Annotated in this window: 52 protein-coding genes, 1 tRNA gene and 4 pseudogenes (1 of these 57 running past the window's edge); 25 read left to right on the forward strand and 32 right to left on the reverse strand. The window is 71.8% G+C overall.

The window, feature by feature from the left end; all coding sequences use genetic code 11:
- Positions 1-125 precede the first annotated feature (125 nt).
- The 4 genes from mshC to ACZ562_RS11920 form a co-directional block, all read right to left on the reverse strand.
- The gene (gene mshC / locus ACZ562_RS11905; protein ID WP_471176696.1) at positions 126-1355 is read right to left on the reverse strand and encodes a cysteine--1-D-myo-inosityl 2-amino-2-deoxy-alpha-D-glucopyranoside ligase; all 1230 of its coding nucleotides are present in this window, start codon (positions 1353-1355) and stop codon (positions 126-128) included.
- 54 nt (positions 1356-1409) lie between these two features.
- A complete protein-coding gene (locus ACZ562_RS11910; RefSeq protein WP_471176699.1) occupies positions 1410-2243 on the reverse strand; it encodes an SCO1664 family protein in 834 nt (277 codons plus the stop codon).
- On the reverse strand, positions 2207-2797 hold the full coding sequence (locus ACZ562_RS11915; protein ID WP_471176702.1) for a DUF3090 domain-containing protein: 591 nt from the start codon (positions 2795-2797) through the stop codon (positions 2207-2209). The genes ACZ562_RS11910 and ACZ562_RS11915 overlap by 37 nt, the downstream gene beginning before the upstream one ends.
- A gap of 114 nt (positions 2798-2911) precedes the next feature.
- Positions 2912-3598 carry a histidine phosphatase family protein gene (locus ACZ562_RS11920; RefSeq protein WP_471176705.1) on the reverse strand — a complete coding sequence of 229 codons (687 nt, stop codon included), beginning with the start codon at positions 3596-3598 and terminating at the stop codon, positions 2912-2914.
- Between the two features lie 62 nt (positions 3599-3660).
- Here ACZ562_RS11920 and corA point away from each other — a divergent pair, with 62 nt between their 5' ends.
- Positions 3661-4659 (forward strand): magnesium/cobalt transporter CorA, encoded by a 999-nt coding sequence (gene corA, locus ACZ562_RS11925; protein ID WP_471176708.1) that lies wholly within the window; start codon positions 3661-3663, stop codon positions 4657-4659.
- A gap of 9 nt (positions 4660-4668) precedes the next feature.
- Here corA and ACZ562_RS11930 read toward each other — a convergent pair whose 3' ends face one another.
- Together ACZ562_RS11930 and ACZ562_RS11935 are read right to left on the reverse strand one after the other, a co-directional pair.
- A complete protein-coding gene (locus tag ACZ562_RS11930) occupies positions 4669-5457 on the reverse strand; it encodes a ferritin-like domain-containing protein (RefSeq protein ID WP_471176711.1) in 789 nt (262 codons plus the stop codon).
- Between the two features lie 215 nt (positions 5458-5672).
- On the reverse strand, positions 5673-6728 hold the full coding sequence (locus ACZ562_RS11935) for an LLM class F420-dependent oxidoreductase (protein WP_471176714.1): 1056 nt from the start codon (positions 6726-6728) through the stop codon (positions 5673-5675).
- A 198-nt stretch (positions 6729-6926) separates the two neighbouring features.
- On the opposite strand from ACZ562_RS11935, the gene ACZ562_RS11940 reads away from it, so the two are divergent.
- Together ACZ562_RS11940 and ACZ562_RS11945 are read left to right on the forward strand one after the other, a co-directional pair.
- A complete protein-coding gene (locus ACZ562_RS11940; RefSeq protein ID WP_471176717.1) occupies positions 6927-7910 on the forward strand; it encodes an aldo/keto reductase in 984 nt (327 codons plus the stop codon).
- Positions 7907-10168 (forward strand): helix-hairpin-helix domain-containing protein, encoded by a 2262-nt coding sequence (locus tag ACZ562_RS11945; RefSeq protein WP_471176720.1) that lies wholly within the window; start codon positions 7907-7909, stop codon positions 10166-10168. The genes ACZ562_RS11940 and ACZ562_RS11945 overlap by 4 nt, the downstream gene beginning before the upstream one ends.
- Positions 10169-10249: 81 nt before the next feature.
- Here the strand turns inward: ACZ562_RS11945 and ACZ562_RS11950 are convergent, their stop codons facing one another.
- On the reverse strand, positions 10250-10996 hold the full coding sequence (locus tag ACZ562_RS11950) for a hypothetical protein (RefSeq protein ID WP_471176723.1): 747 nt from the start codon (positions 10994-10996) through the stop codon (positions 10250-10252).
- Positions 10997-11043: 47 nt separating this feature from the next.
- Here ACZ562_RS11950 and ACZ562_RS11955 point away from each other — a divergent pair, with 47 nt between their 5' ends.
- Positions 11044-11232, forward strand: a complete 189-nt coding sequence (locus tag ACZ562_RS11955) for a DUF5703 family protein (protein ID WP_005485166.1) — start codon at positions 11044-11046, stop codon at positions 11230-11232.
- A gap of 102 nt (positions 11233-11334) precedes the next feature.
- Here ACZ562_RS11955 and ACZ562_RS11960 read toward each other — a convergent pair whose 3' ends face one another.
- The 3 genes from ACZ562_RS11960 to ACZ562_RS11970 all read right to left on the reverse strand — a co-directional run bounded on the left by ACZ562_RS11960 (position 11335) and on the right by ACZ562_RS11970 (position 14114).
- Entirely contained in the window at positions 11335-12171 is an 837-nt protein-coding gene (locus ACZ562_RS11960) for a chaplin (RefSeq protein WP_471176726.1), read from the reverse strand.
- Between the two features lie 245 nt (positions 12172-12416).
- The gene (gene chpH / locus ACZ562_RS11965; protein ID WP_471176729.1) at positions 12417-12650 is read right to left on the reverse strand and encodes a chaplin ChpH; all 234 of its coding nucleotides are present in this window, start codon (positions 12648-12650) and stop codon (positions 12417-12419) included.
- 138 nt (positions 12651-12788) lie between these two features.
- Complete coding sequence (locus tag ACZ562_RS11970) at positions 12789-14114, reverse strand: M20/M25/M40 family metallo-hydrolase (protein WP_471176732.1); 1326 nt, start codon at positions 14112-14114, stop codon at positions 12789-12791.
- Between the two features lie 209 nt (positions 14115-14323).
- On the opposite strand from ACZ562_RS11970, the gene ACZ562_RS11975 reads away from it, so the two are divergent.
- The 3 genes from ACZ562_RS11975 to ACZ562_RS11985 all read left to right on the forward strand — a co-directional run bounded on the left by ACZ562_RS11975 (position 14324) and on the right by ACZ562_RS11985 (position 19984).
- Positions 14324-14408: transfer RNA gene (locus ACZ562_RS11975), tRNA-Leu, on the forward strand.
- A 273-nt stretch (positions 14409-14681) separates the two neighbouring features.
- Entirely contained in the window at positions 14682-18554 is a 3873-nt protein-coding gene (locus ACZ562_RS11980) for a Pls/PosA family non-ribosomal peptide synthetase (RefSeq protein ID WP_471176735.1), read from the forward strand.
- An 86-nt stretch (positions 18555-18640) separates the two neighbouring features.
- The gene (locus ACZ562_RS11985; RefSeq protein WP_471176739.1) at positions 18641-19984 is read left to right on the forward strand and encodes a M1 family metallopeptidase; all 1344 of its coding nucleotides are present in this window, start codon (positions 18641-18643) and stop codon (positions 19982-19984) included.
- A 37-nt stretch (positions 19985-20021) separates the two neighbouring features.
- Here the strand turns inward: ACZ562_RS11985 and ACZ562_RS11990 are convergent.
- Positions 20022-20200 (reverse strand): annotated as a pseudogene (locus ACZ562_RS11990) (peptidoglycan-binding protein); the annotation flags it as partial.
- Positions 20201-20261: 61 nt separating this feature from the next.
- On the opposite strand from ACZ562_RS11990, the gene ACZ562_RS11995 reads away from it, so the two are divergent.
- Positions 20262-20687: a YchJ family protein gene (locus ACZ562_RS11995; RefSeq protein ID WP_471176742.1), complete on the forward strand. Its 426-nt coding sequence runs from the start codon at positions 20262-20264 to the stop codon at positions 20685-20687.
- A gap of 3 nt (positions 20688-20690) precedes the next feature.
- On the opposite strand, the gene ACZ562_RS12000 is transcribed toward ACZ562_RS11995, so the two are convergent.
- Complete coding sequence (locus ACZ562_RS12000; RefSeq protein WP_471176744.1) at positions 20691-21392, reverse strand: FadR/GntR family transcriptional regulator; 702 nt, start codon at positions 21390-21392, stop codon at positions 20691-20693.
- Between the two features lie 141 nt (positions 21393-21533).
- Here ACZ562_RS12000 and ACZ562_RS12005 point away from each other — a divergent pair, with 141 nt between their 5' ends.
- A complete protein-coding gene (locus ACZ562_RS12005) occupies positions 21534-22052 on the forward strand; it encodes a gluconokinase (protein ID WP_471176746.1) in 519 nt (172 codons plus the stop codon).
- A gap of 88 nt (positions 22053-22140) precedes the next feature.
- Here ACZ562_RS12005 and ACZ562_RS12010 read toward each other — a convergent pair whose 3' ends face one another.
- The 4 genes and pseudogenes from ACZ562_RS12010 to ACZ562_RS12025 form a co-directional block, all read right to left on the reverse strand.
- Positions 22141-22767, reverse strand: coding sequence for a cytochrome b/b6 domain-containing protein (locus tag ACZ562_RS12010; protein ID WP_471176749.1), 627 nt, complete (start codon positions 22765-22767; stop codon positions 22141-22143).
- Entirely contained in the window at positions 22751-23503 is a 753-nt protein-coding gene (locus ACZ562_RS12015) for a molybdopterin-dependent oxidoreductase (protein WP_471176751.1), read from the reverse strand. The genes ACZ562_RS12010 and ACZ562_RS12015 overlap by 17 nt, the downstream gene beginning before the upstream one ends.
- Positions 23504-23577: 74 nt before the next feature.
- Positions 23578-24096, reverse strand: a pseudogene (locus ACZ562_RS12020) (amino acid permease); the annotation flags it as partial.
- A gap of 29 nt (positions 24097-24125) precedes the next feature.
- Positions 24126-25076, reverse strand: coding sequence for a tetratricopeptide repeat protein (locus tag ACZ562_RS12025; protein ID WP_471176754.1), 951 nt, complete (start codon positions 25074-25076; stop codon positions 24126-24128).
- A gap of 371 nt (positions 25077-25447) precedes the next feature.
- Between ACZ562_RS12025 and ACZ562_RS12030 the strand changes: the two genes are divergently transcribed.
- The 4 genes from ACZ562_RS12030 (at position 25448) to ACZ562_RS12045 (ending at position 27721) form a co-directional block, all read left to right on the forward strand.
- Positions 25448-26359, forward strand: coding sequence for a DMT family transporter (locus ACZ562_RS12030; RefSeq protein WP_471176757.1), 912 nt, complete (start codon positions 25448-25450; stop codon positions 26357-26359).
- A gap of 63 nt (positions 26360-26422) precedes the next feature.
- A complete protein-coding gene (locus ACZ562_RS12035; RefSeq protein ID WP_471176759.1) occupies positions 26423-26956 on the forward strand; it encodes an NUDIX domain-containing protein in 534 nt (177 codons plus the stop codon).
- Between the two features lie 46 nt (positions 26957-27002).
- The gene (locus tag ACZ562_RS12040) at positions 27003-27395 is read left to right on the forward strand and encodes a YidH family protein (RefSeq protein ID WP_471176762.1); all 393 of its coding nucleotides are present in this window, start codon (positions 27003-27005) and stop codon (positions 27393-27395) included.
- A complete protein-coding gene (locus ACZ562_RS12045) occupies positions 27392-27721 on the forward strand; it encodes a DUF202 domain-containing protein (protein WP_471176765.1) in 330 nt (109 codons plus the stop codon). Before ACZ562_RS12040 ends, ACZ562_RS12045 begins: the two co-directional genes overlap by 4 nt.
- A 189-nt stretch (positions 27722-27910) precedes the next feature.
- Here ACZ562_RS12045 and ACZ562_RS12050 read toward each other — a convergent pair whose 3' ends face one another.
- The gene (locus tag ACZ562_RS12050) at positions 27911-28879 is read right to left on the reverse strand and encodes an NADP-dependent oxidoreductase (protein ID WP_471176767.1); all 969 of its coding nucleotides are present in this window, start codon (positions 28877-28879) and stop codon (positions 27911-27913) included.
- Positions 28880-28991: 112 nt separating this feature from the next.
- Here ACZ562_RS12050 and ACZ562_RS12055 point away from each other — a divergent pair, with 112 nt between their 5' ends.
- The 3 genes from ACZ562_RS12055 (at position 28992) to ACZ562_RS12065 (ending at position 31769) form a co-directional block, all read left to right on the forward strand.
- Positions 28992-29288: a hypothetical protein gene (locus ACZ562_RS12055; RefSeq protein WP_471176770.1), complete on the forward strand. Its 297-nt coding sequence runs from the start codon at positions 28992-28994 to the stop codon at positions 29286-29288.
- Positions 29289-29489: 201 nt separating this feature from the next.
- Positions 29490-30539, forward strand: a complete 1050-nt coding sequence (locus ACZ562_RS12060) for a phosphotransferase family protein (RefSeq protein WP_471176772.1) — start codon at positions 29490-29492, stop codon at positions 30537-30539.
- Positions 30540-30545: 6 nt separating this feature from the next.
- On the forward strand, positions 30546-31769 hold the full coding sequence (locus ACZ562_RS12065) for an acyl-CoA dehydrogenase family protein (RefSeq protein WP_471176774.1): 1224 nt from the start codon (positions 30546-30548) through the stop codon (positions 31767-31769).
- Between the two features lie 57 nt (positions 31770-31826).
- On the opposite strand, the gene ACZ562_RS12070 is transcribed toward ACZ562_RS12065, so the two are convergent.
- Genes ACZ562_RS12070 through ACZ562_RS12080 form a run of 3 tightly spaced genes read right to left on the reverse strand, consistent with a single transcriptional unit; the run spans position 31827 to position 34917 of the window.
- Complete coding sequence (locus ACZ562_RS12070; protein WP_471176776.1) at positions 31827-32420, reverse strand: TetR/AcrR family transcriptional regulator; 594 nt, start codon at positions 32418-32420, stop codon at positions 31827-31829.
- 59 nt (positions 32421-32479) lie between these two features.
- A complete protein-coding gene (locus ACZ562_RS12075) occupies positions 32480-34147 on the reverse strand; it encodes a class I adenylate-forming enzyme family protein (RefSeq protein WP_471176779.1) in 1668 nt (555 codons plus the stop codon).
- Entirely contained in the window at positions 34144-34917 is a 774-nt protein-coding gene (locus ACZ562_RS12080) for an SDR family oxidoreductase (RefSeq protein ID WP_471176782.1), read from the reverse strand. The genes ACZ562_RS12075 and ACZ562_RS12080 overlap by 4 nt, the downstream gene beginning before the upstream one ends.
- 173 nt (positions 34918-35090) lie before the next feature.
- Between ACZ562_RS12080 and ACZ562_RS12085 the strand changes: the two genes are divergently transcribed.
- A complete protein-coding gene (locus tag ACZ562_RS12085) occupies positions 35091-36326 on the forward strand; it encodes an exo-beta-N-acetylmuramidase NamZ family protein (RefSeq protein ID WP_471176785.1) in 1236 nt (411 codons plus the stop codon).
- Between the two features lie 95 nt (positions 36327-36421).
- A complete protein-coding gene (locus ACZ562_RS12090; RefSeq protein WP_471176788.1) occupies positions 36422-37738 on the forward strand; it encodes a serine-threonine protein kinase in 1317 nt (438 codons plus the stop codon).
- A gap of 105 nt (positions 37739-37843) precedes the next feature.
- Here ACZ562_RS12090 and ACZ562_RS12095 read toward each other — a convergent pair.
- Positions 37844-38177 (reverse strand): annotated as a pseudogene (locus ACZ562_RS12095) (hypothetical protein); the annotation flags it as partial.
- A 222-nt stretch (positions 38178-38399) separates the two neighbouring features.
- On the opposite strand from ACZ562_RS12095, the gene ACZ562_RS12100 reads away from it, so the two are divergent.
- The 3 genes from ACZ562_RS12100 to ACZ562_RS12110 all read left to right on the forward strand — a co-directional run bounded on the left by ACZ562_RS12100 (position 38400) and on the right by ACZ562_RS12110 (position 40524).
- Positions 38400-39002: a hypothetical protein gene (locus tag ACZ562_RS12100; protein WP_471176791.1), complete on the forward strand. Its 603-nt coding sequence runs from the start codon at positions 38400-38402 to the stop codon at positions 39000-39002.
- Positions 39003-39081: 79 nt separating this feature from the next.
- Positions 39082-39381, forward strand: a complete 300-nt coding sequence (locus ACZ562_RS12105; protein ID WP_471176793.1) for a 3-keto-5-aminohexanoate cleavage protein — start codon at positions 39082-39084, stop codon at positions 39379-39381.
- Between the two features lie 75 nt (positions 39382-39456).
- Positions 39457-40524 (forward strand): RNA ligase (ATP), encoded by a 1068-nt coding sequence (locus ACZ562_RS12110; protein WP_471176796.1) that lies wholly within the window; start codon positions 39457-39459, stop codon positions 40522-40524.
- A 99-nt stretch (positions 40525-40623) separates the two neighbouring features.
- Here the strand turns inward: ACZ562_RS12110 and soxR are convergent, their stop codons facing one another.
- Entirely contained in the window at positions 40624-41088 is a 465-nt protein-coding gene (gene soxR / locus ACZ562_RS12115; protein WP_471176798.1) for a redox-sensitive transcriptional activator SoxR, read from the reverse strand.
- Positions 41089-41214: 126 nt separating this feature from the next.
- Between soxR and ACZ562_RS12120 the strand changes: the two genes are divergently transcribed.
- The gene (locus tag ACZ562_RS12120; protein ID WP_471176801.1) at positions 41215-41676 is read left to right on the forward strand and encodes a MaoC family dehydratase; all 462 of its coding nucleotides are present in this window, start codon (positions 41215-41217) and stop codon (positions 41674-41676) included.
- Positions 41677-41698: 22 nt separating this feature from the next.
- Here the strand turns inward: ACZ562_RS12120 and ACZ562_RS12125 are convergent, their stop codons facing one another.
- From ACZ562_RS12125 to ACZ562_RS12135, 3 genes are all read right to left on the reverse strand, one after another.
- Complete coding sequence (locus ACZ562_RS12125) at positions 41699-42322, reverse strand: TetR/AcrR family transcriptional regulator (protein ID WP_471176804.1); 624 nt, start codon at positions 42320-42322, stop codon at positions 41699-41701.
- A gap of 73 nt (positions 42323-42395) precedes the next feature.
- Positions 42396-42683, reverse strand: coding sequence for a YiaA/YiaB family inner membrane protein (locus ACZ562_RS12130; protein WP_471176807.1), 288 nt, complete (start codon positions 42681-42683; stop codon positions 42396-42398).
- A 60-nt stretch (positions 42684-42743) separates the two neighbouring features.
- Positions 42744-43895: an acyl-CoA dehydrogenase family protein gene (locus ACZ562_RS12135; protein WP_471176810.1), complete on the reverse strand. Its 1152-nt coding sequence runs from the start codon at positions 43893-43895 to the stop codon at positions 42744-42746.
- Between the two features lie 89 nt (positions 43896-43984).
- On the opposite strand from ACZ562_RS12135, the gene ACZ562_RS12140 reads away from it, so the two are divergent.
- From ACZ562_RS12140 to ACZ562_RS12150, 3 genes are all read left to right on the forward strand, one after another.
- Complete coding sequence (locus ACZ562_RS12140; RefSeq protein WP_471176812.1) at positions 43985-44626, forward strand: TetR/AcrR family transcriptional regulator; 642 nt, start codon at positions 43985-43987, stop codon at positions 44624-44626.
- A 47-nt stretch (positions 44627-44673) separates the two neighbouring features.
- Positions 44674-45384: an ArsR/SmtB family transcription factor gene (locus ACZ562_RS12145; RefSeq protein WP_471176815.1), complete on the forward strand. Its 711-nt coding sequence runs from the start codon at positions 44674-44676 to the stop codon at positions 45382-45384.
- A gap of 108 nt (positions 45385-45492) precedes the next feature.
- Complete coding sequence (locus tag ACZ562_RS12150) at positions 45493-46446, forward strand: DMT family transporter (protein WP_471176818.1); 954 nt, start codon at positions 45493-45495, stop codon at positions 46444-46446.
- Here ACZ562_RS12150 and ACZ562_RS12155 read toward each other — a convergent pair.
- The 7 genes and pseudogenes from ACZ562_RS12155 to ACZ562_RS12185 all read right to left on the reverse strand — a co-directional run.
- On the reverse strand, positions 46438-47760 hold the full coding sequence (locus ACZ562_RS12155) for an MFS transporter (RefSeq protein ID WP_471176821.1): 1323 nt from the start codon (positions 47758-47760) through the stop codon (positions 46438-46440). The genes ACZ562_RS12150 and ACZ562_RS12155 overlap by 9 nt on opposite strands.
- A gap of 313 nt (positions 47761-48073) precedes the next feature.
- Positions 48074-49210, reverse strand: a complete 1137-nt coding sequence (locus ACZ562_RS12160) for a Zn-dependent alcohol dehydrogenase (RefSeq protein WP_471176824.1) — start codon at positions 49208-49210, stop codon at positions 48074-48076.
- Complete coding sequence (locus ACZ562_RS12165; protein WP_471176826.1) at positions 49167-50555, reverse strand: aldehyde dehydrogenase family protein; 1389 nt, start codon at positions 50553-50555, stop codon at positions 49167-49169. The genes ACZ562_RS12160 and ACZ562_RS12165 overlap by 44 nt, the downstream gene beginning before the upstream one ends.
- A 233-nt stretch (positions 50556-50788) precedes the next feature.
- Positions 50789-51316, reverse strand: a pseudogene (locus ACZ562_RS12170) (MFS transporter); the annotation flags it as partial.
- A 45-nt stretch (positions 51317-51361) separates the two neighbouring features.
- Entirely contained in the window at positions 51362-52780 is a 1419-nt protein-coding gene (locus ACZ562_RS12175; protein ID WP_471176829.1) for a CitMHS family transporter, read from the reverse strand.
- Between the two features lie 166 nt (positions 52781-52946).
- On the reverse strand, positions 52947-55187 hold the full coding sequence (locus ACZ562_RS12180) for a molybdopterin oxidoreductase family protein (RefSeq protein WP_471176832.1): 2241 nt from the start codon (positions 55185-55187) through the stop codon (positions 52947-52949).
- 136 nt (positions 55188-55323) lie between these two features.
- Positions 55324-55351 carry the 3' portion of a TetR/AcrR family transcriptional regulator gene (locus tag ACZ562_RS12185; RefSeq protein ID WP_471176835.1) on the reverse strand. The gene runs 590 nt beyond the window's last position, so only the last 28 of its 618 coding nucleotides appear in the window; the start codon falls outside the window, past its right edge; its stop codon occupies positions 55324-55326.

Here is a 55351-nt window from a genome sequence, read left to right on the forward strand (position 1 = left end):
GAAGGGGAGGGGAGAGGACTGGCACCCCTCCCCCTCCCCCCCCCCTCCTCCCTCCCCCCCCCCCCCCCCCCCCCCCCCCACCCCCCCCCCCCCTCTCGGCGTCCCTCTCGTGCCCGAGGTGATGACTACAGGGCCACGCCCAGCAGCGCGTCAACCGCCCGGGACACCACGCCGGGGGCGCCTTCGTCCGTACCGCCCCGCTCGTCCTGGAGCGCCGCCCAGCGGTCCACGGCGGCCAGCGCGGCCGGCGCGTCCAGGTCGGCGGCGAGGGCCTCGCGGATCTCATCGACGAGAGCCTCGGCAGGCGGGCCGTCGGGCCGGGACACGGCGGCGCGCCAGCGTCCGAGGCGGGCGACGGCGTCCTGAAGGACCTGGTCGGTCCACTCCCAGTCGGCCCGGTAGTGGTGGGAGAGCAGCGCGAGCCGGATGGCGGCGGGGTCGACGCCGTCCCGGCGCAGCTTCGACACGAAGACGAGATTGCCCTTGGACTTGGACATCTTCTCGCCGTGGAGGGCCACCATGCCGGCGTGCACGTACGCCTTGGCCATGGGGAACTCGCCGGTGAGCACCTGGGCGTGGGAGGCGCCCATCTCGTGGTGCGGGAAGGCGAGGTCGGAGCCGCCGCCCTGGACGTCGAAGCCCATGCCGAAGTGGTCGAGGGCGATGGCGACGCACTCGATGTGCCAGCCGGGCCGGCCGGGTCCGAGCGATCCTCCGTCCCAGCTGGGCTCGCCCTCGCGGGCGGCCATCCACAGCATCGGGTCGAGCGGGTTCTTCTTGCCCGGGCGGTCCGGGTCGCCCCCGCGCTCGGCGGACAGCAGGCGCATCGCGGTGGCGTCCAGGTTGGACACCTTGCCGAAGTCCGGGTCGGACTCGACGGAGAAGTAGATGTCCCCTTCGAGCTCGTAGGCGGCGCCCGCCTCCCGCAGCCGCTCCACCAGTGGCACGATGCCGGGTATGGCCTCGACCGCACCGATGTAGTGCCGCGGGGGCAGCATCCGCAGGGCCGTCATGTCCTCGCGGAAGAGGGCGGTCTCCTTCTCGGCGAGCGCCACCCAGTCGACGCCGTCGCGCTCCGCCCGCTCGAGCAGCGGGTCGTCGACGTCGGTCACGTTCTGGACGTAGTGAACCTGCCGCTTGGTGTCGAGCCACACGCGCTGCACGAGGTCGAACGCGTTGTAGGTCGCCGCGTGACCCAGATGGGTCGCGTCGTACGGGGTGATGCCGCAGACGTAGATACGGGCGACGGGACCGGGGTCGAGGGTGACCAGACCACCGGTCGCGGTGTCGTGGATCCTCAGGTCGCGACCCTGACCAGGCAGGGCGGGGACCTCGGAAGCGGGCCAGGCATGCATGTCATGAGCCTAACCGGACGGATGTTCCGCATACGAACCGCACCTGGCGGGCGCCTACACCGGCGGCCAGGGAATCGCCGGCCACTCACCGCTGGGTTCCGGGTGTCTGCCGGAGGTGAGCAGGGCGTCCACACGCGCGCGTGTGGCGTCGAGTTCGGTTCCCGTGATCAGTCCGGCCAGCCGCCCGGCGAGGGCATCCGACGCACCGAGGGTCTCCTTGAGGCCTTTGAGCACCTCGACCGCCTCCCCCGTCAGGGGCTCCCCCGCCCAGCCCCACAGCAGAGTGCGGAGCTTGTTCTCGGCGTTGAAGGTGACCCCGTGGTCGATGCCGTACAAGCGGCCCCCGGCGGCGGGCAGCAGGTGGCCGCCCTTGCGGTCCGCGTTGTTGATCACGGCGTCGAGCACGGCGAGCCGGCGCAGCCGTTCGTCGTCGGCGTGCACCAGGAGCGCCGTCTCGCCGTCACCGACCTCGGCGAAGCCGACCGCCTTCCAGCCGGGTCCGGGCTCCTCCCGGTCCACCAGGGCGAGCAGGTCCGCCGCGGGCGTCACCTCGATCCACAGCTGGCACATACCCTCGCCGTACGGCCCCTCCCGCAGCACGGTGGGCGGGACGAGCCCCCAGCCGGTCGCCTCGGAGACCGCGTAGGCGGCGACCTCGCGCTGGGCGAGTGTCCCGTCGGGGAAGTCCCACAGGGGCCGCTCCCCGGCGACCGGCTTGTAGATGCAGGCCGCCTCCTGGCCGTCGCGGCTCACCGTGCAGTACAGCGCCGCGTTGGACGCCTCGCGGATACGGCCGCGCACGGTCAGCTCGCCCTCGGCGAGCAGTTCGGCGGGGGGCAGCGGACCGGACGTCACGCTCCGCGGCGGTATCCGTTCTGGCGCGGACATACGTGTCCTTCCGGATCGAGCGGGAGGCTGCACAGCGGGCACGGCGGCCGCCCGGCGTTGACGACGTCGAGGGCGCGTTTGGCGAAGGCCCTCGCCTGCGCGCCGGTGAGCCGGACCCGCAGCATCGGGGGGCCGTTCTCCTCGTCCTGGAGGAGCCGCTCCTCCGCCTCGGCCAGGTCCTCCTCGGAGTCAGCGTCGAGCTCCACGAGGGCCTGCGCCTCGACGATCATGCGCTGCTCCTCGCCGTCCCAGGCGAGGGCCATGGTGCCGACCCGGAACTCCTCCTCCACGGGGGTCTCCAGGGGAGCCGTGTCGGCGACCTCGGTGGGCGCCACGGCGGGGACGGCGGCGTTGCCGCCGCTGCGGCGTACGACCTCGTCGAGGAGTTCGTCCATGCGCTCGGCGAGGGCGGCGACCTGGGTCTTCTCCAGGGCCACGCTGGTCGACCGGGAGCCGGCGGTGGCCTGGAGGAAGAACGTACGGCGTCCGGGCAGTCCGACCGTACCGGCCACGAAACGGTCCGGGGGGTCGTAGAGGAACACCTGACGGGACACGTCCTGTCTCCATTGGAATCGTGGATCGGCATGGGACCGGCGGGCCGCACCCGCTGCGTCTGTGCAGGCAAGTACGGCGCTACTGCGACCGCTTCACCCTACTGCGCCCGACGATCACGGTGCGCCCGCACCGCCCCCCACCGGGGCGTCGTCGGCCGGAGGTTCCTCGCGCGGCGCGAGGGACGCGAAGTCCCCTGTGTCGCCGAGGCGGACGAGAAACGGCCTCAGGCGTGTGTAACGGATGGCGGTGATGGAACACGGTTCAACGGAAATCCGCTGGAAGAGGTCGAGATGAAGTCCGAGTGCCTCGGCGACGAGCGACTTGATGATGTCGCCGTGCGAACACATGAGGTAGACGGCGTCGGCTCCGTGCTCGCGCTCCACGCGCGCGTTCCAGTCGCGCACCGCTTCGGCCGCCCGCGTCTGCATCGCCCGCATCGACTCGCCGCCGGGGAACGCGGCCGCCGACGGGTGTGCCTGCACGACCTCCATCAGGGGCTCGTCCTTGAGCTCGGCGAGCTTGCGGCCGGACCAGTCGCCGTAGTGGCACTCCCCGATCCGCTCGTCGGTGTGCGCGCGCAGTCCGGGCCGGGCCTCCAGGAGCGGCCGGACGGTCTCCTGGCAGCGCTGCAGGGGGCTGGTGACGATCTCGGAGACCGGCAGCTCGGCGAGCCGCCCGGGCAGCGCTGCGGCCTGCGCGGCGCCGCGCTCGTCGAGGGCGACGCCGGGTGTCCACCCGGCGAGCAGTCCCTCGGTGTTGGCGGTGGATCGTCCGTGCCGGACGAGGATCAGCGTGGGCATGCGGCCCAGGGTAGGCCTCCACGGGGGTGCGTCCGCGGCTGGAGAGCGGGAGAATACGCTCCGTGATCGTCGACTGCGCCATCTACCGCGAGGGCCGCCGGGTGGAGGGGCCCGAGGACCTCTCCGACGCCCTGGCGATGTGCCGCCTCGAAGGTGACGCGTTCGTCTGGATCGGTCTGTACGAGCCCACGGAGAAGGAGTTCGACCGGGTCACGGAGGAGTTCGGGCTGCACCCGCTGGCCGTCGAGGACGCCCTCAACGCGCATCAGCGCCCGAAGCTCGAGGTGTACGACGACTCGCTGTTCATGGTCCTCAAGCCAGTGGCCTACGACCCCGAGAGCGACATCGTCTCCTCCGGCGAGGTCATGGTCTTCGTCGGCGACTCGTTCGTGGTGACCGTCCGGCACGGCGAGGAAGCGCCCCTCGGCGCCGTACGGCGCCGTCTGGAGCATGAGCCGGAGATACTCCGGCACGGTCCCACGGCGGTGCTGTACTCGATCGCCGACGCGGTGGTCGACCACTACCTGGACGTGGCCGGCGAGCTGGGAACCGACCTGGAGGAGCTGGAGGCGGAGGTGTTCTCGCCGACCGGCGGCGCCTCACGGCACATGGCGTCCCGCATCTACGCCTTCAAGCGGCAGCTCCTGGAGTTCCGCAGGGCCACGGGCCCGCTGACGCAGCCACTGTCCCGACTCGCGGGCACGGGCATGTTCGGCGCGGGCGTGCCCTTCGTCCACGACGAGGCGCAGCCCTTCTTCCGTGACGTGAACGACCACCTCACGCGCGTGAACGAGTCGGTGGAGGGCCTGGACCGGCTGGTCTCCGACATCCTCTCGGCGCACCTCGCGCAGATGAGCGTCCGGCAGAACGACGACATGCGGAAGATCTCCGCGTGGGCGGCCATGGCCGCGATCCCCACGATGCTGGCGGGGATCTACGGCATGAACTTCGACCACATGCCGGAGCTGCACTGGGTGTGGTCGTATCCGGCGCTCATCGCGCTGATGGCCGTCCTGGAGGTCGTGCTGTACCGGACGTTCAAGCGCAGGGGCTGGCTGTAGGCACGCCTCTCAGGCGAACTCGGGGGCCGTGGTGGCGGGTCCGCCGAGCGCGTCGCGGCGCTCCGGCATCTTCAGGGTCGCCATCCGGCGCCAGCCCGCGAACCGCTCGTAGGCGTACACGGCGTGGATGCCTGCCGCGAGCACCGCCGACTTCGCCCTCGGCCAGCCGAGGATGCGTCCCATGTGGGCCATGACGGCGAGGCTGACGTCGCGGTAGATGCGGATCTCCGCCAGCGCGCTCTCGCGCAGCGTGCGCTGGATGGCGCGGCCGTGACCGGCGTACGCGAAGCGCAGCAGCTCCTCGTGGCAGTAGGCGAGGTGGTTGTCCTCGTCGTTCGAGATCATCTTCACCGCGCGGCCGATGTCGGGGTGGTCGGCGAAGTGCTTGCGCAGCAACTCCATCTGCTCGGAGGCGCGCTGCTCGGTGACCCGGCTGTGGGCGAGGTAGGTGACGATGTCCTGCACGCTCAGCGGCTCGTCACGCTTGAGCTTCTCGTGGGCGAGGCCGATGCCGTGCCGCTCCAGGAGCATCGTGTAGTCGGTCTCCGGCGGGACGGGTACGGGTTCGAGGCCGCGCTTCCTCAGCAGGGCGTTGAAGATCCGCCCGTGTTTGTCCTCGTCGGCGCCGTGCCGGGTGATCTTGGAGGCGAGTGCGCGTTCGCTCTCCGGGACCAGCGCGGCGATCCGGGCGTTCTCCCAGCCTCCCTGCGACTCCCCGCTGGCGGCGATGGAGCAGAACAGCCGGAAGGACTCGTCTTCGCCGAGGATCTCCTGGAACAGACTCTTGGCCGAAAGCATCGTGGACACCTCTCCGCAGCATTCCGCGGGATTCCCGCAAAGAACGAGTCAAATGCGGCGCCAGGGGTGCTGCAACAGCTGTGTCGGACAACTCCGCCGAAAGGAGGACCGCTGGGGTCACGACGGGGGCGTAACCGAGCGGGCTCCGGCGCGTTGTTCTGCGTGACGGCCGTGGCGGGGAAGACCCCCGAGCCCCCACCACGGCCGCAGAAAACTCACGCCAGCCCGGCGCGCTCCATGGCTTCGGTGCCGGCCCGCAGAGAGGCGATCCGCTCGTCGAGCGTGAAGCCCGCGGGGGCGAGGGTCAGGGTGGTCACCCCGGCCTCTGCGTAGGCGTTCATCCGCTCCGCGATCCGGTCGACGGAACCGAGCAGCGCGGTCTTGTCGATCAGGTCGTGGGGTACGGCGGCCGCGGCGCCCTGCTTGTCACCGGCCAGGTACTTGTCCTGGATCTCGGCGGCCTCCTTCTCGTACCCCATGCGCTGGGCGAGCTGGTTGTAGAAGTTCTGCTTGCGGCTGCCCATCCCGCCGACGTACAGCGCGGTGTAGGGGCGGAAGGCGTCGGCGAGCGCGGCCACGTCCTTGTCGTCGCCGACGGCCAGGGGCAGCGTCGGGCACACGTCGAAGCCGTCGAGGGTCTTGCCCGCCTTTTCTCGTCCTGCGCGCAGGTACTTGATCGCGGTGTCCTCCAAGTGGCCGGCGGAGGGGAAGATGAGCAGGGCCCCGTCCGCGATCTCGCCGGTCTGCTCCAGGTTCTTCGGTCCGATGGCGGCGATGTACAGCGGGATGTGCTCGCGCTCCGGGTGCACGGTCAGCTTGATCGGCTTGCCCGGGCCGCCGGGCAGCGGCAGCGTCCAGTGCTCTCCGTCGTACGACAGCCGCTCCCGTGTCATGGCCTTGCGGACGATCTCGACGTACTCGCGGGTGCGGGCGAGCGGCTTGTCGAACTTGACGCCGTACCAGCCCTCGGAGACCTGCGGACCGGAGACTCCGAGGCCTAGCCGGAAGCGGCCGCCGGAGAGCGAGTCGAGGGTCGCGGCGGTCATCGCGGTCATCGCGGGCTGGCGGGCCGGGATCTGGAAGATGGCCGAGCCGACGTCGATGCGCTCGGTCTGGGCGGCGACCCAGGTGAGCACGGTGGCCGCGTCGGAGCCGTAGGCCTCGGCGGCCCAGCAGACGGCGTACCCGAGCCGGTCGGCCTCCTGCGCCACGGCGAGATTGTCCGCGTCCATTCCGGCACCCCAGTAGCCGAGGTTGATCCCGAGCTGCATGCCGACACCCCTTACCGATCAGTAACGTCGCTGTTCCGGAGACAGTAGCGCGACAGCCTTGGCCGTGGGCGGCCACGCCCCGCACAGTGGCGGACGGCACGGCGCGACCGAACCCGGCGTCAACACCGGTCACGGCCCGGAAAACTGGTTATCCACAGGCCCCCACACGGCAGGTTCTGGCCAGTAATCTCGGCGTTCATGGAGCAGAGGCATCTCGGCCGCACCGGCCTGCGCGTGTCCCGCATCGGACTCGGCACCCTCACCTGGGGCCGGGACACGGACGAGCACGACGCCGCGGACCTCTTGAAGACGTTCTGGGAGGCCGGCGGCTCCCTCGTCGACACCGCGGACGTGTACGGCGACGGGGAGGCCGAATACCTGCTCGGACGCCTCATAGAGGGCCTCGTACCCCGCCGGGACCTGGTCATCTCGACGAAGGCCGGCAGCGTGCCGGACCCGGACCGCCGCTTCGACGGCTCCCGCGGGCACCTGCTCTCCGCGCTGGACGCCTCGCTCACCCGCCTCGGCACGGACTACGTCGACGTCTGGCACGTCCACGCCTTCGACCCGCACACCCCTTTGGAGGAGACCCTCCAGGCGCTCGACCTCGCGGTCAGCAGCGGCCGCGCCCGATACGCCGGTGTCTCCAACTTCTGCGGCTGGCAGCTCGCCAAGGCGGCGACCTGGCAGCTCGCGGCCCCGGGCACGCGGACGCGCCTCGCGAGCACGCAGCTGGAGTACTCGCTGCTCCAGCGCGGCGTGGAGCGGGAGGTGCTGCCGGCCGCCCTGGACCTCGGGATCGGCCTGCTGCCCTCCTCGCCGCTCGGCCGCGGGGTCCTCACAGGCAAGTACCGCAACTCGACGCCGCCCGACTCGCGGGGCGGTTCGGAACACATGGCGCCCTTCGTCGAGCCGTACCTCGACGACACGGCGGACCGCATCGTGGGCGCCGTTACGACGGCGGCCGACGGGCTCGCGGTGACGCCCCTCCAGGTGGCCCTCGCCTGGGTCCGCGACCGGCCCGGCGTGGCCGCGCCGATCGTCGGCGCGCGCAACGCTCAGCAGCTCACGGCGGCATTGTCAGTGGAGGCCCTTAGTCTTCCTGACGAGATCTGCCGGGCGCTCGATGATGTGTCGGCGCCCCTGCACCGCTATCCCGATCACGACTGGAGCACGCTGTGAGCACCGAGCCGGAGCCCGCTGAGGGCGCCGAGGACGCCGAGCCGACGACGCCGGACGCCGCGGCGGAGGGCGGCGCGCCGGAGCCCACGGCCGCCGCCAGCCGGGCCGCGCGGGACGAGGTGGCGGCAGGGGACAAGGCGACGGGAGCCGCGGGGAGCGGGGAGGGCGACGCCGCGGCGCAGTTGTCCGAGGCCGAGGCCGAACTGGCCGCCCAGCGGGCGGAGCGGGAGCGGATCGAGCGGCGGAAGGCCGAGAAGCAGGGGCCCGTGGAGAGCGGGGGCAAGCTCAGCGGCAAGGCCGCCGACCTGCTCGCAGCCGTACGGGCCGTGGAGAGCGGCGCACAGCCCGTCGCCACCGCCTTCCGCGAGCCCGCACCGGCACCGCGTCGTCCCGGTCCCGAGCCGCGGCCGCAGCCCGTGTCGGCGGAGGCCGCCGCCGCACCCGCGGCCCCCGCGCCGGAGACAATGGGGGCCGTACGTCGCGTACTGGCCGACGGCGGCGCGCCGGACACGCTCGCGGCGCAGGTCGCCGCGGTTTTGGGAGAGGCAGCGGACGAGCGGCTGCGGGCGGACCCCTGGCAGTTGCTGCGGGTCACCGGCGTACGGCCGGAGCAGGCCGACGGCTTCGCGCGGGCCCTGCTCGGCACCGAGTGCGGCCCGGGCGACGAGCGGCGGGGCCGGGCGGTCACGCTCTGGCTCCTGGAGCAGGCGGCCCTGGCCGGGCACACCGCCCTGGAGCTGCCCGCGCTCATCGCCGCGCTGGGCCGGCAGACCGTACCGGACCCGGACGCGGCCCTGCAGGACACGATCGCGGAGGGCGAGGCCCTGGTCTTCCAGGACGCCCTGGACCAGCCCGGGGTTCCGGCCCGGCGGGACGACGAGGCGGACGGCGCCGATGGGGACGACGAGCGCCCGGTCCGCGTCCTCGTCGGCCTGGAGCGGTACGCCCTCGCGGAGGAGAGCCTCGCCGACGGCCTGGCCCGGCTGATCAACTCGGTGCCGAAGGAAGACGGTTCGGCCGCGGACTGGGAGGGCGCCGCGGCCTCCGCCAAGGGGTCTGCCGGTGAGCTGATCCGCGCGGTCGCGGGCCACGGCCTGGTCCTCCACACCGGTGGTGACGCCTCTCTGGCCGAACCGGCCGCGCTGCTGCGCGCGGCACACCGGCTCGGGCTGCGCGCCTGGGCGGCCGCCCACACCCCGCTCGGCCGCTCCCGCTTCGCGGCTCTCGCCACACGGACCGACGCGGAGAACGGCCCCCTGCCCGAGGGAGCCGGCACTCCGGAAGATCCCGCGTCGACCCTCCCCGGTGTCGCCACCGTTGCCGGGCTCCTGTCCGGCGTCGAAGGGCCGGGCCGGGACGCGGACGGTGCGCTGGACCTCGACCTCCTCGTCGTGCTCGACGCGCCCCAGCTGGACGTCGGGACGGCGGCGCTGGTCTCGGAGTCGCTGCCGGACGGCGCCCGGCTGGTGCTGAGCGGCGACCCGGCGGTGCTGTGGTCCGCGGGCCCGGGCCGGGTCTTCGCGGACCTGCTGGCCGCGCGGGTCTGCCCGCAGATCGCCTCGCGGCGGCCGGACCCCGGCCCGCTGGGCGAGCTGGTCTCCGGCATCGGCATCGGCGAGCTGAACCAGGTCGAGGCCCCGGGCAAGGAGGTCGTGATCGTGCCGGTGCGGGACGCGGGCGAGGCCGTGCACCGGACCGTGCAGCTGGTCGCCGACTCGGTGCCGCGCGCGATCGGCGTCCCGGCCGAGGAGACCCAGGTGATCACCCCGGGCCATGGCGGCGCGGCCGGCACCCGCGCGCTGAACGCGGCGCTCAAGGAGCGGCTCAACCCGGGCCCCGGCCGTTTCGGCGGCTTCGACCCCGGCGACCGCATCGCCTACTCGCCCGCACCGGGCCGTACGGTGCCGGGCCGCGTGGTGAAGGCCGACGCCGACGGGCTGCACCTGTCGTGCGCGGGCGAGAGCGTCGTCGTAGCGAAGGATCGGGTGGAGCAGTCCGTGCGGCACGGCTGGGCACTGACCGCGCACCAGGCGGTGGGGTGCCGGTGGCCCGCGGCAGTCGTGGTGCTGCCCGGCGACGCCGTGCCGTCCCTCAGCCGTCCATGGGTCTACACGGCGTTCGGGCGGGCGGACCGCCATCTGTCCGTGGTCCACGGCGTGGAGCAGGCTCTGCCACGGGCCGTGGCCGAGGTCCCGGCGAAGCCGCGCACGACCCGGCTGCCGGTCCTCCTCGGCACGCAGGTTCCTGCGGCGGGCTGAAGGCGGCGGGCCGAACCCGCGACGGCGGCGGCACGGGGTCGTCCCCCTCGCCGCCGCCGTCGTACCTGTCCGCGTGCCGGCTCAGCGATCCGCGTCCAGCCGTTCCAGGTCGTCCTCAAGGTCCTCGTCCGTGTCCTCGGCGTCCTCGGCGTCCTCCGTGTCCTCGGCATCCCCCGTGTCCTCGGCGTCCTCGGCGTCCTCGGCCACGAGATCCTCGTCGTCGAGCTCGTCGTCGAACACCGCGCTGACGTCGAAGCGGCAGACCACCCGCTGCGGGTCGATCTGCTCGAACGGCGCGTCCAGCCATTCGCCTGGTTCGGGCGGTTCGTCCGCGGCCGTCACCCAGAGCGTGGAGTCGCCCTCCTCCAGCCCGAACTCCTTGTGCCGGGAAGCGATCTCGTCCGGCTCGAACTCGCCGAAGAGGATGCCCAGCGCCCCGTGCACCGTGGCTGCGGACTGCGTGCCCGGGTCCTCGTCCTCCACCGCCTCGACCCGCTCGGCCTGCGCCATCAGCCGCTGCGGCTCCGCCACGGCGTAGTCGCGGCGAATCAGCACGCTCAGCGCGTTCGGTTCGTCGGGGCCCGAGTACGGCGGCAGCGATTCGTCCCCACCAGGGATCTCGAAGGGCGTGACCTCGTCGTAGCGGTCGTAGAGCAGCTCGTCGTAGGTCTCGGCGGCTGCGGCCAGCTCGTTGAACGCCTCGTAGACGGCCGTGTCGTCCTCCCCGGACCTGCGTTCGACCGCGGCCAGGTGGCGGTCGAGCGCGGTCTTGACCGCCTCGGCGGCGGCGCGTACCTCGGCAGCGGTGGGCTGCGCAGCATCAGACATAGTGCAGACGCTATCCGTACCGGGCCCCAGCCCGCACAATAGATGCGATGCCGGAATACGAATTTGTCGACGTGTACGTACCGCGCGGTGTCTCCCGCAAGGACGCCACACGTCTGCTGACGGACCATGCCGAGTACGGACACTGGGAGTTGGACCGCCTGAGCCTGCTGCGCGACGGCAGCCGCAGGGTGCGGTTGCGCCGGCGGATCATCCGCCAGGTGCGCGCCACGTGGTGAGCTGAGGCGACGGAAACGGAGCGGACCCCGCCGACGCGGGGCCCGCTCCGCTGCGCGCACCGCCGGGAAGGCGCGCGGTGGTGCGAGCCGGCACGTACGGCGCTACGCCGATGCGCGCGCCTTGCGGTACAGCACCGTGCCCGCCAGGAGCGCCCCGGCGCCGACCGGCAGGACGAGACCCATCGGCAGGTCGCTGCCGGTGTGCGCGAGCTGAGCGGCGGCGCCCCGGGGGCCCGGCTGGTTGACGTTCGCGGAGCCGCCCGGAGTCTGACCGCCTGCGGCGGGCGGCGTGCTCGGGGAGCCGGGCTGACCGGGCTGACCGGGCTGTTCCGGACTACCGGGATTTCCCGGATTGCCAGGGTTTCCGGGGTTACCGGGGTTACCGGGGTTACCGGGGTTACCGGGGTTACCGGGGTTACCGGGGTTACCGGGGTTACCGGGGTTACCGGGGTTACCGGGGTTGCCCGGCTGCCCGGGACTGCCTGGTTGTCCCGGCGGAGTGTTCCCGCCGCCGGAACCGCCCTCGTTCGTGCAGTGGTTGCCCGTGGTGGCGTTGCCGCCCCCGATGACGTCAACGCTGTTGCCGCAGACGTTCACCGGCGCGTGGACCGGCACCTGGACGTGATTGCCCGAGCCGACACCGGGCGACTGGGCGGTGCCCCCTCCCGCCTGCGCTCCGCCGTTTCCGCCGGAGTCGCCCTTGTTGGCGCACTTGTTGCCCACCGCCGGGTTCAGGAGCCCGACGACGTTCACCGTGTTGCCGCAGACGTTCACCGGCACGTGCACGGGCACCTGCACCGTGTTGCCGGACAGCACGCCGGGCGAGTTCGAACTGGAGCCGCTCGCAACCGAGTCGGCGTGGGCGGCACCGCCCGCCGCGGCGAGCACACCGGTCGCGGCCGCCACGGTCATCAGGCCCTTGCGGGTGACCTGTCGCATTGCTGAATCCCTGCCTTCGACTTGTCCCGAAATCGCGAAATCGCGAAATCCCGGAATCACAGAATCCCGGAATCACAGAATTCGGAAATCACGAAATCCCGGAATCGCGGAACCGAAATCCCAACGTCCCTGCGTCCCGATGCCTCGCGGCATCTCGACGTTCCCAAAAGGCCGGTCGGCCCCGGAGCGAATGGCGTGCGCTCCGGGGCCGACGGGCTCAGGCCCTCACGGGGCGGGGCACAACGTCACTGGTTGACGCAGGTGTTGCCGAAGGCGGGGTTGAGCAGCCCGATCACGGAGACCGTGTTGCCGCAGACGTTCACCGGGACGTGCACGGGCACCTGGACGACATTGCCGGACAGGACACCCGGGGAGTGCACGGCGGCACCCTGGGCACCCGAGTCGGCAACGGCCAGGCCCGCGCCCGCGAGAACCAGCCCACCAGTGGCAGCCGCAGCAGCGACGACCTTCTTGATCATTATTCCTCCTCGTTGGCAATGCGATCCCAAGTTCAGCGGATCACATCACCAGTAACGAGGATGGAGTATTGGAGCTACGAGCGTATGGTCGCATTCACTCTTCTCAGTCGACTCCGCACATGCGGCCGAATACGGGAATCAGGACGCGTCGATGAACCGGTCGAGCACGCGCACGCCGAACTGCAGCGCATCCACCGGCACCCGCTCGTCGACCCCGTGGAACATGCCCGCGAAGTCCAGCTCCGGCGGCAGCTTCAGCGGCGCGAAGCCGAAGCCCCTGATGCCCAGGTCGTCGAAGGACTTGGCGTCCGTGCCGCCGGAGAGCATGTACGGGATCGCCTTCGCGGCCGGGTCCTCGGCGAGCAGCGCGGACTGCATGGCCGCCACGAGCGTCCCGTCGAAGGTGGTCTCGACGGCCTTGTCGGCATGCACGTCCTCGCGCCGCACGTCCGGCCCGAGAATCCGGTCGAGGTCGGCGAGGAACTCCTCCTCGAACCCGGGCAGGAAACGCCCGTCGACGTGCGCGGTGGCCTCGCCCGGGATGACGTTCACCTTGTAACCGGCGTTCAGCTGCGTGGGGTTGGCGGTATTGCTCAGGGTCGCGCCGATGAGCTTGGCGATGCCGCCGAGCTTGGCGAGCGTCCCCTCCATGTTCTCCGGATCGAGCTCGGTGCCGAGCGCGTCGCCGAGTTCGTCGAGGAAGGCCCGGGTCGTCTTGGTGACCCGCACCGGGAACTTGTGCCGCCCCAGCCGCGCGACGGCCTCCGACAGCTCGGTGATCGCGTTGTCCCGGTGGATCATCGACCCGTGCCCGGCGGTGCCGGCCACGGTGAGCTTCATCCAGTGCATGCCCTTCTCGGCCGTCTGGATGAGATAGAGCCGCCGCTGCTCGTTCACGGTGAACGAGAACCCGCCGACCTCGCTGATCGCCTCGGTGACCCCGTCGAACAGCTCGCGGTGCTTGTCGACGAGGTGGCGTGCCCCGTACGTACCGCCGGCTTCCTCGTCCGCCAGGAAGGCGAGGACGATGTCGCGCGGCGGCCTGCGCCCGCTGCGCAGCCGGTCCCGGACGACCGCGAGGGTCATCGCGTCCATGTCCTTCATGTCGACGGCGCCACGCCCCCACACGCACCCGTCCGCGATCTCGCCGGAGAAGGGGTGGTGGGTCCAGTCGGCGGCGTTGGCCGGTACGACGTCGGTGTGGCCGTGGATGAGCAGCGCGGGCCGGGACGGGTCCTCGCCCTCGATGCGGGCCACGGTGGAGGCGCGACCCGGGTGCGACTCGAAGATCTGGGGGTCGAGGCCCACCTCGGCGAGCTTCTCGGCGACGTACTCGGCCGCCGCGCGCTCGCCCGGACCGGAGTGGTCACCGTAGTTGCTGGTGTCGATCCGGATCAGCTCGCGGCAGAGGTCGACGACCTCGTCCTGACCGGTGACGTCCTTGGCTGTGTCCGTCTCGCTCACGCTGCTTCCTCCCACTGTCACTGCTGGTGGTCCCCCTCATCCTCCCCCTCCCCCGTCCGCATCCCAAGCCCGGTCCCGGCCCGTCACAGGCCGTTCACGCGGGGGCGGGCAGGGGGTGCGGGGACGCGACGGGGGGTGATCGGCCACCCGGGAAAGCCTGGTAATGTTTCCCCTGTCGCCGCGGGGAGACCCCGCACGACAGACACCTTGTCCGGGTGGCGGAATGGCAGACGCGCTAGCTTGAGGTGCTAGTGCCCTTTATCGGGCGTGGGGGTTCAAGTCCCCCCTCGGACACACGAGATGAGCGAGGGTCGCGGCCACCGGGTCGCGGCCCTCGCTCGTTGTGTGGGGCATGTCTCGTCAGTGCGAAGATCACCAGGTCAGCGCCGATTCCACAGCACCCCGCGCTCTCCCGAACGGCCCCTCCGAGTGGCGAACCGACCGCCCCGAACCTAGCTTCGTACTAAAATTTCCGGCTTGTTACGGAGCTGGAGCCGGACAACCCCAGGCAGACCTGCGGGCCCGCCAGCGCCCCGGAGGCTTCCGGGATCGAGACGCGAGGACCCGATGGCAGCCATACAAGAGAGCAGTGCTCTCGGTCTGCTCGACGAAGAGATCCGCGAGCGGTTCGGCGACACGGCACGTTTCTCCGGGGGGCCGGCGGCCTCTCCGCGCACGCTCGTCGACGTCTTCGACGCGTCCGTACGGTCGTACCCGGACGAGCTCGCCTTGGACGACGGCACGGTGCGCCTCACCTACCGGGCGCTGGCCGTCGAGGTGGAGAAGCTGCGGCGCAGGCTCGGCGCCGCCGGGGTCGGGCTCGGCGACCGGGTGGGCGTGCGCGTCCCGTCCGGCACCAATGATCTGTACGTCGCCGTGCTCGCCGTACTCGCCGCCGGCGCCGCGTATGTCCCGGTGGACGCCGAGGACCCTGACGACCGGGCCGAGTTGGTGTTCGGGGAGGCCGGCGTACGGGCCGTGATCGGGGACGGGCACGAGATCGCCGTCCACGGCTGGTCCGACTCCACGGCCGCCCGTCCCGGTGTCGGGCACGACGCCTGGATCATCTTCACCTCCGGCTCCACCGGCAAGCCCAAGGGCGTCGCCGTCACCCACCGCAGCGCCGCCGCGTTCGTGGACGCCGAGGCCGCGCTGTTCCTCACCGACGAGCCGATCGGGCCCGGCGACCGGGTCATGGCGGGGCTCTCCGTCGCGTTCGACGCGTCCTGCGAGGAGATGTGGCTGGCGTGGCGGTACGGGGCCTGTCTGGTGCCCGTGCCGCGTGCGCGGGTCAGGAGCGGGGCCGATCTCGGGCCCTGGCTGGTCGAGCAGGAGATCACCGTCGTCTCGACGGTGCCGACGCTGGCCAGCCTGTGGGAGCCGGAGACCCTGAACGACGTACGTCTGCTGATCTTCGGCGGTGAGGCCTGTCCGCCCGAGCTGGTGCAGCGGCTGGTGACGGAGGGACGCGAGGTGTGGAACACCTACGGGCCCACCGAGGCCACCGTGGTCGCCTGCGCCTCGCTGATGTCCGGCGAGGAACCGGTCCGGATCGGGCTGCCGCTGGACGGCTGGGAGCTGGCCGTCGTCGACGAGGCCGGGCAGCCGGTGCCGATGGGCGGCAGCGGGCAGCTGGTGATCGGCGGGGTCGGGCTCGCCCGTTATCTGGACGCCGCGAAGGACGCGGAGAAGTACGCGCCGCTCGAGTCGCTCGGCTGGGATCGGGCGTACCGCAGCGGTGACCTCGTCAAGGCGGAGCCCCGGGGGCTGGTCTTCCTCGGGCGGGCCGACGAGCAGATCAAGCTCGGTGGGCGGCGGATCGAGCTCGGTGAGGTGGACGCCGCCCTGCAGGCGCTCCCCGGTGTCGCGGGCGCGGCCGCCGCCGTGCGAACCGCCCGCGGCGGCAACCAGCTCCTGGTCGGCTATCTCGTCACCCAGGACGGCTGGGACCACGCGGCCGCCGTCGAGAAACTGCGCGCCGGGCTGCCCGCGGCGCTCGTCCCGCTGCTCGCACCGGTCGACGACCTGCCGACCCGGACGAGCGGCAAGGTGGACCGGGGCGCGCTGCCCTGGCCGCTGAAGGATCTGGAGACCGGCGGTCCGGCCGAACGGCTCTACGGCACAGAGGCCTGGCTCGCCGAGCAGTGGACGGAAGTTCTCGGCATCCCCGTCACCGGCGCCCGCGACGACTTCTTCGCGATCGGCGGCAGCAGTCTGGCCGCCGCCCAGCTGACCACCCGGCTGCGCACCAGGTATCCGAGCGCCGCCGTCCTCGACATCTACCAGCGGCCCACGCTGCGCAGGCTGGCCCGCCACCTGGAGGAGTCCGCGCAGGACGACGGCGCGGCCCGGGTGATCCCCCCGGTGCCGGCGCGCGCCAAGGGGATCCAGCTCGTGCTGCTGGTCCCGCTGTTCACGCTGCTGGGGCTGCGCTGGACGGTGCCGCTGGCCGCGCTCGGCAATCTGCTGCCCGCCTACTCCTGGCTGCCGACCGCCCCTTGGTGGCTCGTCGTGGCCGGCGCCCTGCTGCTCTTCAGCCCGCCCGGGCGGCTCGCGATCGCCGCGGGCGGGGCTCGGCTGCTGCTGCGGGGCGTGCGGCCGGGGCGCTACGCGCGCGGCGGTGGCGTACACCTGCGGCTGTGGACCGCCGAGCGGCTGGCCGAGTTCAGCGGGGCGACCTCGCTGACCGGGTCGTGGCTGGAGCGGTACGCGCGGGCACTGGGCGGCAAGGTCGGGCCGGACGTGGATCTGCACTCGCTGCCGCCGGTCACCGGCATGTTCAAGCTGGGCAGGGGCGCTGCCGTCGAGTCCGAGGTGGACCTCTCCGGGTACTGGCTGGACGGCGACCGGCTGGAGATCGGCCCGGTCAAGGTGGGCGCGCACGCCGTGGTCGGCACGCGCAGCATGCTCTTCCCGGGCGCCCGGGTCGGCAAGCGGGCCGAGGTGGCGCCCGGTTCGGCGGTCACCGGGCAGATTCCCACCGGTCAGCGGTGGGCGGGCGCGCCCGCGGTCAAAGTCGGCAAGGCGAAGTGCAACTGGCCCAAGGAGCGGCCGGGCCGGGGCACGTACTGGGGCGCCATGTACGGCCTGACCGGTTTCGCGCTGACCGCGGTGCCGGTACTGGCCGGAGTGGCGGCGCTCGCCGTCGCTCGTGCGTTCGTCCCTGCGGGCGGCGGGCTCGGCGAGGCCGTCCAGGGTGCGGCCGTCGCCCTGGTGCCGGCGACGCTCGCGTTCGGGCTGGCGTACGCCGCGCTGCTCCTGATCGCCGTACGGCTGCTGAGCCGGGGCCTGCGCGAGGGCACGCATCCCACGCACAGTCGCGTCGGCTGGCAGGCCTGGACCGTCACTCAGCTGATGGACCGCTCGCGGGAGACCCTGTTCCCGCTGTACGCCGGGCTGGTCACGCCCGTGTGGCTGCGGCTGCTCGGGATGCGTGTCGGGCGGGGCGCCGAAGTGTCGACCGTGCTTGCGCTGCCCAGTCTGACGACGGTCGGCGAGGGCGCGTTCCTCGCCGACGACACGCTGACCGCGCCGTACGAGCTCGGTGGCGGCTGGGTGCGGATCGGGCGTGCGGAGATCGGGCGGCGGGCCTTCCTGGGCAACTCGGGAATGACCGCGCCGGGGCGGAGTGTGCCGGACGGCGGCCTGGTGGGGGTGCTGTCGGCGACACCGAAGAAGGCGAAGAAGGGCAGCTCGTATCTGGGGCTGCCGCCGGTCAGGCTGCCGCGCAACGCCTCCGACGGTGACCGGAGCCGGACGTACGAGCCGCCCGCGCGGCTGCTGTGGGCCCGCGGGCTGGTGGAGCTGTGCCGGATCGTGCCGGTGTTCTGCTCGGCGGCGCTGGCGGTGCTGACCGTGGCCGCGCTGTGCGCGCTGGGGGTGTGGGCGCCGCCGCTGTCCGGGCTGGTCCTGCTCGGGGCGGGTGCCGTGGCGTGCGTCGTCTCGGTCGTCGCGAAGTGGCTGCTCGTCGGGCGGCACCGCGGCGGCGAGCATCCGCTGTGGAGCGGGTTCGTGTGGCGCAACGAGCTGGCGGACACCTTCGTCGAGGTGGTGGCCGTTCCGTGGCTGGCCGGTTCGGTGCCGGGGACGCCGGTGATGACGGCCTGGCTGAGGTGCCTCGGGGCCCGCATCGGCAAGGGTGTGTGGGTGGAGAGCTACTGGCTGCCGGAGACCGACCTGGTGACGCTGGAGGACGCGGCGACCGTCAACCGTGGGTGCGTGCTGCAGACGCACCTCTTCCACGACCGGATCTTGCGGACGGATACTGTGGTCCTCCGTGAGGGCGCCACTCTGGGTCCTGGCGGGATCGTCCTGCCGGGCAGCACGGTCGGAGCCCGTACGACGCTGGGTCCGGCGTCGCTCGTGATGGCGGCGGAGTCCGTTCCCGACGACACCCGCTGGCTCGGCAACCCGATCGAGGCCTGGCGTTCCCCGAAGTGAGCGCGGCTCGGCCGGGTCCCCGGGACGGTGCACGTCCACGCGATCCGGCACGACGTACGAGCACAGCGCAGGGAGCAGACGCAGCAGTGGCAGTTCAGCAGTCCGTGGGTGCGGACCCGTACTTCCCGGCCAACGGTGATCCCCGCTACCGGGTGCACCGCTACGAACTCGCGCTGGACTACCGCCCGGGCCCCAACCGCCTGTCGGGGACGGCCCGGATCAACGCCATAGCGGGCCGGTCGCCGCTCCCCGAGTTCCAGCTCAATCTGGCCGGCTTCAGGATCGGGCGGGTGCGGGTGGACGGGCGGCAGCCGCACTACACGCACCGGGGCGGCAGGCTGCGCATCCGTCCCGCGAAGCCGCTGCGGGCCGGGGCCGCCTTCACCGTGGAGGTGCACTGGTCGGGCAATCCCAAGCCGGTCGGCAGCCCGTGGGGCGGGCTCGGCTGGGAGGAACTGGCGGACGGGGCGCTGGTGGCGAGCCAGCCGGTCGGGGCGCCGTCCTGGTACCCGTGCAACGACCGGCCGTCCGACAAGGCGTCGTACCAGATCTCGGTTACCACGCCCTCCGCGTACGCGGTGGTGGCGGGCGGGCGCCTGCTGACCCGGACCACGAAGGCGTCCACGACCACGTGGGTGTACGAGCAGTCGGCGCCGACCTCCAGTTATCTCGTGGGGCTGTCGATCGGGAAGTACGAGACGGTGCTGCTCGGCGACCCCGGGCTCGGCGGGGTGCCGCAGCACGGGCACATTCCGGCGCAGCTGCTCCCGGAGTTCTCTCGGGACTTCGCGCGGCAGCCGGCGATGATGAACCTCTTCCAGCAGCTCTTCGGGCCGTACCCGTTCGACGAGTACGCGGTCGTGGTGACCGAGGAGGAGCTCGATGTTCCCGTCGAGGCACAGGGGTTGTCGTTGTTCGGCGCCAACCACGTGGACGGGGCGAGGAGTTCGGAGCGCCTGGTGGCGCACGAGCTGGCGCACCAGTGGTTCGGCAACAGCGTGTCCATCGCCGACTGGCGGCACATCTGGCTGAACGAGGGCTTCGCGAAGTACGCCGAGTGGCTGTGGTCGGAGCGGTCGGGCGGCCGCGGCGCGCAGCAACTCGCAGCCGCGGCACACCGGTTGCTGTCCTCGCTGCCGCAGGACCTGCGGCTGGCGGATCCGGGCCGCAAGTCGATGTTCGACGACCGGATCTACGAGCGCGGCGGGCTCACCGTGCACGCGGTGCGCTGCGCGATGGGCGACGAGGCGTTCTTCCGCATGCTGCGTGCCTGGGCGGGGCTGCACCGGGGCGGCTCCGTCACCACGACGACGTTCACCGCGCACGTGGCCCGGTTCGCGGCCGAGCCGCTGGACGACCTCTTCGACGCCTGGGTGTGCGGGACGGCGCTGCCCCCGCTGCCCACGCCCGAGGCGCGGGCGGCGGGGTAGCGGGGGTCGGAGCCGGTGACGCAGGCTCTCGGGTCGCCGGCACCTTCAGCTTGTCCCAGCAGGTCTTGCCGGGGATGCCGTCGGCGTCCCCGCCCTTGAAGCCGAGCCTGGTCTGCCAGGCGGCGTTGGAGCGGCGGTCGGCCTCGGTCCACTCGGGGCTCGCTCCTCCTCGTGGCGGCCGCAGTCCTCGGCGACCAGGCGGCGGCCCATGGCGGTGCGCGTCGGGGCAGGTACTTCACGGATCCCGCACGGGCGTTGGTGCAGCAGAATGGAGGGCATGTCCCGACGTGGTTCGCATCTTGGGCGCCAGCACGGCCCCGCCCCGGCTCACAAGCCTTCCTGCCCTTGCGGTCTTGAGGAGACCTACGAAAAGTGCTGTGGCCGATTCCACCGGGGTGAGGGTGCGGCGCCGACGGCGGAAGCGCTCATGCGTTCGCGCTACAGCGCGTTCGTGAAGCGGGACGAGGGGTACCTGCTGCGGACCTGGCATCCGCGTACGCGGCCGGCGCGGGTCGAGTTCGATCCGGGGATGCGCTGGACCGGCCTCGCGATCCTTGCGAAGGGGGACGGATCCGCGTTCCACTCCGGCGGCACCGTGACGTTCCGGGCCTCGTTCCGAGGCGGCTCACTGCACGAGCGGAGCAGGTTCGAACGGGTCGACGGGGCCTGGGTGTACGTCGACGGGGAGTTCCTGGGCGAGTAGGGGCTACGGCGCGAGGATGTCGAGTTCCTGGAGCGCCCCCACCGTGATCTCCCGGGTGAGCCGTTCGGCCCGCAGGGCGTCCCCTTCCCGCACCGCCTCCGCGACCTGGACGTGCAGTGTGACGGCGGCCGGGTCGGGATCCTCGAACATGACCTCGTGATGGGTGCGGCCGGCCAGGACCTCTGCGACGAGATCGCCGAGGCGGGCGAACATCTCGTTGCCCGAGGCGTTCAGGATCACCCGGTGGAAGGCCGTGTCGTGGACGAGGTATCCCTCCAGCTGATGGCCGCGTGAGGTGGCCACCATGCCGAGGGCGCACTCGGTGAGTTCGGCGCACTGCCCGGCGGTGGCGTGTCTGGCGGCGAGACCCGCGGCGACCGGTTCGATCGCGGAGCGCAGCACGGTGAGCGAGCGCAGCTGCTGCGGCCGGTCGGCGCCGGCCAGCCGCCAGCGGATGACCTGAGGGTCGTAGACGTTCCACTCGGGCTTGGGCCGCACGGTGACGCCCACCCGGCGGCGGGACTCGACCAGATGCATGGATTCGAGCACGCGCACCGCCTCGCGCATCACGGAACGTGACACGTCGAAACGCTGCGCCAGTTCGTCCGTGCGCAGGACGCTGCCCGGCGGGTACTCGCCAGCAGTGATCGCGGGGCCGAGGGTGTCCAGTACATGGCCGTGCAGCCCCCGGCCCGGTGTGCTCATGCACTCAGAGTACGGGCCGCGTCACGGAGCAAAAAGTCAGACTTATTTGCGGAGAGGCTTTAATTAGTAGTACCTAATTGGCTTCAGTGTGGCCGACGCCGGACGCCGGCGCCGGAGGTCGAGGAAGACAGCGAGGCAGTGATGCGTACCCCTCACGTCGTCGTGGTGATGGGCGTCGCCGGCACGGGCAAGACCACGATCGGTCCCCTGCTCGCGGCCCGGCTGGGCGTCCCGTACGCCGAGGGCGACGACTTCCACCCGCAGGCCAACATCGCCAAGATGTCGGCCGGGACGCCGCTCGACGACTCGGACAGGGGGCCGTGGCTCGACGCCATCGGTGCCTGGGCGCACCGGCGGGCCGGGCTCGGCGGGGTGGTCAGCTGTTCGGCACTGAAGCGGGCGTACCGGGACCGGCTCAGGGCCGCGGCTCCCGGGATCACGTTCCTGCACCTCACGGGCGACCGGAGCCTCATCGAGGACCGGATGGCGCACCGCCGGGGTCACTTCATGCCGGCGGCGCTGCTGGACTCGCAGTTCGCCACGCTCCAGCCGCTCGGCGCGGACGAGGCCGGGGTCGCCGTGGACGTCTCCGGCAGCCCGGAGGAAATCACCGAACGGGCGGCGAAGGCACTCAACGAACTTCCCGGCCCTCACCGGTGACCCCGCCGCTCCGGGTCGGGCTTCCGGACGGCACACCTATGGCGCGGTGCGGGGATGGGGGTTCGGACTGCGGGGGCGTCCGCAGGGGTCAGGGCCGCCACAGCGGATGCTCGCGCTTCGCCCACTCCCTGCTCACCTTTCCGGTCCGCAGCCCCTGGCGGGCCTCCGGATCGCCGATCGCCATGCCGATGTGGCCGGCCAGCACGATCCCGATGGTCAGCGCGAGCCAGTCGTGGACGAAGGTCGCGCTGGTGCGCCACATCAGCGGTGTGAGGTGGGTGAACCACATCAGCAGGCCGGTGCCGAGCATCACCAGCGTCGCCCCGGCGATCCAGGCGGCGTAGATCTTCTGCCCGGCGTTGAACTTCCCGGCGGGGCGGGAGGTGTGCCGCTTGTCGCGGAGCAGGGCGGCGCGCAGCCAGACGCGGTCGTGCGGGCCGAAGCGGTTCAGGAAGCCCAGGTCTGCGCGGAAGGCACGGGAGGCCAGGCCGACCAGCACCGGCACCGGCAGAGTGAGCCCCGCCCACTCGTGGACGCGAACGACCAGCTCGCGGCGGCCGACGAGTTCGGCGATCTGGGGCACGTACAGGCAGGCAGCCGTCACCACGCACACGCCCATGAGCGCGGCCGTCGTGCGGTGCACCCACCGCTGGGCGCGGCCGAAGCGGCGGACCGTGGACACCGGCGGCGTCGACGCCTCAGCTCGTAGGCTCATCGTCCCGTCCGTTCGACCGGCCGACCCAGGCGTCGACGTCGTAGCCACGCTTCTCCCAGTAGCCCGGCTTCACGTCCTCGGTGACGGTGATGCCGGAGAGCCACTTGGCGGACTTGTAGAAGTACATGGGGGCCACGTACAGGCGGACCGGGCCGCCGTGGGAGTGGCCGAGGTCCTTGTCCTGCATGCGCAGGGCGACCAGGACGTCGGAGCGGCGGGCCTGGTCCAGTGTGAGGCTCTCGCTGTACGCGCCGTCGAAGCAGGTGAAGCGCACCGCCCCGGCCGAGGGGCGCACTCCCGCGGCGTCCAGCAGCCGGGACAGCCGCACGCCCTCGAAGGGCGTGTCGGGCACCCGCCAGCCGGTGACGCACTGGACGTCCTTGACCAGCCGGGTCTGCGGCAGGGCCCGGAGGTCGGCCAGCGTGTAGGCCGTGGGGCGGTCGACGAGGCCGTCGACGGTCAGGCGGTAGTTCTCGGCGTTCTTGTGGGGTACCGACGACGTGACCGAGTAGTAGCGGAAGCCGCCGCCGTTCGGCAGCAGACCCGTCAGACCCGTGGGGTCCTTGTCCGCGGCGCTGCCGAGGAAGGCCTCCAGGCTGCGCTGCAGGGTGGGCGCGGCGGCCACGCCGAGGGCGCCCAGGCCAAGGGTGCCGAGAAAGACGCGGCGGCCGACGGGTGCGCCCTTCGCCTCCGACGGCGTCGGCCTGCCCGGTTGCTCGGGCTGTTCTGAGTCCACCTCCTCATTCGAACACCTGCGACCCGGGCAGGACCAGCGATCGCGGGCGCTCGTCAGGGTTCCGTAAGCACTTCCCGGGCGACGACGTTGTGGAAGCTCAGCAGGGCCGCGAACATGCCGGTCACGAACAGCATGTGCAGGACGTCCGTGAAGGTGCCGCCGAGCCGGGACTCGGTGAGGGAGAACAGCAGTCCGGCGCTCTCCTTCTGCGCGGTGCCGACGATCGCGGAGGGGCCTGTGGCGACGGTGTACGCCCACGAGCTGATCGCGAAGAAGACGGCGACGAAGCCGACGGCGAGGAACATCACGCGCGGGACGAGGACGTGCGGCCGGCTCGTCTCCTCGGCGTACACGGGGGCCTGTTCGAAGCCGGTGAAGGCGGCTATGCAGAAGCACAGGGCGGTGCCGACCCCGGCGCCGCTCAGGGTGTCCTGGTTGAAGGCGTGCAGCGACAGGCCCTCGCCCGCGGGGTCGGCGATGGCCGCGACGTCGAAAACGACGACGAGGGCCACCTCGACGACCAGCAGCACGCCCAGCACGCGCGCGTTGACGTCGACCTTCAGCCAGCCCAGCGCACCGACGACGAGCGCGGCGGCCTGTCCTTCTGTCGGATTCGGGGGTGTCAGGCCGTGCCGAGCGCGTGGTCGCGTGCGGCGCGGAAGGCGGTGTACGGGTCGCGGTCGGGGTACGACCAGGGGGTAGCCGTCAGATGGGCGCCGATGCGGTGGAACAGGGCGGCGGCCTCGGCACCCCGGCCCTCGCAGACCTTGGCGTGGGCGAGGAAGTTGAGGTCGACCAGGCGGCGGGGGTGGCCGTCGTGCTCCCACTCCAGCCACCAGTCGTAGGCGGCCTTCATCACATGGCGGGCCCGGCGCCCGGACCAGTGCCCGGAGCCGGCCGGATCGGCGGGCTCGTACCCGTCGGCGGCCAGCACGCGGTAGCGCTCCGCGTGCGCGACGACCGGCAGGATCGCGAACGGGGAGTCGGCGGGTGCCCGCGCGGCCCAGTGGTCGGCGAAGTCGTAGACCTCGTGCAGCGTGTCCGGCCCGGCCTCGGCGCGGCGCTCGGCGAGCCGGGCGACGATCAGATGGTGGGCGTGGTGGTGGTCGGCGTACCGTGTCCGGACCTCCTCGAAGGCACGGACGGCCGCCTCCTCCGTGCCCAGGGTGCGCTCCAGCATGAGCAGGCCGAGCCATGGGGTGGGGTCGGGGGCCGCGAGTTCAGCGGCACCGAGGCAGGCCTCGCGGGCCCGGACCGGCTTCTCCTTGCCGCACAGGGCACGCTGGACCAGGGCGAGGGCGAGCAGGACACGGGCGTCGGCGGAGTCGGGTTCGGCGAGCAGCCAGTCACGGGCCCAGGCGGCACTGCAGGGCTCCCGGGCGAGGACGGTCACCCGATGGCCACGGCGGTCCCAGTCGTCACCGGTGCGGGTGAGCAGCGTGCGCGCGGCCTGCCATCGCCCACCGGTCAACGCGGCGCGTGCGGTGACGAGTTCGGCGTCGTCGAGCGCGGTGTCGAGGGCCTGGGCGGCACGTCTGCGGCTACGGCCCAAGGGAGGTGGGGGTGGAGACACCGCGGAGACGTCCTCACGCGACGCAACGAGTCGTCGCTCTCGGTTGCCATCAACTGATCACGCACAGCAAACCCCCCACCAATGGTTCGCGTCAAGGGCGATGCTGGTGTTACGCACATCAACTACTGTTGCCCAAGGGGGAGTTGAGGCGGTACCCGGCTGCGCCGCAGATATACATCTGGTCACGAATGTGACCTACGTCATAGCGCTGTCCGTCCCGGCCCCGCACGATGACTGAGAAGGTCACGCCGCCACCCCCGCTCGGCCGGGCACCGTGACCGAGTCGACTGGCCCGATTCCGGATACTCCCCGGAGCACGCCAGGCTCCGGGCCGCTACAGTCGGCCCCTACGCACCCCGTTGCCCGGCCGGATGATCGAGGTACGCCGCGTGTCCCTTATGGTTCTGACCCTCGCCGTCAGCGCGGCCTGCTGTCTGGGCTTCGGATACGTTCTCCAGCAGAACGCGGCCCAGCATGCGCCCCTCAGCGACTTCCTCTCGCCCCGGCTGCTCCTGGACCTGGTGAAGGTGCCGCGCTGGCTCGGCGGCATCGCGCTGATGGTGGCCGGCATGGTCCTCGGCGCGATCGCGCTGGGCCAGGGCCAGCTGTCGCTGGTCGAACCACTGCTCGCGACGAACCTCCTCTTCGCTCTCGCCCTCTCCCGCAGACAGAGCAGGCAGCCGCTGGGCCGCCAGGGCTGGACGGGCCTCGCACTGCTCGCGGGCGGGGTGAGCGCGTTCATCGTGGCAGGCCAGCCGCGCGGAGGTACGGCCGTCACCGACCCGCTGCGCCACTGGCTGATCATCGGCGCCATGCTGGGCGTCGCCCTGGTGCTCACGACGTACGCGAAGCGCTCCCGGCTGAGCTCCGGCCCGGTCCTGCTGGCCCTGGCCGCCGGCGTTCTCTACGGCCTGCAGGACGCGTTGACGCGGGTGAGTGGACAGCGGTTCTCCGAGGGCGGCTGGACCGAACTGCTCACGGGCTGGCAGCCGTACGCCGTGCTCGCCCTCGGGGTCACCGGGCTCGTCCTGGTCCAGAGCGCCTTCGAAACGGCGTCCCTGCGCATGTCGCTGCCCGCGCTCACGGCGGCCCAGCCGTTGGCCGGGATCGTGTGCGGTGTGGGCTTCCTCGGGGACCGGCTGCGCGCCGATGCCGGTGCGCTGGCCTGGGAGGCCGCCGGACTCACGGCGGTCGTGACGGGCATCGTGCTGCTGGGACTGCACCCGGCGATGCCGCGTGGCTCCGTCGCGCCGGCCCGGCAAGCGGCTCTCCAGCCGCAGTGACCCCGGGGCTCTCCGGCCGCAGCGGCCCCTGGTCGGTCACCCGCCCCCTGCTTGGATGGGGCCATGAGCTCTGCTGACGAGATCCTCGACATCGTCGACGAGAACGACCGGGTCGTCGGACGGTCACCGCGCGGCGAGGCCTATGCGAAGGGTCTGCGCCACCGCTGCGTCTTCATCCAGGCCCGGGACGCCCAAGGCCGACTCTTCGTGCACCGCCGCACCCCGACGAAGCTGGTCTTTCCCTCCCTCTACGACATGTTCGTCGGCGGAGTGGTCGGCGCCGGCGAGTCCTACGACGCGGCGGCCCTGCGCGAGGCCGAGGAGGAACTGGGCGTTACCGGCCTGCCGCGCCCCGAGTACCTCTTCAAGTTCCTGTACGACGACGGCGCCGGCCAGACCTGGTGGTCGGCGGTGTACCAGGTCCGCTGCGTCCTCCCGGTCAGCCCGCAGGTGGCGGAGGTCGCCTGGCACGACTTCCTGCCGGAGGACGAGGTTCGGCGCCGTCTCACCGAGTGGGAGTGGGTACCGGACGGGCTGGCGGCGTACGAGCGGCTGTCGGCGTACCGAGGCGGTGCTTCCAGCCCGTCCGGCGTTTGAGGTCGAGGCCGTTCAGGCCGCAGCAACGCCCCGATAAGGTCGCCGCGTGATCGGATTCGTACGCACCGCCCGCCTCTGGTTCGTGCCCGAGGCAGTCCGCGAAGAAGGGGGTACCCCCGACTACCGCTTCTCGCTGGCGAACGAGCGCACCTTTCTCGCCTGGCTGCGCACCGCGCTGGCGCTGATCGGCGGCGGCTTCGCCGTGGATCAGTTCCTGCCGGACCTGCGCTGGGGCTGGCGGGTGGGGCTCGCGCTCGCGCTGCTCGGCGCGGGTGTGCTGTGCTCCCTGCGCGCGGTCAATCACTGGGTGCGCTGCGAACGGGCGATGCGCCGGGGCGAGGACCTGCCGGTGTCGAGGTTTCCGGCGCTGCTGAGCCTGGTGGTCGCGGTCGTGGCCCTGGTGATGGTCGTGGTCGTGCTCGCCGGGTGGGAGGGATGAGCGGGCTGCCCGTCCCGGACCGCGACCCGGGGCTGCAGCCGGAGCGCACCCGGCTGGCCTGGCGGCGTACGACGCTGGCGAGCGCCGTCGCCGCCCTGCTCGCCATACGGGCGACGGTGCGAGGAGGGGCCTCGGCGGCCGGGATCATCGCCTGCGCCCTGTGCTGCGGCCTGTGGCTGGGATTCCTGCTGGTCGCCCACCACCGCATCCGGGCCCTCACCGCCGCGGCCAGCCCCCCGGCCTTCACCCCCCGGCACGCCACGGCGGCGGCCCTGCTCACCGTGGCCCTGGCGGTGTGCGGGGCGACCCTGGTGTTCCAGGCCTGAACCGGGCCCTGTCGGCCTGGAGCCGCCTGCGGAGGCGCGGTCGGCCGGGCCCGGTGCCGCGTCGGCCGGGGTTCGCCACGTCGCGACGCCCGGCACGCTCTCCCACTGCCTTGTGCGGCGAGTGGGGGGCACGCCGGGAGCACGCACCGGACGCCGCTCCTTGACGGGCAGACCCTGGCGGACGCGGCCTTAGTAACCGGTGGCCCCCGGAGGCGCCTCCGGCTCCGCCTCCCACTCCACCGTCACCACGATCTTGCCCCGCGTCCGCCCCTCCTGGTTCAGCCGGTACGCCTCCGCGGCCCGCTCCAGCGGGAACGTCCCGGACACGTGCACCGAGACCACTCCCGCCTCCGCAAGCTCGGTCAGCCTCAGCAGGTCCCCGGGGTCGGGGCGTACGAAGTAGTAGCGGCCCCCGTAGTCGACGACGTCCGGATCGGCGATCGATGCCAGGCGGCCCTCCGGGGCAAGCAGGTTCGCCGAGATCTTCATCGTCTCGCCGCCGATGGTGTCGAAGGCCGCGTCCACGCCCTCGGGCGCCAGCCCGCGCACCCGCTCGGCCAGCCCCTCACCGTACGTCACCGGCTCGCCGCCGAGCCCCCGTACGAAGTCGTGGTTGGTCTCGCTCGCCGTGCCGATCACCCGGGCGCCGAGATGGCGGGCGAGCTGGACGGCGATCGAGCCGACCCCGCCGGCCGCCGCGTGTACGAGGACGGTCTCGCCCCGCTTGACCTGGAGCACCTTGACGAGCACCTGGTAGGCCGTGAGCCCCACGAGTGGCAGACCGGCCGCCTCCTCGAAGGAGAGGTTGCGCGGCTTGCGCGCGAGGCTGCGCAGGGGCGCGGCCACGTACTCGGCGAAGCTGCCGCGGGAGAGGAAGTCCTCGCGGACGTAGCCGATGACCTCGTCCCCGACGGCGAAGTCGGCGACGGACACGCCGGGCTGCACCACGACCCCCGAGACGTCCCAGCCGGGGACGACCGGGAAGACGGCGTCGAGGGTCCCGTCGAGATACCCCTCGCGGCACTTCCAGTCGACGGGGTTGACGGCCGCCGCCCGCACTTTCACGAGCACCGAGTCGGGTCCGACCTTGGGGTCACGGACCTCTCCGTACTCCAGCACCTCGGGTCCGCCGTACCGGTTGTAACTGATGCCCTTCATGCCACCGACCCTCCGGGGTACTCGGACGCCACGCTAGCCGGATGCCCGGATGTGCGCCGTTCGCGTGGCAGCCTGTCCGACGTCATCACCCGTACCCGAAGGTGAGAGCACCATGACCCCCCTTCACCTGGAACACGCCTCCCACCCTCACGTCCACGGCCCGGACTGCGGCCACACCAGGGTGCGGCACGGCGATCACGTCGAGTACGCGCACGGTGGCCATCTGCACCGCGAGCACGGCGGTCACTGGGACGAGTGCGAGCCGACGGGGCACGTCTCCCACGAGGGCCACGGGCACCGGCACGGCGAGGACTGCGGGCACGAGAGCGTCCTGCACGGCGACCACGTCGACTACCTCCATGACGGCCACCGGCACGCCGAGCACGCGGGCCACTGGGACGACCACTGACACCTGGCCGACAACCGACGCTCCCAACAGCTCCCCGCATCCCTGTGCCGGGAGCCGTCGGCCTATCGTGGCTCCGATCACGTTCAGCCCCTTCTCTGGACGACATACCGACCGGTCGGCATCATTGGTCGGGACTCGTTCACACAGACGCGGCCCCGTGCACGCGCACGTGGTCCCGCTCACTCACACGTAGGGAGAACCATGAGCCCCGACCATCCGCCCGGACTCGATCTCGACCGGCTCCGCGGCCTGCTCGACGGCGAGCGGCCCGGTCTGGTGCACGGCCCCCTGACCGGCCGGCTGATCGAGGGCGGACGGTCGAATCTCACCTACATGGTGTCCGACGGCACCTCGAAGTGGGTCGTACGGCGGCCGCCGCTCGGCCACGTCCTGGCCACCGCGCACGACATGAAGCGCGAGCACCGGGTCATCAGCGCGCTGGACCCGACCAGCGTGCCGGTGCCGCGCCCGGTGCTGCTGTGCGAGGACCTGGAGGTGCTCGGGGCGCCCTTCTACGTCATGGAGTTCGTCGAGGGCACGCCGTATCGCACCGCCGACCAGCTCGCCCCGCTCGGCCCGGAGCGCACACGCAGTGTGGTGCTGTCGCTCGTCGACACCCTCGTCGAGCTGCACGCGGTGGACCCCGCCGAGGTCGGGCTCGCGGACTTCGGCCGCCCCGAGGGGTTCCTCGACCGGCAGCTGCGGCGCTGGGGCAAGCAGCTGGACGCCTCCCGCAACCGGGAGCTCGCCGGCATCGACGAGCTGCACGCCGCGCTCGGCCGCCAGCTGCCACACTCTCCCGCCCCGGCTGTCGTGCACGGCGACTACCGGCTCGACAACGTGCTGATCGGAACCGAGCCGGCCATGGGCGACGACAGGATCAAGGCGATCCTCGACTGGGAGATGTCGACGCTCGGTGATCCGCTCACCGACCTGGGCCTGCTGGTGATGTACAGCACGCCGCTGGGACTGCCCGGTTCCCCCGTCTCCACCACCGCCGAGGCCGCCGGGCACCCGAGGCCCGCCGAGCTGATCGAGCGATACGCCGCGCGCTCGGGGCGCGACGTCTCCTCGGTCTCCTGGTACACGGCGTTCGCCTGGTTCAAGCTCGCCGTGATCCTGGAAGGCATCCACTACCGGTACACGCTGGGCCAGACGGTCGGGCGCGGTTTCGACCGCATCGGCGACCTGGTCCCGGTCTTCATCGAACACGGCCTGACCACTCTTCACGAAGGCCTTCAGGAGGGCTGATCCGTCATGGACTTCGCGTTCGACGCACGTACCGAGGAACTGCGGGACAGGCTGCTCGCCTTCATGGACGAGTACGTCTATCCGGCCGAGGCCGTCGCGGAGGAGCAGCGCGCGCAGCTCGCCTCGCCGTGGGACACCCCGGCCGTGGTGGAGGAGCTCAAGGCCGAGGCCCGCAGACAGGGCCTGTGGAACCTCTTCCTCCCGGACGCCGAGCACGGCGCCGGGCTGACGAACCTCCAGTACGCCCCGCTCGCCGAAATCACCGGCCGCTCCCCGCACTTGGCGCCCACGGCGACGAACTGCGCGGCGCCCGACACCGGCAACATGGAGGTGCTGGCGCAGTTCGGCGACGAGCAGCAGAAGAAGCAGTGGCTGGAGCCGCTCCTCGCCGGTGAGATCCGCTCGGCGTTCGCGATGACCGAGCCGGAGGTGGCCTCCTCGGACGCGACGAACATCACGACGTACATCGAGCGAACCTCCGACGGCACGGACGAGTACGTCATCAGCGGCCGCAAGTGGTACATCTCCGGGGCGATGAACCCGGACTGCAAGATCTTCATCGTGATGGGCAAGACCGACCCGGACGGGCCGGACATCCGCCGCCAGCAGTCCATGATCCTGGTACCCCGGGACACCCCGGGCGTCACGGTCGAGCGCGCGATGCAGGTCTTCGGCTACGAGGACCACTCCCACGGCGGTCACGCCGAGGTGATCTTCGACCACGCCCGCGTACCCGTGTCGAACCTGATCGGCGAGGAGGGCGGCGGCTTCGCCATCGCCCAGGCGCGTCTCGGTCCGGGCCGCATCCACCACTGCATGCGACTGATCGGCATGGCCGAGCGGGCGATCGAGCTGATGTGCCGGCGGGCGGTGTCCCGCACGGCCTTCGGCAAGGCGCTGGCCCAGCAGGGCGTGGTCCACAACTGGATCGCGGACGCGCGGGTGCAGGTCGAACAGCTGCGGCTCCTTGTCCTGAAGACCGCCTGGCTGATGGACACGGTCGGCAACCGGGGCGCGCACGCGGAGATCCAGGCCATCAAGATCGCCACGCCTCGCGCGGTCGTCGACATCATCGACCGGGCGATCCAGCTGCACGGAGCCGGCGGAGTGAGCCAGGACTTCCCGCTGGCCGAGCTGTACGCGGCAGCCCGCACACTGATGATCGCCGACGGCCCGGACGAGGTGCACCAGCGGTCGCTGGCGCGGCGGGAGCTGAAGCGGTACCTGTGAGCCATGCGTAAGGGGCGGCCGCCATGGCGGTCGCCCCTTACGCATGCTGAACCGCTGCTACGGCCTCAGTGCCCGCAGCAGCAGGCCGGCCAGATGGTCGGCGACCTCCTGCGGGCTGAGCGGGCCGTCAGGGCGGTACCACGTCGACAGATGGTGGACGGAGCCGAAGTGGTAGTCCACCACCAGGTCGGCCGGGGTCTCCGTGGAGAAGACACCCGACTGCTGGCCCTCCTCGATGAGCGCGCGGAAGCGTTCGTGGTAGCGCCGGCGCTCCGCGCGCACCTGCTTGTTCTTCTCGGGGCTCAGATGGTGCATCGAGCGGAAGAAGATCATCGCGTCGTCGAGATTCTCGATCGTCGTGACGACGACGTCGGCCGCCGCGGCCCGCAGCCGCTTCTCGACCGGCTCGTCGGCACCCGCCAGCACGTCGAGCCGCTCCTGCTGGACGCGCAGCATGCGCGCGTACACCTCGTGCAGGAGGTCGTCCTTGGAGCCGAAGTAGTGGTACAGCGCCCCCTTGGTGACGCCGGCCGCTTCGACGATCTCCTGCACGGAGGTGCGGTCGTAGCCCTGCTCGGCGAAGAGCCGGGTGGCGGCGGCCAGCAGCCGCTGCGGGACGGGCGTACCGTCTCCGTCCGTCGTCCTGGGCACTGTGCCGCCACCTGCCTTCCGAGGCTTTCTGCTGTTTTCCAACGTGTTCTCACCGGTTCTCACCGGCTGTCGTGCCGGCGGGAACGAAGTTCCCGCCGGAGGATCTTCCCACTCGCCGTCTTCGGCAAGTCGGGCAGGATCTCCACCTGCCGCGGGTACTTGTAGGCAGCCAGTCTCTCCTTGCAGTACACCGCGAGTTCATCCGGGTCCGCCTCAACGCCCGGACGGAGGCTGATGTACGCCTTGACGGTCTCTCCGCGGTACCCGTCGGGCACCCCGACGACGGCCGCCTCCCGCACCGCCGGGTGGGTGTACAGCACGTCCTCGACCTCGCGCGGCCACACCTTGAAGCCGGACGCGTTGATCATGTCCTTCTTGCGGTCGACCACGTAGAGCCAGCCCTGCGGGTCCATGAAGCCGATGTCGCCGGTGCGCAGTTCGCCGTCCGGGAAGGTCTCGGCACCGGCCTCGGGCCGCCGCCAGTAGCCGGGGACGACCTGCGGTCCGCGGACGACGATCTCGCCCTGCTCCCCGAAGAGCACCTCCGTCCCCTGTTCGTCGACGATGCGCACGACCGTGTCGGGGCCGGGCACGCCCACCGCGAGCGTCCCGGAGCCCGGATCGACAGGCGCCTCCAGGCCGGGCGGGACGGAGGCGCACGGCCCGGTGCACTCGGTCAGGCCGTAGCCGTTGCGGATGTACGGCCCGAAGCCCGACCGGAACCTCTCCACCAGGGCGGGCGGCACGGGCGCACCGCCGGAGGAGATGTTCACGAAGGAGGAGAAGTGGTCCGGCGTGCCGGACGGGTGGGCGGCCAGGGCCATGAAGGCGGTCGACGGGCCGACGGTGTAGTGCGGCCGGTGCTCGGCGAACGCATCGAGCACGGCACCCGGCTCGAAGCGGTACGTCAGGACGAGCGTGCCCGCGCTGTTGAGGCAGGCGCCGAACTGGCAGACCATCCCGGTGATGTGGAACAGGGGCGCCAGGGCGTAGTACACGGGCGCCTCGGGCAGGGCCAGCCCGGTGCGCTGCCGCTCGGCGTTGTACATGATGTTGGCGTGCGTGTTGGTGGCGCCCTTGGGGGTGCCGCTGGTGCCCGAGGTGTAGCTGATCAGCGCGATGTCGGACGGACCGGGGTCGCGGCCCGCGGGCGCCTGGTGGCCGGCGCGCGCGACGGCCGTCAGGTCGTCGGCGTCGGCGGCCTGCGGCAGCCGCTCGAAGCTCAGCACGCGCGCGTCGCCGCGGCTCTGGAAGTCCAGCTCGCATCCGGTCAGCACGATCCGTACGGGCGAGCCGGCCGCCGTGTCGCGCAGGTACGACTCCCATGCCCGGTCGGAGCAGACGAGCGCCGCCACCTCGCCGTCCCGCAGGACATGGGCGACCTCGCCCGACTTGTACATGGGGTTGACGGGTACGACGGTCGCGCCCGCCTTCCAGGCGCCGAGCACGGCGAGCACGAACTGCGGGGAGTTCTGCAGCAGGACCGCCACCCGGTCACCGCGCTCCAGACCGCGGGCGGCGAGGTGGCCGGCGACGGAGTCGCTCAGCTCGTCGGCCTCGCGGTAGCTCAGACGGCCGTCGAAGTAGGTGAGGAAGGTGCGGTCCGGGGCCTCGGCGACGGACCTGCGCAGGGCGTGCACGAGGGAATCGGCTGGGTCTACCGGGGCACGCTGGGCGTCGTTCAGGAGGGCCACCCAGGGCCGGCCGGCGTAACGGGAGCCGGTCACAGCCCAGCCTCCCACTTCTGCTGGAGGTGGTTCATGTTGGTCAGCCAGCGGTCGGGGTCGGCGGCCCTCGCCTGGTAGTACCCGGCGACGTCGGGGTGCGGCAGGATCAGGAAGCGGTCCTCCTCGATGCCCCTGAAGACGGCGTCCGCCACATCGTCCGGCGCGATCGCGGTCGGCTTGAGGACCAGGTCGCCCGCGCTGCCGGTGGCGTCCAGCATGTCGGTGCGCACGCCCTGCGGACAGACCGCGTGGACCTTGAGGCCGCGGTGGCGGTACGTCAGCGACAGCCACTCGGCGAAGGCGTACGCGCCGTGCTTGGTGACGCTGTAGGGCGCGGCGCCGATCATGGTGAGCAGCCCGGCGGCCGAGACGGTGGAGACGAAACGGCCACTGCCCCGCTCCAGCCAGGCCGGGAGAAGCGCGTGGGCGGCGCGGACATGGGCCATGACGTTGACGTCCCAGGAGGCCGCCCAGGCCCGCTCGTCGGCGAGGTCGGCCACGTCCGGACCGCCGAAGGCGACGCCGGCGTTGGCGCAGTAGACGTCGACGTTGCCGCCGAGCGCGTCGCGGGCCTCGGCGACGATCGTGGAGGCGTCGCCCGGAACGGCGATCCCGCCGGTCTCCTCGGCGACGGCCTGCGCCTTGGCGGCGTCCAGGTCGTTGACGACGACCCGGGCCCCGGCGGCTGCGAAGCGGCGCGCCAGCGCGGCGCCGATGCCGCCTCCCGCTCCGGTGACGACCACTGAGGCATCCTGGACGGCTTTCACCATCGGTCTCCTTCGACACGACGCGACTGGGCTCTGCTGCGGGGACAGACTAACCGGTCGGTATGTAAGGGCGGAAGGGCAGTGTGAGACAGGGCCGGTTCGGTTCGTTCCGCGGGCAACGGGTGCGCGTTAGCGTGCGTGGGCATGACACTGGCCGCGTTCACGGAGGTCACCGCATGAAGCTGTCCAGACGAAGCCTGCTCGCGTCCGCGGCCGTGGTGGCGGCATCGGCACCCCCCGCGGGAGCGGCTCCGACCGGCGGGCGCCGCCTGCGTACCGGATTCGAGCGCCTCGCCGGGGGCGGCTACTCCCTGCTCGACGGTCAGCGCGTCGGCGTCGTCACCAACCCCACAGGAGTCACTCGAGACGTACGCCACATCGTCGACGTCATGCACGCCGACAGCCGGGTGAACCTCCGGGCCGTCTTCGGCCCGGAACACGGCTTCCGCGGCACCGCGCAGGCCGGCGGCTCCGAGGGCCGCTACGACGACCCGGCGACCGGGCTGCCCGTATACGACACGTACCTGAAGAGCGGCCGGCCGCTGGCCGAGATCTTCACCGCGTCCGGCGTGGACACGGTCGTCTTCGACATCCAGGACGTGGGCGCGCGCTTCTACACGTACATCTGGACGCTGTACGACTGCATGGAGGCGGCACAGCTCGCGGGCAAGCCGTTCGTGGTCCTGGACCGGCCGAACCCGGTGACCGGCCGGGCGGCGCTGGGGCCGGTGCTGCACAAGGAGTTCGCGAGCTTCGTCGGAAGGCAGCCGGTCGCGCAGGCGCACGGGATGACGGTCGCCGAGCTCGCGCGGCTGTTCAACGGGGAGTTCCTGACGGCGCCGGCGCATCTGGACACCGTACTCATGACCGGCTGGAAGCGGGCGGAGTTCTACGACGCCGCCGGGCTGCCCTGGGTGCCGCCGAGCCCCAACATGCCGACGCCGGACACCGCCCTGGTGTACGCGGGGACCTGTCTCTTCGAGGGGACGAACCTGTCGGAGGGGCGCGGTACCACCCGGCCGTTCGAACTGCTCGGCGCGGAGGGCGTCGACGGGCGGTGGGCGGCGGCGGTGAGCGGACTCGGGCTGCCCGGTGTGCACTTCAGGGAGGCGTACTTCGCGCCGGCCTTCTCCAAGTTCCAGGGCAGGACCATCGGCGGCGTGCAGATCCATGTGCACGACCGGGCGGCCTTCGACCCCGTACGCACCGGCATCGCACTCCTGGTGACCGCCAAGAAGGTGTGGAGCGGCTTCACTTGGCGCTCCGACCACTGGATCGACAAGCTGACGGGGTCCCCGGGGGTGCGGACCGCGATCGACGCGGGAGCGGACACCGACGAGGTGGTCGCGGGCTGGCAGGAGGAACTGGCGGCGTTCCGGAAGGTGCGCGGGGAATACCTCCTTTACAGCTGATTCACCCGGATGAGTCATGACGTATGGCCAACCTCGGCCGGTAGCGGGACGATGCGCCCACATCGCACCGCTTCGGGGGACGAGGGGGACCTGTCATGGCGGATCCGGCAATGAGCGTGACTCCTTACTGGGAGCTGACCTTCGACGCGGACGGCGACCCGGACGAAGGCAAAAGGGACCGGCTGCTCGCCCAGGTCCAGGAGCGCGGCGTGCGTGATCTCGTCGTGTTCTCGCACGGCTGGAACAGCGACCGCTCGGGAGCGACCCGGCTCTACAGCCGCTTCTTCGCGCCGTTCCCGGAGCTGGCGCCGCGTGCACGGCTCGGGTACGCGGGAGTCGTGTGGCCGTCGATGCGGTTCTCGGACGAACCGATCCCGGACTTCCCGCGGTCCGTGGCCGCCGGGACGACCCGGCGGCCGGCCCTCGACAAGGACACACGGCACGCGCTCTTCGAGACCTTCCCCGGCCGGGCGACGGTGATCGACCAGATCGCCCGGCTGCTGGAGCAGCAGCCCCGCGAGGAGGCCGAACTGGAGGAGTTCGGGCGGCTGGTGCGGCTGCTCGTCGACGTGGTACCGCCGGGGCCGCAGGCGCTGTTCGCGGCGGACACGCTGGCGGAGGGCGTGCCGCAGAGCGAGCCCGAGATGTTCTCCGGGTCCGCGGCGGCGGCCTGCGAGGAGTTCGCCCAGGCGCTGGCGTCTCTTGAATCCCCGGACGGCGCACAGGGGTTCTCGCTGCCCGACCCGTGGGACGGCGCCCATGAACTGCTGCGTCAGGCGACGTACTACGTGATGAAGCGGCGCGCGGGGACCGTCGGCGAGCGGGGACTCGGCCGGGTGATCGGGCAGCTCGCGGAGGCGGCCCCGGACGTACGGGTGCATCTCGTCGGGCACAGCTTCGGCGGGCGTCTGGTGTCGTTCGCGCTGCGCGGGCTGCCGGAGGGCGTCCGCACGGTGAAGTCGGTGACGCTGCTCCAAGGCGCCTTCTCCCACTACGCGTTCGCGGCCCGGCTGCCGCACGACCCGCGCGCGGGCGGTGTGCTGCAGGGCCAGCAGAACCGCATCGACGGCCCGCTGGTGTGCTGCTTCTCCCGCTTGGACTCGGCCCTCGGGACGATCTACCCACTGGCATCGCGCATGGCGGGCGATGCGGAGGGGGTCGCGGACTTCGGCATCGGCCGGGCGCTGGGCGCCAAGTGGGGCGCGATGGGGCACGACGGCGTACAGGCCGTGCCGGGCACGCGCGTGTTCAAGCTCGCCGACGCGCTGAGGACGAAGCTGCCGGCATCGGGGTGCGTGAACATCGACGCGGCCGCCGTGGTCAGGCGCGGCGGGCCGCCGTCCGGCGCGCACAGCGACATCGCGCACCGGGAACTGGCGCAGGTGGTACTGGCGGCGGGCCGCATCAGCTGACCCGCCCGCCGGGCTCTCACCCCTCAGTCCCCCGTCCCCCGTCACGCGTCACGCATCACCGGTGTGAGGTGAACTCCACGACTTGCCGGACCATCGGGCGGTTCTGGTTCCGGCGTTGGTGACTGAGTCCTTGTGGCCCGTCAGTACGTACTCACCGGGGAAGTAACGGCCGCTGTCCGAGGCGTGCGCCGGCGAGGGCCTGCTGCCCGCGGGCGCCGTCGGTGGCGACCGCGTTGTCGATCTGCGCCTGCAGATCGGCCTCGATCCAGGGAGTGTTGCCCCAGAACCCCTGCTCCAGACCCTGATCCGCCGCCGCTTGGGAAAGTGGCGACAAGAGACCGGCGATCAGGGCGCATACGGATGCGGTCTTCAGGAACCCGGGGATTCCGTCGGGAGTTCTCAGTCTGTCGAGGAAGGTGCGTGAGGTACGCCGTGGCATGGCTGCTCCTACCGACGAGGGCGGCCGGGCGTTACCGCCGGTGTCGCCGAGATTGAAGGTGAGCATGCGTCATTTTTACGAGTCGCTACGGCGGCTCAGGGAGTAGGTCACCGGAGAACGGATGGAGCCGAATCGCTTGTCGATACGTCTATTCGGCGACGTCCGTGCGACGACGCCGAAGTAACCGAAGTACAGGTGCAGGTGTGACGGAGGTGCAGGGCGATGGCCGGTTTCCGGAGTCTGGCGAGACAGGTGCGGGATCCGCGGTGCGACCTGGCGCTGCGGCGCTACTCACTGCGCAAGTGCCTTGAGCGGTTCGCCCCTTACGGGCACAGGGCGACCTGGGACCATTTGTGCTCCCGGTCCGGGTTCGGTCCGGAGGACCGGTCCCCCGATCCGGCGCGGCTCGTGGCCGCACTGGAGGAGTTGGAGGAAGCGCGATCGGTCTGGCTCGCCTATGAGGTCGAGTTCGCCGAGCGGCGCAAGAAGGAGAAGCACGACGGGTTGCGCAGGCCGGGCAGCGTGGACGACTGGCACCGGCTCACCTGGGGCGGATTCGGTGTCGCCTGGTGCGACGACCCCCGGGTGCACCCGCGTGAACCGCTCGCGGAGGTGCTGCGCCGCCTGATCTCCGCCCTGGAGCGGGACCCGGGCGCCCAGTGCCCGGTGTGCGGCGGGGAACGCCTCGTCTGGAAGTACGAGCTGGAACACGAACCGTCGACGGGTCCGGTCTGCGTGGACTGCGGGATTCTCGTACCGCGGCCCGTGCTCACGCCCGAGGCGCTGGCGGACGCCAGGCGCGTGAGGCTGCTGGTGGTCGCCTGAGCACGACGGGGGTGCGCCGGGGATGCCGCACCCCCCTTGTCGCCCCGCGGCCGTCAGTGGTGACTGGCACCATCGAGGCATGGTGCAGGTGTGTCTCGACGGGCCCCGAGGGGCCGCCGACGGCGCGGGCGTGCCGCTGTCGCCGCAGGCGATGGCCGAGTCCGCGGCCAAGGCCGTCGCGGCCGGGGCCACGGACGTCCGCCGAGGACAGCGCGCGTGCGCTGTTGGCCGACCTCGGCCGGTGCTGCGGCCGGCCGGACGACTGGGTCTGGCGACCCGCATCGGCCTGGAGGGCACGCTGGTCCTGCCGGACGGGCAACGGGCCGCGTCGAACGCCCAGTTGGTGGCCGAGAGCGGCGGCAACGGTATCAGCCGCTAATCCGCTCGATCCAGCCGTTTCCCGGCAGGACAGTTGGGGGCGATGAAACCCACCTGAAGCACCCGAGGAGTCCCCATGTCGACGCTGCGTGTCACCGCCGAAGTACTGACCGTCCACGAGCATCCGAACGCCGACGCGCTGGAACTGGCCCAGGTGGGCCTGTACCGGGCCGTGGTCGCCAAGGGCGCGTACCGCACGGGCGAGGCCGCCGTCTACATCCCCGAGCAGTCCGTGCTGCCCGCCGGGCTGATCGAGGAGCTGGGGCTGACCGGCCGGCTGGCCGGCAGCAGGTCCGACCGGGTCAAGGCCGTGCGGCTGCGCGGCGAACTGTCGCAGGGCATCGTCTGCCGGCCGGAGTCACTGGCGGACGTCGACCTGGCGCGGGCGGCCGCGGAGGGGACCGACTTCGCGGAGCGGCTCGGCATCGTCAAATGGGTGCCGCCGATCCCGCCCACGATGAACGGCGAAGTCGAGTCCGCGGCCGGTCTGCTGCCCTGGGTCGACATCGAGAACATCCAGCGGTTTCCGGGCATCTTCACACCGGGCGAGGATGTGGTCCTGACCGAGAAGCTGCACGGCTCGGCCTGCCTGCTCACCTACCTCGCCGACGAGGACCGGGTGCACGTCTCCTCCAAGGGCTTCGGCGCCAAGTCCCTGGCCCTGAAGGAGGACCCGCGCAATCTGTACTGGCGGGCGGTGCGCGGGCACGGCGTCGCGGACGTGGCCGCGCGGCTCGCCGAGCGGCTGGGGGCGCGCAGGGTCGGGATCTTCGGCGAGGTGTACGGCGCCGGGGTGCAGGACCTGACCTACGGCGCCGATGGGCGACGCGACACGCTGGGCTACGCCGTGTTCGATGTGTCCGCGGAGATCGGCGGGACGGTCCGCTGGCTGGACGCGGCTGAGCTGCTGGAGGCCGAACTCCCGCTGGTGCCACGGCTGTTCGAGGGGGAGTACGACATAGAGCGGGTACTGGAGGCCGCCACCGGGCGGGAGACCGTGTCGGGGCGGGGGCTGCATCTGCGGGAGGGCGTGGTCATCCGGCCGGCCGTCGAGCGGTACAGCCCGGTGACCGGGGGGCGGGCGATCGCGAAGGCGGTCAGCCCGGCGTATCTGACGCGGAAGGGTGGGACCGAGTACGAGTGAGCGGGGCGCGGGCCGTCGGTGCCCCGTCAGCGCCGGTCCCCCACCGTCCAGCCCGTCGTGGGGCCCCCGCTCCAGCGGATCCGAGAGCCGGGGGCCTCGTCAACGCCGGGGAGGCTCCACCAACAGCCGGGATCCCGACCGGCGTTCGCCGAAGGCGTCGTCCGGGTTGGACAGGACGCAGGTGTCGAGGGAGAGGCAGCCGCAGCCGATGCAGTCGGTGAGGTGGTCGCGCAGGCGGTTCAGCTGGGTGATGCGTTCGTCGAGCTCGGACCGCCAGGCCGCGGAAAGGCGGGCCCAGTCCTCCCGGGTGGGGGTGCGTTCCTCGGGCAGTTCGGCGAGGGCCTCGCGGATCGTGGCCAGGGGGATGCCCACGCGCTGCGCGGCCCGCACGAAGGCGACCCGGCGCAGGGTGTCACGGGAGTAGCGGCGCTGGTTGCCCGCGGTGCGGCGGCTGCCGATCAGGCCCTTGGACTCGTAGAAGTGCAGGGCGGAGACGGCGGCGCCGCTGCGGGCGGCGAGCTGGCCGACCGTGAGCTCGTGGATCTTCTCGGGAATCTGGGGCACCTCTCGAACCCTACCCACCCCGCCACAGCGCCGGTCCGTTGACATGGACCCCCTGCCCGGCCATACTAAGCAGTCGCTTAGAGTTTGCATCGAGGCAACGCGACACGCGACCGGGAGGCCAGGGACATGGCAGAGCCGAGGATCTTCACGTCCGCCGACGAGCTGAAGGCGGCGGTGGGCGAGCAGCTGGGGTACAGCGACTGGCTGGAGATCGACCAGAAGCGGATCGACCTGTTCGCGGAGGCGACCGGCGATCACCAGTGGATCCATGTGGACCCGGAGAAGGCGGCCGCGGGCCCGTTCGGCACGACCATCGCGCACGGCTATCTGACCCTGTCGCTGGTGCCCCTCTTCGGGCCGCAGCTGATCCAGGTCGAGGGCGTGAAGATGGGCGTCAACTACGGCACGAACAAGGTCCGCTTCCCCTCCCCCGTCCCGGTCGGCTCCCGGCTGCGCGCCACCGCGACGATCAGCGGCGTCGAGGACGTGCCGGGCGGCGTCCAGCTGACCGTCACCTACAGCGTGGAGCGCGAGGGCGGCGACAAGCCGGTCTGCGTCGCGGAGTCCGTGGCCCGCTTCTACGTCTAGTACGCCCGAGGGGGCGGGCGGGCTACTTGGCCCCCACCATCCGCAGGACGAGGTCGGCGTAGAGACCGCCGACCTCGTCAGGCGTCCAGGGGCCGTCGACGCTGAACCAGCGGGCCACGTCGATGCAGAGCGAGAGGACGGCGAGGGTGGTGCCCTTGACGTCCAGGACGTTGAACTCGCCTGACGCCACGCCGTCCTCGACGATCCCGCGCACCTCGGCGTCGCACTGCCGGCGCAGCGCGAGGATCTCGGCGCGGGCGTCCGGGCCGAGCGAGTCGAGTTCGTACTGCACGACCCGTGCGGTGGTGCGTCCGCCCGCGTGCCAGCGGACGAAGGAGCTCACGGCGTCGGCGAGCCGCTCGGTCGCGGTGCCCTCCCGCCGGGACGCCGTCCGCAGGATCTCCAGGGCTTTCTCGTGGCCGATCCTGCTGATGCGGTGGAGCAGTTCTTCCTTGGTCTTGTAGTGGATGTAGAGCGCGGCGGGACTCATACCGGCACGCCCGGCGATGTCGCGGGTCGTCGTGGCGTGGTAGCCCCGCTCCGCGAAGGCCTCCACCGCGGCGACGAGCAGCCGCCGGGCCGCGTCAGGCGTGACCTCGCCCCACGGCTGCGGCTCGCCGCCGACCGTCTCCTGCGCCGTACTCATCGCTCGTTCGCCCCTTTCACCGGCAGGGGCAACACCATACCGCCGAAGGTGAGCGGGCGCTTAGAGCGCCCGCTCACAGCTTTTCGAAGGGGTCGTGGTCGGCAAGCAGCTTCTCGAGCCTCGCCTGGTCGACGCGGTTCACGATCTGACCCGCCTCCTGGCGGTCTCGGATGATCTTGGCCAGCGTGAAGGCGGAGGTGACGAGGTACAGGACGGCGATGCCGAGGAAGGCACGCACCCAGGCGTCCGCCTGGAGATTGTAGATGCCGATGGCCGTCGCGGCCATGGCGACCCCGAAGGACGCGACGGCCTGCCCGTAGAAGGCCGCGGTGCTCTGCTGCTTGACCGATGTCTCACTCATGGCGACAAGGATCGGCGGACGTGGACCGCGCCACATCCGCCGAAGTACTCAGCCGGATACTCAGAAGGCCGAGACCCCGGTCAGCGCCCGCCCGATGACCAGCTTCTGGATCTGGCTGGTGCCCTCGTAGAGGGTCATCACGCGGGCGTCGCGCAGCAGCTTGCCGGCCGGGTACTCGTCGATGTAGCCGTATCCGCCGAAGACCTGGAGGGCGTTGTTGGCGGCACGTACGGCTGCCTCCGAGGCGAAGAGCTTGGCCTTTGAGGACTCGGTGGCGAAGGGCAGGTCGCGGTCGATCAGGTCGGCGACCCGCCAGGTCAGCAGGCGGGCCGCGTCCACGTCGACGGCGATGTCGCTGATCAGCTCCTGCACCAGCTGGTGGTGGGCGATGGTCTTCCCGAACTGTTCGCGCTCGCCCGCGTACCGGACGGCCGCGTCCAGGGCCGCCTGGGCTATGCCGACACAGCCCGCCGCCACCGACATCCGGCCCTTGGCCAGGGCGGACATGGCGACCGGGAAGCCCTTGCCCTCGCCGCCGAGCATCGCGGACGCCGGGACGCGCACGTCCTGAAGCACCAGTTCGGCGGTGGCCTGGCCGCGCAGGCCGAGCTTGCCGTGGATGGTGCGGCGGGTGAAGCCGGGCGTGTCGGCCGGCACCAGGAAGGCGGAGACGCCCTTGTGGCCGGGGTCGTCGGTGGAGCGGGCGAACAGCAGCACCACGTCGGCCCAGGTGCCGTTGGTGATGAACATCTTGCTGCCGTTGATGACGTAGTCGTCGCCGTCGCGGACGGCGCGCGTGGCGAGGTTGCCGGCGTCGGAACCGGTGCCCGGCTCGGTGAGGCCGAAGCAGCCGACGTACTCGCCGGAGGTCAGCCCGGGCAGCCACCGCCGCTTCTGTTCCTCGCTCCCCCATGCGGCGACGGTCTTGGCGACCAGGCCGAGGGAGACGGAGACGATCCCGCGCACCGATGAGTCACCGCGGCCGAGCTCCTCGGTGACCAGGCAGTACGCGAGGTGGTCGCCGCCCGAGCCGCCGTACTCCTCGTCGATCGTCAGACCCAGGAAGCCGACCTCGCCGAGCTTCTTGACGATCGACCGGTCTACCTCCTCGGCGCGGTCCCAGGCGACGACGTGGGGGGCGATCTCATGCTGCACGAAATCCCGCGCGAGCCGCCGTACGGCCTCCTGCTCCTCGCTGAGCTCCAGGTTCATGCAGCGTCACCCCACAGAGAACGAATCTTGAAGGCCGTACATTTAAATTAGCACTGCTAGTTTCAGTGCGCAGCCCTACTATGTGCCCCATGGCCCGACCGCACAAGCCCCTCCTCAGCACCGACCGGATCGTCGCGACGGCACGGGCGCTGGTGGACGCGGAGGGCCTCGCGGCCGTCTCCACGCGCCGGCTCGCCGCCGAGCTGGGGGTCAGCGGGCCCTCGCTGTACAACCACTTCCGCACGAAGGACGAGATCCTCGAGGCAGTCGCCGACTCCGTGAGCGCGCAGGTCGACCTGTCGATGTTCGAGGACGGCCGGGCCTGGCGGACCGCGCTGCACGACTGGGCCGTCTCGTACCGGGCCGCCCTGCGCGACCACCCGAACATCGTCCCGGTCCTCGCCCGCGGCCCCGGCCGCCGCCCCGCCGCGCTGCACCTCGCGGACGCGGTCTACGGCGCGATGGTCGCCGCGGGCTGGCCGCCGGCACAGGCCACGTCCATCGGCGCGCTGATGCGGTACTTCATCATGGGCTCCGCGCTCGGCTCCTTCGCCGGCGGCTTCGTGGACGACGCGAGCGCGTACGACCCCGCCGACTACCCCCACCTCGGACAGGCCCACCTCCTCGCCGAACAACAGGAGAAGATCGACGAGCGGGCCTTCGAGACGGGCCTCACGGCGCTGCTGGACGGGCTGGTGCGGCAGTACGAGCAGGCCAGGGGTACCGCGTAGGGACACTTCGGTGGGCACCGAAGTGTCCGTGTCCCATGCTGGAAGGCATGACCACCAGGGACCCTCAGGCACCGCGGCTGGCGCGCCTCGCCGGACTGATCGCCGACGAGACCCGGGCCACGTGTCTGCTCGCGCTGCTCGACGGCCGGGCGTGGACCGCCGGTGAGCTGGCCCGGCACGCGGGCGTCGCCGCGTCGACGCTCAGCGAGCACCTGGGCAGGCTCGTCGCCGGCGGACTGCTCACCGAGGAGCGGCAGGGCCGGCACCGGTACGTCCGGCTGGCCGGCCCCCGGGTCGCCCAGCTGGTGGAGGACCTCGCGGCCCAGGTCGCACCGGAGGCAGTCGTACGACCACGCACGCTGCGCGAGTCGAGCGCCGGGGCGGCGATGGCCCGCGGACGCACCTGCTACGACCACCTGGCCGGACGGCTGGGCATCGCACTCACGGACGCGCTGACGGCACGGGGACTGTTGCGGCAGGACCTGGGGTTCGCACTCACGGAGGCGGGCCTCGGCTGGTTCGACGCGGCCGGTATCCGCCTCGACCGTACAAGCCGCCGCCCACTGGCCCGGGCCTGCCTCGACTGGACCGAGCGCCGCTCCCATCTCGCGGGCGTCGCGGGCGCGGCCCTGTGCCGGCACACCCTGGACGCCGGGTGGTGCGTGCGCATCGGCTCCGAGCGGGCCGTGAAGGTGACGGCGGCGGGCGAGAGCGCCCTGTCCCGGCTGCTGGGCATCGAGGCGGGTGCGCTGCGCTGAGGCTCGGCCGATGTCCGTACGCGGCTCAGCCCGGCGGATGCACACGCGGTCGGCGTCACGTCCGAAATCCGCGAGACTCCTGACTCTCCCCCACCTAACCTCTGGAGCATGATGAACTCCCCCCGTCGTCCGGAGCTGATGGCCGCCGGCGCCGCCACCGTCACGGTCGTGCTGTGGGCCTCCGCTTTCGTCTCGATCCGCAGTGCCGGCTCCGCCTATTCACCGGGTGCGCTGGCGCTCGGACGCCTGCTGGCCGGGGCCCTGGCGCTGGTGGCGATCTGTCTCGTACGACGGGAGGGGTGGCCGCCGCGGCCTGCCTGGCCGGGGATCGCGATATCGGGGGTGCTGTGGTTCGGCTTCTACATGGTGGTCCTGAACTGGGGCGAACAGCAGGTGGACGCCGGTACGGCGGCCCTGGTCGTGAACATCGGGCCGGTCCTCATCGCCCTGCTCGGCGCGGGACTGCTCGGTGACGCGATGCCGCCGCGGCTGCTGGCGGGGATGGCGGTGTCCTTCGCCGGAGCGGTGGCGGTGGGGCTGTCGATGTCGGACGACGGCGGATCGTCGGTGCTCGGGGTGGTGCTGTGTCTGCTCGCCGCGGTCGGCTACGCCGGCGGTGTCGTGGCACAGAAGCCGGCCCTCGGCCGGGCGAGCGCGCTGCAGGTGACGACGTTCGGGTGCCTGGTCGGCGTGGTGGTGTGCCTGCCGTTCGCCGGCCGGCTGGCCCACGAGGCCGCCGACGCGCCTGCCTCCGCGACCCTCAACATGGTCTACCTGGGTGTGTTCCCGACCGCGCTGGCCTTCACGACCTGGGCGTACGCCCTGGCCCGTACGACCGCCAGCCGCATGGGAGCGACCACGTACGCGGTCCCCGCGCTGGTCGTCCTGATGTCGTGGCTGGCGCTGGGCGAGGTGCCGGGGCTGCTCACACTGGCAGGCGGGGCGCTGTGCCTGACGGGCGTGGCGGTGTCGCGGTCGGGGCCCCGGGGCCGCACGGCCCGGGCCGCGGTGCCGGACGGGGTTCCGGAGCCGCGACCCGAGCGGGCGCCCGACTCAGCGTGAACGGGCCCGGTCCGCAAGGACCTTGATCGAGACCAGGGCGATCAGCGAGAGCACGACGATGTAGCCGGACACCGCCATCGACGTGCCCGTCACCTCCAGGAGCAGCACCATCACGAAGGGGGCGAGCCCGCCGCCGAGCACGGCCGCGATCTGGTAGCCGAGCGAGGCGCCCGTGTAGCGCATCTCGGGCGTGAACAGCTCGGCGAACAGGGCGGCTTGAGGGCCGTACATGATGCTGAGGAAGCAGCTGGCGACGAACGTGCCGACCGCCAGCCACAACAGCGAGCCGGTGTCGATCAGCAGGAACAGCGGTACGGCCCACAGTGCGATGCCGGCCGCGCCGAACGCGTAGATCCGGAGGCGGCCGATGCGGTCGGAGAGCGCGGCGGCAGCGGGGATCAGCACGAGCTGGGTGAGGCTGACGCAGAGGGAGACCATGAGCACCGCGCTGCGCTTCATACCGAGTTCGCGGGTCGTGTAGTCGAGGACGCCGGTGATGATGATGTAGAAGGTCGCGGTGTTCACGGCGAAGGAGCCGCCCGCGAGGAGCACGGTGCCGAGGTGACCGCGGAGGATCGTGCGCAGGGGGGAGCTGCGCTCGGCCTTCTCCTTCTCGGACAACTCCTGTTCGGCCTGCCGGAATTCGGGCGTCTCCTCGACCCGCGTGTGGATGTACCAGGCGAGGACGAGCACGAACAGACCCACCAGGAACGGCAGCCGCCAGCCCCAGGCGGCGAAGGCGGAGTCGCTGGTGAAGGCTCCGGCCAGCAGGAAGACGGTGTTGGCGGTCACCACGCCGATGGGGACACCGAGCTGGACGAAGCTGCCGTAGACGCCGCGCTTGCCCTCGGGGGCGTATTCCGTGGCCAGCAGCATCGCGCCGCCCCACTGTGCGCCGACCGCGACGCCCTGGGCGACGCGGAGGACGACCAGCAGGATCGGCGCGGCGACACCGATGGTGGCGTAGGTCGGGAGCAGGCCGATGCCGGTGGTGGCCACGCCCATGAGCGTGAGGGCGAGGACCAGCATCGGCTTGCGGCCGCGCTTGTCGCCGAGGTGTCCCGCGACGATGCCGCCGAGCGGACGGGCGAGGAAGCCGACGCCGAAGGTGGCGAAGGCGGCGAGGACACCGGCGGTGGGGCTGCCGGCCGGGAAGTACAGGTCGCCGAGGACGAGGGCGGCGGCTATGCCGAAGACGAAGTAGTCGTACCACTCGACGGCCGAGGCGAGCGCTGCCGCGGTGGCTACGCGGCGGCCGTTGGCCGCGGGGGGAGCCGTCGTGGCGAGTGGGGGAGCGGAAGGGGCGGTGTCCATGCGTGCACACTCCGGTGGGTGCGGTGGGGACGTTCCCGGGAACGTACCGACCAGGCGGTATGGAGTCAACGGTGTGCAGGGTGGTTTCTCGGCCGCGGGTGGGACCGGGGCGCGTTCGTGCCGGGTGGGACCGGGGGCGGCGTTCGTGGGGGCGGGTGGGACCGGGGGCGCGCTGGGGAGGATGCGGGTGGGGGCTCAGGGCGCGCTGGGGGGAAGATGCAGGCGGGGGCTGGGGGCTCTGCGCCCCCGGCCCCCGATCGGCCGGAACGGCCTCGTCCTCAGACGCCCGGACGGGCCGGGTGTGCGACGTCCGTCAGAAAGTGATCAGCGCGCGTCCGCCCTTGCCCGCCAGCATGTTCTCGAAGGCCGCCGGGATGCCCTCCAGCCCGATGCGATCCGTCACCAGCGCCCCCAGGTCCAGGCGGCCCGCCCGTACGTGCTCGGCCAGCACCGGCAGGTCCTTCGCCGGGTCCGAGTTGCCGTACACGCACCCCGAGAGGGTCCGGCCCCAGTGGAAGATCTCCAGCGCGTTGAAGGTGACCTGCTGGTCCTTGCCCCCGATGCCCACGACCGTCGTACGGCCGCCGCGGCGGGTGGAGTCCCAGGCCGTGCGGATCGTGGCCGCCCGGCCCACGCACTCCACGGCCACGTCGACGCCCTGCTTGCCGGTGAGGGCTCGGATCTCCCGGGCGGTGGTGTCGGAGGCGACGACGTAGTCGGTGGCTCCTGCCGCGCGCGCCAGCTCCTCCTTCTCCGGGGAGACGTCGACCGCGACGATCTTCGCGGCGCCGGCGATCCGGGCCGCCTGGAGGGTGGCGAGCCCCACCCCGCCGACGCCGAACACGGCCACCGTCTCCCCCGGCCTGACCTTCGCCGAGTGGTGGACGGCGCCGTAGCCGGTGAGGACCGCGCAGCCGAGGAGGGCCGCGTCCGCGAGAGGGACGCCGTCCGGCACGGGAAGCACGCAGGCCGCGGACACGACCGTCTCTTCGGCGAACGCGGCGACGTTCAGGCCGGGGTGGAGGTCGGCGCCCTGCGTTGTGCGGGCGTACACGTCGGTGGCGCCGTTCATCGCGTTGGCGCACAGCCAGACCTCGCCGAGCGAACATGCGTGGCAACCGCCGCAGGACGGCGCCCAGTTGAGGACGACGCCGGCGCCGGGAGAGACATGGGTGACGCCTTCGCCGACGGCGACGACCGTGCCCGCGCCCTCGTGGCCGAGGACCGCCGGGACCGGTACCCGCATGGTGCCGTTGGCCAGGGACAGGTCGGAGTGGCACACCCCGGCGGCGGCGAGGCGCACACGGACCTGGCCGGGGGCCGGGTCGGGGAGATCGATCTCCGTGATCTCCAATGGGGCACCGACGGCGGGAAGTACAGCGGCTCGCACCACGTGAAAACGCTCCTCAGAACTGCAGGGACTTGGTCTGAAGGTACTCGGACAGGCCATGCGTGCCGAGTTCGCGGCCCACGCCCGACTGCTTGTAGCCGCCGAACGGGGCGAGCGGGTTGAAGCGGCCGCCGTTGATGTCGACCTGGCCGGTCTCCAGCCGGCGGGCGAAGGCCACCGCCTCCGCCTCGTCGCCGGCCCAGACGGCACCGGCGAGGCCGTAGACCGTGCCGTTGGCGATCCGCAGGGCGTCCTCCTCGTCCTCGTAGCGCAGGACCGACAGGACCGGGCCGAAGATCTCCTCCTGCGCGATCGTCATCTCCGGGGTGACGTCGGCGAAGACCGTGGGGCTGACGAAGTAGCCCTGCTCGCGGGGGGATTCGGGACCGCCCGCGACCAGACGGGCGCCCTCGGCCACGCCCTTGACGATGTATCCGCGCACCCGCTCCTGCTGCTGGGCGTTCACCAGCGGGCCGATGCGGTCGCCGTACTTGGCGGCGGCGGCCGCGGCCAGTCCGACGGCCTCGTCGTACTGGTCCCGGTGCACCAGCATGCGCGTCCACGCGCTGCACGTCTGGCCGGAGTTGGACATGACGTTGGCGACGCCGACGTTCACCGCCTTGGCCAGGTCGGCGCTCGGCAGGATGACGTTGGCGGACTTGCCGCCCAGTTCCAGGGCGACCTTCTTGACCGCGGCGCCGGCCGTTGCGCCGATCCGCCTGCCGACGGCCGTGGAGCCGGTGAAGGAGACAAGGTCGACGTCCGGGTGCTCGGCGAGGGCCTGCCCGGCGACCGGGCCGAGGCCGGTGACCAGGTTGAAGACGCCCGCCGGAATCCCGGCCTCGTGGACCGCCTCGGCGAACAGCTGAGCGGTCAGCGGGGTGTCTTCCGCGGGCTTCAGAACCACCGTGCAGCCCGCCGCCAGCGCCGGGGCGGCTTTGGCGACGATCTGGTGGAGGGGGTAGTTCCAGGGCGTGATCGCGGCGACCACGCCGACGGGCTCCAGATAGACGGTGGAGTTGCCGGCCTTCTCCTCGAAGGCGTACGTCGCCGCCAGCTCGGCGTACGAGCCGGCGACCGCGATCGGGATGCCCGCGTGGACGGTCTGCGAGAACCCGAGGGGCGCGCCGAGTTCGGCGGTGACCGTCTCGGCGATCTCGTCCCTGCGGGCCACGAGGACGTCCCGGAGGGCCGCCAGGCGTGCGGCCCGGTCGGCGGGCGCGGTCGCGGCCCAGGCCGGGAGAGCCGCACGGGCGGCCCGTACGGCCGCGTCGACGTCCGCGGCGGTGCCCGCGGGGACGGTCCCGATGACCTGCTCGTCGGCCGGGTTCACCACCTCTGTCACGTCCTGGCCCGCGGCGGGGCGCCATGCGCCGTCGATGTACATGCCGTCGTGTGCCTTCATCGTGCTTCCTCCCGGCGGGGTGCGCGTCGTCCGACATAAACTAGCGATGTTAGTTTTAGTTGGCCAGACGTCCCATGACATCAGAAGCCGACGCCGGCCGGGGCACTCCGTGTCCGGCTTCACTCACCCAGGTCCGGCTAGCCGCGCCGGGGCCGGGCAGATGCTCTCGCCGTGCTGGTCGAAGACGAAGAGGTGGGCGATGTCGACCTACGGGACCTGGCCGTCGCAGGACGCTCGATGCGCCACAGCGAGCCGGACGCGGCGGCTGCCCCGGCGCCCGCGCGAGCAGGGCGAGCGCGCTGGTGCCCGCCATGTCGCCCCCCGCCAGTCCGCCCCGCACGAACAGGACCGCGACTTCGGCCACTTCACCATCGGTGCCTCGCTCGGCCGGCTGGTCGGCCCGATCGCGGCGGGCACCCTGATCGCGACGAGCGGCTGGGAGCCGATGACGAAGCAGAGACGGCCGAGTCCCATCACCCCGCTCCACACCGCTCGCCCAGAGGGAGTCCGCGACACCGCTCATGGCGCAGCCGCCGGCGCTGAGGACGACACCGACGGGCAGCAAGGGTGCGCAGCGGCCGTGGTCGGTGCGGCGGCCGAGCGGTACGGCGGCGAACAGCGGGAGGAGGGCGTACACGCCCGCGATCACGCCGGTCGCCCGCTCGTCCGCGCTCAGCGCGAGGGCCCGGCAGGACACGGCAGGCCGGGCCGTCGACACCGCCCCCTGCGCGAAGCCGAAAGGCGATGACGAGGCGGAGCAGCCAGCCGCGGTTCCCACCGGGCCCATGGGTTTCCTCCGGGGAGGGTCAGATGATGCCGTACAGGATGCCCGCGCCGAGGATCAGCAGGCAGGTGAGGGCTGCCCACTTCACCACGAACCGCGTGTGGTCGCCGAACTCGACCTTGGCCATGCCGACCAGGACGTACACGGCCGGGACGAGCGGGCTGGACATGTGCAGCGGCTGGCCGACGAGGGAGGCGCGGGCGATCTCCAGGCTGGAGACACCGTGGGCCTGACCGGCTTCGGCGAGCACCGGGAGGATGCCGAAGTAGAAGCCGTCGTTCGACATGAAGTACGTGAACGGGAGGGACAGCAGGCCGGTGACCAGGGCCATGTGCGGGCCCATGCCGTCGGGGATGCCGTCGACGACCCACTTGGCCATGTGGTCGACCATGCCGGTGCCCTGGAGGACGCCGGTGAAGACAGCGGCGGCGAAGACCATGCCGGAGACGTTGAGGACGTTGTCGGCGTGAGCGGCGAGCCGGGCCTTCTGGTCGGGGATGTGCGGGAAGTTGACGGTCAGCGCGAGCGCGGCGCCGAGCAGGAACAGCACCGGGATCGGCAGATACTCCATGATCATGGCGGTGAGCAGGCCGACCGTGAGCAGCGCGTTGAACCAGTAGAGCTTGGGGCGCAGGGTGGGACGGTTCGGGTCGAGGCCCTGGAAGCCCTCCTCGGGCTCGTCGGCGGCGTCCGCGCCGGAGCCGGAGCCGGAACCGCCGGTGCGCGGCGGCGCCTTGCCGTCACCGGAGCCGCCGGCGCCCACGAGCACCGTCTCGGTCTGCTTCTCGTCGGCGTTCTCCTCGACCAGCACGTCGGCCAGCGTCAGCACGCCGAGCCGCTTGCGCTCGCGGCGGCCGAGGACGTACGAGAGGAGGAAGACGCCCGCGAGGCCGACCGCGAGAGCCGGGATCATCGGGACGAAGATCTCGCTGGCGTCCAGCTTCAGGGCGGTGGCGGCGCGGGCCGTCGGGCCGCCCCACGGCAGCGTGTTCATCACGCCGTTGGCCATCGCGGCGACACCGGTCATCACGACCAGGCTCATCTTGAGGCGCTTGTACAGCGGGTACATCGCCGAGACCGTGATCATGAAGGTGGTCGAGCCGTCGCCGTCGAGCGAGACGATCGCGGCGAGGAGCGCGGTGCCGACCACGATGCGAAGGGGGTCGGCCTTGCAGAACTTCAGGATCGCGCGAACGATCGGGTCGAAGAGGCCGACATCGATCATCACACCGAAGTAGACGATCGCGAACATGAGCATCGCCGCGGTGGGGGCGAGGCTGGAGACGCCGTCGATGACGTAGTCACCGAGTTTGGCGCCCTTCCCGACGAAGACGCAGAACAGTGCCGGGATCAGCACGAGCGCCGCGATCGGCGACATCTTCTTCAGCATGATCAGGACCAGGAAGGTCGCGATCATGGCAAAGCCGAGGATGGTCAACATGAATGGATACCTAACGTTCGCCCTTGAACTCCCACCAGGGCCGGCGGTGCGATGACGTTAGGACCGTTCGTTTGGCGTTAACAAGATGCTGACGTGCGAGCAATAAGCGCAAAACTGCAGGTCACGGCTTTGCACAGGTCAGAGGCGTGAGCAGTTCGGGGCTCTTTCAGGACACGGAGGCGAGTGCGGTGATCTCAACGGGCACTCCGTTGAGCACCGCGTTGCCCGACAGAGGGTCGAGCAGGCTGCCGTCGAGGAGCTGGTTGACGTTGACGCCGGGGTCGGCGGACGCATGGCTCATCCGGGTGCCGGGCCGGTCGTGGCCCCAGCCGTGCGGCAGGCTCACCACGCCCCTGCGCACGCCGTCGGTGACCTCGGCGGGGGCGGTCACCTCTCCCCCGGCGCCCTTGACCCGCACCGGTGCCCCGTCGCTCACGCCGAGCCGTTCGGCGTCCGCGGGGTGGATGTGCAGGGTGCAGCGATTGGTGCCGCCGGTGAGGGCGGGCACGTTGTGCATCCAGCTGTTGTTGGACCGCAGATGGCGGCGGCCGACGAGGACGAGGCCGTCGGGGCGCTCGCGCAGGGCTTCCCTCAGGCGCGGCAGGTCGTCAGCGATCGGCTGCGGCAGCAGTTCGACCTTGCCGCTCCGCGTCTTCAGCGGCTGCGGCAGCCGGGGCCGGAGCGGGCCCAGGTCGATGCCGTGCGGGTGGGCAAGGAGCTTCTCCAGGCTCAGCCCGTCCGGCCGTCCGCCGAAGCCGTCGCCGTAGGGGCCGAGGCGCAGCATCATGTCGAGCCGGCGCTCGGGGCCGGTCTCGCCGGAGAGCTGCGCGGCCAACTCGCGGGGGTCGCGGCCGTGTACCGGTGAGTGGGGTTCCTTCACCGCCTTGCCGAGGGTCTGGCCGATGACCAGGTCGTCGACCGCGGACGGGTCGGCGCCGTGCATACCGGTCGCGGCCAGGGTCAGCCGTGCCAGGATCTCGGTCTCCGCCATCCGGCCGGGCTCCAGGGGGACGGCGGGGCGGTTGTAGCGGACCTGGTTGCGTACGGCGAGGGTGTTGAAGGCGAAGTCGTGGTGCGCGCTCTGCGAGGGCGGGGGCGGGGGCAGCACGACGTGGGCGTGGCGCGAGGTCTCGTTCAGGTACGGGTCGACGCTGACCATGAAGTCCAGGGAATCCAGGGCCTTGTCGAGGCGGTCGCCGTCGGGGGCGGACAGGACGGGGTTGGCGGCGACCGCGACGAGGGCCCGGACCGGTTCGCCCTCCGCCGTCGCGGTGTCGATCTCCTCGGCGAGCGCGGAGATCGGCAACTCGCCCTTCGCCTCCGGGTGTCGGCTCACCCGGGAGTGCCAGCGGCCGAGCGCGAAGCCGTGGCCCGGTCCGGCGGGGCGGGGCGTCTTGTCGGTGGCCGCCTGCGGGAAGAGGGCACCGCCGGGGCGGTCGAGGTTGCCGGTGAGGATGTTGAGGACGTCGACGAGCCAGCTCGCCAGGGTGCCGTGCGGGACCGTGCAGCTGCCGATGCGGCCGTACACGGCGGCGGTGGGGGCGGCGGCCAGTTCACGGGCCAGGGTACGGATCACGGAGGCGTCCACGTCGCAGGCCCCGGCGACGGATTCGGGCGTGAAGTCCCGTACGCTTTCACGGAGTTCGGCGAGCCCCTGGAGGTGCTCGGTCAACTCGCCGGTGTCGGCGAGGCCTTCCTCGAAGAGAACGTACGCCATCGCCGCGAGCAGCAGGGCGTCGGTGCCGGGCAGGATCTCGATGTGCCGGTCGGCGAGCTTGGCGGTGCGGGTGCGGCGCGGGTCGATGACGGTGAGGGTGCCGCCGCGGGCCTTGAGTGCCCTGAGCTTGCCCGGGAAGTCGGGGGCGGTGCACAGACTCCCGTTGGACTCAAGGGGATTGGCGCCGATGAGGAGCAGGTGGTCGGTGCGGTCGAGGTCGGGTACGGGGATCGCGTGGGCGTCGCCGTACAGCAGTCCGCTGGAGACGTGCTTGGGCATCTGGTCGACGGTGGACGCAGTGAAGATGCTGCGGGTGCCGAGGCCCGTGAGCAGCGCCGGCGGGTAGAGGGCGCCGGCCATGGTGTGCACGGTGGGGTTGCCGAGGACGACGCCGACGGAGTTCGGGCCGTACCGCTCGACGATGGGCCGCAGGCCCGCCGCGACCGCGTCGAACGCCTCCTCCCAGGTGGCCTCGCGCAGCTCGCCGTCCTTGCGCACGAGGGGGGTGCGCAGCCGGTCGGGGTCGCCGTCGACGGCTCCGAAGGAGGCGCCCTTCGGGCAGATGAAGCCGCGGCTGAACACGTCGTCGCGGTCTCCGCGGGCGCCGGTGACCCGGGTGCCGTCGATGGTGAGGGTCAGCCCGCAGGTGGCCTCGCACAGGGGGCAGATTCGCAGGGCGGTGCGGGACACGGGTCCTCCCGGTGGACGGCGAGCGGCGGCGGTGACGCATGGACTGCGGCCGAGCATACCGACCGGTACGCACGTAGGGGAGACCCGGCGTGGAGCGGGATCGGAAATTCCCGCCGGGTCCGCTCGCCGGCAGGGTTCAGTCCAGCACGCGCGCCAGATACCCC

Source organism: Streptomyces sp. NPDC040410 (assembly GCF_055595715.1).

Coding starts and splice junctions, on each gene's coding strand:
- mshC (WP_471176696.1), bottom strand. CDS start 1,355: ATGCATGCCTGGCCCGCTTCCGAGGTCCCCGCCCTGCCTGGTCAGGGT.
- ACZ562_RS11910 (WP_471176699.1), bottom strand. CDS start 2,243: ATGTCCGCGCCAGAACGGATACCGCCGCGGAGCGTGACGTCCGGTCCG.
- ACZ562_RS11920 (WP_471176705.1), bottom strand. CDS start 3,598: ATGCCCACGCTGATCCTCGTCCGGCACGGACGATCCACCGCCAACACC.
- ACZ562_RS11930 (WP_471176711.1), bottom strand. CDS start 5,457: ATGCTTTCGGCCAAGAGTCTGTTCCAGGAGATCCTCGGCGAAGACGAG.
- ACZ562_RS11935 (WP_471176714.1), bottom strand. CDS start 6,728: ATGCAGCTCGGGATCAACCTCGGCTACTGGGGTGCCGGAATGGACGCG.
- ACZ562_RS11940 (WP_471176717.1), top strand. CDS start 6,927: ATGGAGCAGAGGCATCTCGGCCGCACCGGCCTGCGCGTGTCCCGCATC.
- ACZ562_RS11950 (WP_471176723.1), bottom strand. CDS start 10,996: ATGTCTGATGCTGCGCAGCCCACCGCTGCCGAGGTACGCGCCGCCGCC.
- ACZ562_RS11955 (WP_005485166.1), top strand. CDS start 11,044: ATGCCGGAATACGAATTTGTCGACGTGTACGTACCGCGCGGTGTCTCC.
- ACZ562_RS11960 (WP_471176726.1), bottom strand. CDS start 12,171: ATGCGACAGGTCACCCGCAAGGGCCTGATGACCGTGGCGGCCGCGACC.
- chpH (WP_471176729.1), bottom strand. CDS start 12,650: ATGATCAAGAAGGTCGTCGCTGCTGCGGCTGCCACTGGTGGGCTGGTT.
- ACZ562_RS11980 (WP_471176735.1), top strand. CDS start 14,682: ATGGCAGCCATACAAGAGAGCAGTGCTCTCGGTCTGCTCGACGAAGAG.
- ACZ562_RS11995 (WP_471176742.1), top strand. CDS start 20,262: ATGTCCCGACGTGGTTCGCATCTTGGGCGCCAGCACGGCCCCGCCCCG.
- ACZ562_RS12000 (WP_471176744.1), bottom strand. CDS start 21,392: ATGAGCACACCGGGCCGGGGGCTGCACGGCCATGTACTGGACACCCTC.
- ACZ562_RS12005 (WP_471176746.1), top strand. CDS start 21,534: ATGCGTACCCCTCACGTCGTCGTGGTGATGGGCGTCGCCGGCACGGGC.
- ACZ562_RS12010 (WP_471176749.1), bottom strand. CDS start 22,767: ATGAGCCTACGAGCTGAGGCGTCGACGCCGCCGGTGTCCACGGTCCGC.
- ACZ562_RS12030 (WP_471176757.1), top strand. CDS start 25,448: ATGATCGAGGTACGCCGCGTGTCCCTTATGGTTCTGACCCTCGCCGTC.
- ACZ562_RS12035 (WP_471176759.1), top strand. CDS start 26,423: ATGAGCTCTGCTGACGAGATCCTCGACATCGTCGACGAGAACGACCGG.
- ACZ562_RS12045 (WP_471176765.1), top strand. CDS start 27,392: ATGAGCGGGCTGCCCGTCCCGGACCGCGACCCGGGGCTGCAGCCGGAG.
- ACZ562_RS12050 (WP_471176767.1), bottom strand. CDS start 28,879: ATGAAGGGCATCAGTTACAACCGGTACGGCGGACCCGAGGTGCTGGAG.
- ACZ562_RS12055 (WP_471176770.1), top strand. CDS start 28,992: ATGACCCCCCTTCACCTGGAACACGCCTCCCACCCTCACGTCCACGGC.
- ACZ562_RS12060 (WP_471176772.1), top strand. CDS start 29,490: ATGAGCCCCGACCATCCGCCCGGACTCGATCTCGACCGGCTCCGCGGC.
- ACZ562_RS12065 (WP_471176774.1), top strand. CDS start 30,546: ATGGACTTCGCGTTCGACGCACGTACCGAGGAACTGCGGGACAGGCTG.
- ACZ562_RS12080 (WP_471176782.1), bottom strand. CDS start 34,917: ATGGTGAAAGCCGTCCAGGATGCCTCAGTGGTCGTCACCGGAGCGGGA.
- ACZ562_RS12085 (WP_471176785.1), top strand. CDS start 35,091: ATGAAGCTGTCCAGACGAAGCCTGCTCGCGTCCGCGGCCGTGGTGGCG.
- ACZ562_RS12090 (WP_471176788.1), top strand. CDS start 36,422: ATGGCGGATCCGGCAATGAGCGTGACTCCTTACTGGGAGCTGACCTTC.
- ACZ562_RS12100 (WP_471176791.1), top strand. CDS start 38,400: ATGGCCGGTTTCCGGAGTCTGGCGAGACAGGTGCGGGATCCGCGGTGC.
- ACZ562_RS12105 (WP_471176793.1), top strand. CDS start 39,082: ATGGTGCAGGTGTGTCTCGACGGGCCCCGAGGGGCCGCCGACGGCGCG.
- ACZ562_RS12110 (WP_471176796.1), top strand. CDS start 39,457: ATGTCGACGCTGCGTGTCACCGCCGAAGTACTGACCGTCCACGAGCAT.
- ACZ562_RS12120 (WP_471176801.1), top strand. CDS start 41,215: ATGGCAGAGCCGAGGATCTTCACGTCCGCCGACGAGCTGAAGGCGGCG.
- ACZ562_RS12125 (WP_471176804.1), bottom strand. CDS start 42,322: ATGAGTACGGCGCAGGAGACGGTCGGCGGCGAGCCGCAGCCGTGGGGC.
- ACZ562_RS12130 (WP_471176807.1), bottom strand. CDS start 42,683: ATGAGTGAGACATCGGTCAAGCAGCAGAGCACCGCGGCCTTCTACGGG.
- ACZ562_RS12135 (WP_471176810.1), bottom strand. CDS start 43,895: ATGAACCTGGAGCTCAGCGAGGAGCAGGAGGCCGTACGGCGGCTCGCG.
- ACZ562_RS12140 (WP_471176812.1), top strand. CDS start 43,985: ATGGCCCGACCGCACAAGCCCCTCCTCAGCACCGACCGGATCGTCGCG.
- ACZ562_RS12145 (WP_471176815.1), top strand. CDS start 44,674: ATGACCACCAGGGACCCTCAGGCACCGCGGCTGGCGCGCCTCGCCGGA.
- ACZ562_RS12150 (WP_471176818.1), top strand. CDS start 45,493: ATGATGAACTCCCCCCGTCGTCCGGAGCTGATGGCCGCCGGCGCCGCC.
- ACZ562_RS12155 (WP_471176821.1), bottom strand. CDS start 47,760: ATGGACACCGCCCCTTCCGCTCCCCCACTCGCCACGACGGCTCCCCCC.
- ACZ562_RS12160 (WP_471176824.1), bottom strand. CDS start 49,210: ATGGCCTGTCCGAGTACCTTCAGACCAAGTCCCTGCAGTTCTGAGGAG.
- ACZ562_RS12165 (WP_471176826.1), bottom strand. CDS start 50,555: ATGAAGGCACACGACGGCATGTACATCGACGGCGCATGGCGCCCCGCC.
- ACZ562_RS12175 (WP_471176829.1), bottom strand. CDS start 52,780: ATGTTGACCATCCTCGGCTTTGCCATGATCGCGACCTTCCTGGTCCTG.